Below are 52,913 nucleotides of genomic sequence, written 5' to 3' on the forward strand. Positions count from 1 at the left end.
CCTTAATATTGGCAGAATTACTAAGCCAAAGCTCAGTATCACCAATGACAGAGCAAGAATATCGTGGTATCTATCAAATTATCATTTCAGGTAAAAATCGCCACCTAACATTATTAATGCAACCTTTACTCTGTAAGTAACACCGCCACATACCTTAATATTGGCAGAATTACTAAGCCAAAGCTCAGTATCACCAATGACAGAGCAAGAATATCGTGGTATCTATCAAATTATCATTTCAGGTAAAAATCGCCACCTAACATTATTAATGCAACCTTTGCTCTGTAAGTAACACCGCTACATACCTTAATATTGGCAGAATTACTAAGCCAAAGCTCAGTATCACCAATGACAGAGCAAGAATATCGTGGTATCTATCAAATTATCATTTCAGGTAAAAATCGCCACCTAACATTATTAATGCAACCTTTGCTCTGTAAGTAAAAGCTATTGAAGGTTCTTATTTTCAGGGGCTTTGCTAGCTGCAGTAATTAATTCAATATCGGTAATTGAAAAAGGTGTTCCCCATTGCTGAATGGTTATCAAGCCCATAACGGCTTTGCCCGTTACTTTGATAACTGCGCCATCTTTTTGGAATTCTTTTTCTAAATTCAACGGTAACCAATGCTTACCTTCTTTAGAAACTAAGCCAAAAAAGCCCCCTTCTAAATTCATATACTTAATTGTCGCAGTAAATGATATTTGCTCGGATTCCGCTTTAGCAGACGAATTTTTTTTAGGCATGATCGACACCTCTGAAGCGGTAATTTCCTCGACCTTAGCTGCATCTCTTTTAGTCACATCTTCAGCCGCTTGCTGGCAGGAAAATAAAAAGCTACAAGTAAAGGCTACACTGACTATTTTTTTAAACATATGACACGCTCATTAGATGATTAATATGAAGAAGAGTAAACAAAAAAGCAAACCCTAAGGTTTGCCTTAAAGTAAGCGACTAATAGCTTAATCGCCTACTGCTTAACCTCTTTTTTAAGCGTTTTAATTTCTTCGCCAATTTTTTGCTTATTACCACAAATTGCTGGTTGTTTGTCATCACGATAATAGCGAATGTCAATGCAGTCAACTTGATAACGACGCTCTAACTCAGTGCGTTTTATAGGTTTGCCTTTAGCGCCGGCTATTTGGCGTTGTAGCGAATGGCACATTTGAATTTGTTCACTCGCGATAGTTATATCTTCGCAAGCATTTTCAGTGGTCGAACAACCCGTTATTGTCATAAGAGTAAGTGTTGAAAAAAGATAAATATATTTCATTGTAATGAGTTCGCTTCATTTATTTTTATTAGCATTAACACCATTATAGCCAGCTATTATTATTAACGATAGCTTTTCTTGACCAGACTAACTGAGTCTAATTTGTCAGTAAATTTAATGAATCGTATAAAAAAGCCATTACAAAAGTAATGGCTTTGATAAAAATACTATCGATTAGTTAACCGTTAAATCACCTGTGTTTTCAGTAATTAGCGGTTGTTTCTTTTTACGCTTAAAGAGCTTTTTCATATCTTCGATAATAAGATATAAGCTTGGGATCAGTACCAGTGTAACTATGGTCGCAAATAAAACCCCAAAAGCTAAAGATATCGCCATTGGAATTACGATTTGTGCTTGGGCACTCACCTCAAAGAAGATAATAGGCACTAAGCCAATAAAAGTTGTTATTGACGTTAACATGATAGCTCGAAAACGTTTAGTGCCAGCATGTATTACCGCATCTTTTAGTCTAACACCTGATTTCCTGGCATTATTAACATAGTCGACCATGACTAATGAGTCATTAACCACCACTCCAGACGCCGCTAATATCCCCATAACCGATAGTGCACTTAAGTCCATACCTAAAAGGAAGTGACCAAATACCGAGCCAATAATACCAAAAGGAATAACGATCATAATCATCACCGCTTGGGAATAAGACTTCAACGGTATAGCCAGTAAAGAGAAAACAATCAACAGTGAGATAATAAAGTCACGTTTTTGATTATCCGCACTTTCCATTTCTTCTTGAATACTGCCAGATACCTCACTTTGAACTTTTGGAAACTTTCTTAATAGTTCAGGAATAAAGTTGTCTCTAATATCATTGGCAACTTTGAATGGTTCAACTTGCTCAGCGTCAACACTCGCCCAGACGTTAATGGTTCGATTACCATTTTCACGGCGAATACTAGTCACCCCTTCTTGTAAGGTAATATTAGCCAGTTCTGACAAAGGTAATTCGGCACCATTTGGCGCTTTAATCATCACATCATCAACATGGCCAACAGAACTTCGTTGTTCAAGTGGGTAACGGATCATCACTTTCACTTCCTCGCTGTCACGTAAAATGCGTTGCGCTTCTAGACCATAGAAACTGTAACTCACTTGTGAAGCAATTTCAGCTAAGGTTAACCCTAAACTATAGGCAAGCGGTTTCAATTCAAACTGAACTTCTTTGGCACTCGTTTGGCGACTATCATTAACATCGCCAATACCTTTTAAGGAATTAAGTTTAGTTTTTAACTCTTTCGATGCGGCGAGCAGTTGTGCATCATCTTTGCTTTCTAATCTAAAGGCAATATCGCCGTCATCTCGGCCAGAGCCAAATAAGTTATCACCAATGGTAAACGATTTTACCCCAGGATAATTGGGAATAGCGGCACGCCATAAATCAGCCAGTTCGAAAGTATTCATCGGTCGTAATTCAGGTATCACTAATTTAACCATCAATTGACCGCTGGTTCTGCTTCGTAAATCAACCTGCATATCAGAGATCATTGACTGGCCATATTGAGCTTCGATCTTTTTATCTATGGTATTAATTACACCTTGAATATTTAATAAGGTTTGTAAAGTCGCTTTTTCTGAAGCATCGACATTCATTTCAACATTAACACGAGGAAAATCATGTGGGATCTTAGGTTGACCAACAAAGCGAACAAAACCACCACTAAACAAGCCCGCACTAATTAACATTAAACTAATAAAAAACATCAATACGCCATAACGATAGTCTAGGAATTTCTCTAACGCTGGACGGTAAACGTTCTGAATAAAAAGCTTTAAACCGTCATCAATAATTCCTCGAAGCTTATCTACAGCTTTAGTAATCCTATCTAAAGGATATTGAATGAACCAAAAGAAGCCATACTCATTCAATTTCTTAAGTTTCGTTATATTAACCTTAGGTTTCATTTTGACCAGATGCGCTGGCAGAATAAGTTTTGACTCAATTAAAGAAAAAATCAAACACAAGATAACTACCGTACCGATGGCTTTGCCAAACGCAGCAGAAGGACCTTCACCAAATAGAAAAGGCAGAAAAACTGCAATCGTTGTTAATACCCCAAAGGTCGCTGGCATAGCAACACGCTGAATACCACGAATAACATTTTCAGTACTATGGCCATGTTGTTCAATTTCGTCATGAGCACTCTCCCCCATAACGATGGCATCATCAACTACAATACCTAACACCAAAATAAAGGCGAACAAGCTAATAACATTAATGGTGACATTAATAAATTCTAATGGCATTAGAAATAAAGTACCAAGGAAGCATACAGGTAAGCCCATCATTACCCAAAAAGCCAAACGAACACGCAAGAATAGCGCTAACATTAGAAAGACTAATATTGCACCACTTTTCATGTTGTCGATCATCATGGTTAAGCGACCTTCAAGGTAGTAGGTCATATCAACCCAAGTTTCTAACTTAACGCCTGCTGGCAGAGCTTTTGACTTTTCACCAACATATTTATTAATGACATCGGCAACATCCGTAATACTTTGATTATTAGCTGCACCAATAAAAATGCTGACCGAGTTTTCACCATTGAATTTTGAATACTGTAAACCTTCGGTAAAACCATCAATAATAGTCGCCATTTGACCTAATAAGACTTTAGTACCATCAGCTAAGGTAATAATGGGGATTTGTTCAAATTCATAACCGCGATAAGCTTGGTTCTCAACGCGTAAATTAATGTAGCCATTTTCTGCACGTATTTGCCCTGCAGACATATTGCCAGAATAACCACGTACCGCTTGCGCAACATCTCTAAAGCTTAAGCCGTACTCACGTAACTTATCTTTGCTGACCTCAATTGATATTTCGTAGTCTAAACCACTGTATAATTCTGCAATATTAACCAATGGCAATTGTTGAATTTCATTATGAACTTTTCGTCCTAACTCTTTAAGCTCACCATTAGTTAAGTCGCCGTATAAGCTGATATACATAACTTCTTGACGAAACTTTTCGCGTTCAACTTTAATGCGTTCCATACCGTCAGGAAAACTTGAAATAGAATCAATAGCTGATTTAACTTCTTCTAAAACAACTTGTGGATCATAATCAAGATCAACTTCAAACCAACCGTTTGAGAAACTACGGTTTGAATAGGTGATCACACGTTTTAGGCCTTGAACTGTTTCCAAAGCTTCTTCAACTTTAATGGTAATACCTTCTTCAACTTCTTGAGGCGCTGCTCCTGGATAAGGTGCTACATAAGAAATCCAATTAATATTAATTTGTGGAAACATCTGTTTGTTGATGGTGCTAATGGTAAAAAAACCACCCACTAAAATAAATATCATCAACAAGTTTGCCGCGACACTATTACGGGCGAACCAAGCAATTAAGCCTTTATTGGTATCATCCATCATCTAATCCTTAGTGCTTGCGATTTGTGTTTCAATAGCATCTTGATTAGTTACTTCACTTTTACTACCTTGCAAAGCTAATTTCATGCCATCAACGGGGTAATCTAACGCTGAAACAATGAGCTGATCACCTTCATTCAGACCGTCTGTTACGATAACATTTGAACCTTCTTGACGAGCGATAATGATGTCAGCATAGTGCAATTTTGAATCGGCATCTAAAATGGCAACGCGATTATTACTAACAAGGTATCGAGGTAACAAAGCAGCACGATTAAGGCTAATACCAAAAATTTCTGCCGTAACATAAGCGCCAAAACGAATAGGATTGTGTTTATGTGTATTTTTTTGAGACTTTAAACCATAGGGGTCTATAACTTCAGCCACTAAATAGGTCATACGACTTTTGCTGTCAACAACACCTTCACTGCGGGCAATTTTTGCTGACCATGTAATATTTTTACCTGCAAATGTTCCAAGCAAGTTAACTTGGGCATTTTCACCTTGAGAAGCTAAAAACTGTAGTTGATCGTCTGCAACCGGTAAGCGAACTTCAGCAACTCCTGTTCCTAATAATTTACCCACTTTAGTGCCGGTGCCAACAAAAGATCCTAAGCCAATCAGACGGCTTTCAATCATTGCATCATAAGGCGCTCTAATTTCGGTACGCTCTAAGTTACGTTTGGCGCGAAGTACAGAGGCTTGTGCCGATTTAACATTAGCAAGTTCTTGTGCTAGTTGCGGTTTACGCAAACTCAATTCAGTAGGAGAAGTGTCTGTAATACGTTTCCACTCTTGTTCTGCTACTTGCCCTTGAGCACGCTCTTTTTCTAGCGAAGCACGTGCCGAGGCCATTGTTGCTTCAGCATCAATTAATGCAGCTTGATAATCATTAGGGTCGACGCGGGCAAGCAATTGATTTTTTGCAACAAAACCACCACGTACAAAAACATCTGCCAGTTCAACTACTTCACCACTAATTTGAGCGACGAGTTCGGTTTCATACTTAGGCTGTACGACACCATATGATTTAACCGTTAAATTCATTGGTGCAACATGAACCTCTTCAACAGCAACGATGGGGGTATTATCAACTTCCGCTTTTTCTTCTGGTGGCGATTTCATGCTTGAAAAGCCAAAAAACAATAAAATGCCAATGATAAGTATGGCAATGGGTATAATAATTTGTTTTTTACGTGTCACGGTTATGTCCTCATAAATGTGATCTGAACTAATAATTCTTTTAATTGTCTATAGGATAGCTAATTAATACTCTAGACAATCAATTAAGTTGTAAATGCTTGTTACAAGATACGCGCCGAAATAAGAGGCTGGGTAAAAAAATATAACAAATAGGTAATTTTCACACTAATAACAATGAGTTAAAATGAAATTTTCATTTACAAATAAAAAAACACTACTGTCTTGAAAAAATAGCATTATAATTTATTAGTACTTTTAGCCAATATTTATACTTTTATAAACAAAACTACTCTATATGACCAAATAATTAATTACGTACTAACTCTGTAAAAAATATCATTTCGTCAACAAGTATTCTGCACGGGTAAACTACGGACATTATATCTAAAGTCTAAAATAGCAATGAGACACACTTTGTTATCAAATATAATCATTATCCGCTTGTTTTATTTACCACTGAACGCAACAATAAAATGATTACTTTATTTAAGGAATATAAATGCTTACTAAAATCAGTTCGTTTTTTCAAAACTTAGCCGATGACTTAACCGAAAACACCGCTAAAAAAAATTCTGAAGAGGTAACAATCGAATTAGCCTGTGCGGTACTATTGTGTGAAGTGATGCGCGCTGATGGGCACTTCGATCAACAAGAGCAAGCTAAGCTGGCGGTATTATTAGTAGAACAGTTTCATTTAGATGAAGAAGAGGTTAAACAAATTATTGATCAGGCCCTTATTCAAAGTGAACAAGCGACTGACTTTTTCCGATACACGTCGAAAATAAACAAACATTTCTCCATTGAACAACGAATATCAATTGTTAAACAGTTATGGAAAATGGCTTATGCCGACGGTGAACTAGCAAGTATTGAAGAACATGTTATTCGCAAAATTGGCGATTTACTTCAGCTACGCCACGCTGAATATATTCAAACCAAACCAAGAAAATAACATCATTCATTTTTGATATGCGTTATTATAGTCCTTAAGATTTTCATATTAATTTACTTGGTAAATTCAAATGGCCGACATTGGCAAATATAATACCCTTTCTGTAGTTGCAGTCACCGAAAAAGGTGCTTATTTAAGTGCTGGAGAATTAGGTGAAGTATTACTACCGAACCGCTTTATTCCTGAAAACTGTAAAGTAGACGACAAACTCACCGTCTTTATTTATGTTGATTCAGCTGAACGCATTATTGCGACCACTGAAAAACCGTTTGGTCAGGTAGACGAATTTGTTTCATTGAAAGTAATACAGCTCAATAAAATGGGTGCTTTCCTTGATTGGGGATTACCGAAAGATTTATTGGTACCTTTCAATCAGCAACACACGCCGATGGAAGAAGGAAAATATTACTTAGTACGTATTTTTCTTGATACCACCACAGACCGTATTGCAGCATCAAGCAAACTCGATAAATATCTTGATATTTGGCCTGCTAGCTATCAAAAATGGGACAAAGTTAAGTTGATGATTGGTGGAAAAACCGATCTGGGTTTCAAAGCGATAATTAACGATAAGCACTGGGGCTTACTTTTTGACAATGAAATTTTTCAACCCTTACGCGTCGGTAAAGTCGTTGACGGTTTTATTAAAAACATCCGTGAAGATGGTCGTATCGACTTATCACTTTCTCGTTCAGGTGAAGGGAAAGTCAATGACTTTGCCGATAAATTATTGGCGCACATTGCAGAAAATGATGGTTTTAGCCCATTACATGACAAAAGCTCACCAGAGCTGATACAACGTATTTTAGGGGTTAGTAAAAAAACCTTTAAAGCAACTGTCGGTAATTTACTAAAGAAAGATAAAATAACCATAGAAAAGTCTGGTCTTAGGTTAAAATAAGTCGCTAAACATACTTTGTAGATGAAGCCTTACCCTCATCTACAAAGCTATTATTCTACCGCTTAAAAACTTCCTCGAATACCAACCGTAAAGCCTCGTGCAGGTAATGGTGAAACATTTTTCAAAAATGAGGTATGCACGCGCGCTTGCTCATTGGTAATGTTATTCACTTTAACAAAAGCCACCATATCGTCACCCACTGCATCAATGAAAAAATTAACATTTGCATCAAGCATAGTATAACCAGCGGTTTCACTTTCTAATGCCGCCGTGTCTGATTGTTTAAAGTAATGTGTCGCGCTAAGCTCGGCAGAATATTTATCAGTAATATAGTTGAATTGACCACCGACACGCATCGGCGGAATTCGGGGTAAATTATCATTGTTATTATCGGTAAGTTTTGCACGAATATAATCAGTGAACAGTGTCGCTTTCAGTGAAGGCGTTACCTGATAAAAAAACTCGGCTTCTACGCCATACATCACCACATTATTTTGTTGGAATACATAGACTGGTAAGCCGGTACTTTCCTCGATATTATTTTCTTCGATAGCTTCATCGTGGCTCTCATGCCCATCTTCTGCAAATAGCCCAGTATTCGCTTGATAATAATAATCGTCTATATGATTATAAAAAGCACTGGCCACAAAACCAAAGTCACCTTCAAATTTTCTCCAAGTAAGATCTAGATTATAGGCCGTCTCTAATGCAACATTTTGGTCAGACATGTCTACATGTAGCTCATGATTTTCTTCATGTACTGAAAATAACGCACCTACTTCATAAGTATTTGTGCCTATGTGTGCCCCGTTAGAAAACAGTTCACTCGCTGAAGGAGCACGCTGGGAGAAAGCAGCAGAAACACCGATATTATAACCTGGTGAATATCCCCATACCGCGCCTAAAGAAGCACTAATAGGCGTAAATTTCTGCTTAATAAAATGAAACGATTCTTCGCTATAACTATCGAGACCATCAGTATGGTCATCATGTAAATCTCCGGCACTACTGGCATTCAACTTTACTTGTTCAATACGTGCACCTACTTGCCATAAAACATTATTTATATGTTTTTCTTCGAGCCAAGCTAGAGCAATTGATTCTGTACTTGAAGGGGGAGTGAATGCCTCTTCTCCAACAGCATCAAAATCACTCTCTTTGTAATGTAATGTCCAAGCCCCTTTCCAACCATCAACAGCTTGATGGTATAGGTCAAAGCGTGTTTCTAACATTTCATTATTAAATTGGGTGCCAACAATGCCACCTTCGATTTCTTGATGTTGGTAATCGGTGTATGCCGCTTTACTTACTAACCGATTAATAAAGCTATCTTCAAAACTAATTTCACTGAGCAACTGATAACGGTCTTGTACTAAATCACCAAAGACAGCAGCTTCACCACCACTAGCAGTGACCATTTCTTGATGTTCTTCTTCGCTGTGCTCTGCATGTCCAGGAATACCATAAGTTCTCTCCATTCGGCCATAAGATAAGCCAACATAGCCTGCATCGAATAAATAACTTGAGCCGACAGTAAAGCCTGATGATTTAGAGGCACTGTTCTCTAGCACACCTTTTGTTTCTTCTTCTGAGTGTTCTTCATCATGGATATCTTCATCATGATTCTCTTCTGCTGTTGCATATCCCGGAATCTTATAATCATTTGACTGACGCCAAAAAGCGTCAAGATGTAAGGCAAAATTCTTATAGCCACTGTTAATATTTAAGGTCGCTTCATTTTCGTCGGCAACATCATTATGTTTAAGTAAATAATCTACTTGGTTATCAGTGGTTTTTGGTACTCTATTATCAACAACATTGACAACACCGCCTATGGCACCACTACCATAAAAAAGCGTTGATGGCCCACGTAACACTTCTACCTGTTGTGCGGTACCGGCTTCTGCAGCAACCGCATGATCTGGACCAACACGAGAAGCATCACCAACGTCTAAACCATTTTGTGTGATCAATACTCTTGGTCCGTCCATACCCCGGATTATCGGGCTGCTTGCTACTGGCCCAAAGTAACTTGAATGTACGCCAACTTCGTTTTTGAGTGTTTCACCTAATGTCGACGCTTGCTTTAAGCGCAAGTCGTCACCTGAAATAACATTGACCGGTAATGCTGACTCAATACTTGATGAATGTAAGGGTGTCGCGTAAACATCGATCACTTCCATGACCGTAGCACGCATTGAAATTGTTACCTCGCTCAAGTCTTGCTCGGTGATGGTGAAGTACTCGTTGACATGACTAAAGTTTTTGGCGCTAACGTGCAGTTCTACTTTACCAGCACCAATATCACTAAAAGTAAATTCGCCCTTTTCATCAGTAACGGCTTTATATTTGGTATTAACCAAAGAAACGTTAGCTTTCGCAATGCTGTTACCATCGGCATCAAGTACTACGCCTGAAAATTTTTGTGCATGACTGGCAGCACCGACTATTAATAACGAGAAGGCACACAAAGGTGCAATTTTATTGATATAAATTGATTTCATTTTTTTTCCAATAGATAAATCTAAAGAAGATTAGCGATTAAGCCAACTTCCTAATATTTTGATTTTTGATTTTTGAACTAACGTTAATTTTATCTATTGAACAGGAGGGGCACGTAACTGCGGTATCAAATAATGTGGTGTGTAACGATTAACTATAATTAATGTTTGCGTGAGTTCTTGGTAGCTGGTGACGTTAACCAGTTTTAATGTGATAGTATTCTTTAGCGTGTCAATGTTGTGCTGACACAGCTTACACTGCTGTAATTCAACATTGTCAGGTATCAATTCACCGTGCGAACTATGACTAAACGTTACACACAGAAATGCAGACATGATCAATAAGCTTATTATTGATTGCCGACTCTGTGAAAAAAACTGGGTGAATAAAAAGTAATTACTACGCATAAGTTGTTACATTATAACAACTGAAGCTGTTTTTCAATCCCCCTTAATAAAAATCGCTATTATTATTTGCTAGGTTATTGCTACTTTAATGTTACGCAAAGGATTTAGCGCTTAGTCGCGCCCATAAAAAAAGTCACCCGCAATTTGTTGCCAAATAGCTGATGACTTTCTTAAAAGTAAATGGTTCAGGGTTTAACTACTGGGTACCACCAATCGTCATTTCATCAATTTTCAAGGTTGGTTGACCGACACCAACCGGAATACTTTGTCCATCTTTGCCACAAACGCCAACGCCAGCATCAAGTTTCAAATCATTACCAACCATGCTGACATTTTTCATCGCTTCAGGACCACTACCAATTAACGTAGCGCCTTTTATTGGCGTAGTAATTTCACCATTTTCAATGAGGTAAGCTTCAGAGCTGGTGAAAACAAACTTTCCAGAGGTAATATCAACTTGACCACCAGCAAAATGTGGCGCGTAGATCCCCTTTTTCACTGACTTAATAATCTCTTTTGGATCATGTTCACCTGCAAGCATGTAAGTATTCGTCATTCTAGGCATTGGCAAATGCGCATAAGACTCACGACGACCATTACCCGTAGGAGCGACTCCCATTAATTTAGCATTATGCTTGTCTTGCATATAACCTTTCAAAATACCTTTTTCAATCAATACATTGTATTGTCCTGGCGTGCCTTCATCATCGATTGAAATTGAACCACGACGATTAGCAATTGTGCCATCATCAACAATAGTACATAAATCAGAAGTCACTTTTTGACCAATTTTACCTGAAAATGCGGACGAACCTTTACGGTTAAAATCACCTTCTAAACCATGACCAACCGCTTCATGTAATAACACACCTGGCCAACCTGAGCCTAGTACAACAGGTAACATGCCAGCAGGTGACTCTATTGCCACTACATTAACTAAGGCTTGGCGAACCGCTTCTTCGGCATAAGCTAAATAACGTGCTTTGCCATTTTCAAGTTCAAAGAAATAGCTATAATCAGTTCGAGCACCACCGCCAGCACTGCCACGTTCACGTTTACCATTATCTTCAACTAATACTGAACAATTTAAGCGAACCAATGGTCGTATATCGGTAGCAAAAGTGCCATCGCTAGCCGCCACTAATATTTTTTCATAAACACCAGACAAACTGACAATAACCTGCTGAACACGTTTGTCCACTGAACGTGCATGGGCTTCAATTTCATGCATTAAGGTAATTTTTTGTTCTTGCGCTAAACTGCCTAAAGGATCGGTTGGTTGATAAACGGCTTTCACTGTTTGATTTTTAAAGGCGAGTACTCGTCCATTTTGGTCAGCATTGGCAATGCCTTTAGCGGCATCTGCTGCTTTTTTCAAAGCGATAGGAGAGATATCATCAGAGTAAGCAAAACCAGTTTTTTCGCCTGAAATTGCGCGCACGCCAACACCACGTTCAATATTATATGAACCTTCTTTGACAATGCCATCTTCTAGCATCCATGACTCATGACAGCTCGACTGAAAGTACAAGTCGGCTAAATCAATGTTACGTTGATATATATTGTTTAACGTTTGATCTAAAAGATCTCGGTCAATTTGGCTATCGGCTAAAAGTTCACGTTCAACACTATTCATATTTTTCACTTATCGTATTAATTTATTTAATTTGGGCGTTTTAATGTGCTTTCAAATTGATTATGTTCAGTAACAGGCATTGCTGCTCTTACTTTATCTAGTTCGTGACGGGAAAATTCAACACTAATACTACCAATACCTTGCTCTATACAGCTAAGTATTTCTCCCCAAGGACTGATAATCATACTGTGTCCCCATGTTTCTCTACCATTAAGATGCGTGCCTTGTTGACCTGCAGCTACAATATACACTTGATTTTCAATAGCACGTGCTTGCAATAAAGTCTGCCAATGTGCTTTACCGGTCACCACAGTAAAAGCACTCGGTACGGTAATAATATCAGCACCTAACAAGCGGAGTTGGCGATAAAGTTCAGGAAACCTCAGGTCATAACAAATTGTTAAGCCAATGTTTACTGTCGCTGCTTGCCAACAACAAATTTTATCACCCGCTTGAGTATAGCGAGATTCTCGATAACTTTTTTCGTTATCTTCAACATTAACATCGAATAAATGAATTTTATCGTACTGTATTAACTCATGACCTTGCGGTGAAAAAACACAACTACTGTTAGTAAACTTATCTTCAATTTTAGCTGAAGTTACCAGAGGAATACTGCCAGCGACCAAAAACACTTGATATTTTTTAGCTAACCTTGCCAGCTTGTCCTTTAATGACCGTTTAGAAACAGCTAACTGCTCCGCGTCTTTTCCTCCAAAAAATAAACAACACTCAGGTAAAACAACAATATGTTCATCACTCGCTGCAGCTGGCGTTAGACGGGCTAATTCAGCATCAATGCTAACCAGGTTTTCTTCAACATTCGGGACAGAGCATAGTTGTATTGCCGTAAGTCTAACCATCTAGGTTCATTTCCTTGTGATCTTTTATACCTTCTATTTCATTTCCCGGAGTGACCGGGGTAATATTGTTTTGATCAGGAATAGTATCAATAACTTCAGGTGGCGTTGAACGGCCAACTTTTATGTTCTGGGTTTTTTTATCAACAACTTTTACTACCGGCAACTCAATAGGGCCAGTAACTTCAATTTTATATTCTGAAACAACTTGTGAGGTAATAACACCATCAAGGGCCAAAGCACCAATAAAGGTTAACGGGTTTAATGTCGCTATCCAGGCAATAGCCGGTAAGCTTGAGGTTAAATTTGGCTTATAAGACATTTTATAATCAAGCACTTGATCGTTTAAGTTGGTATTGCCTTTTATAGATAAGTCGCCTGCCGCGCCTTTCATAAAAGTATTATCGGTATAAACAACACCATTTTTGACCTCAAAATCTCCTTTAATGGCATCGTAAAACATACCATCACTAAAAATATCTCGAAAGTCGAACTTCAATTTACGAACTAGCGACTGCAAGCTGAGTAATGAGAATGCTCGCGCTTGATCTGGTACTTCAGCTAAATATCCGTCTGAAAGTTTAACTTGGCTGGTACCGTTAAAACTTTCTATCGCGAAGTCTAAAGGGCTACCTGTCCAGTTAAAGTTATAGTTCAAGTCCAACTCACTGTCTTTTATTGTTGAAGGGTAACCTAATCTCTCGACTTCTTGGTCAACATTTTTCGCCTTTAATTTACCTATAATGGTGGTTTGCGAAACGTCTGCAGTATGCTGCCAGCTGGCATCAAAACTTAATTGTGTTTTACCGCGTGTCGCCGTAAATTTTTTGATGGTTAACGTATCGACAGCAGATCGCTCAATAGAAAAGTCAACTTCACCAAAATCAAATTTTCCATAGCTACAACTCGCACATTTTGCACGAATAGGTGGAATATTAGCGAAAATAATATTGTTACTGAGTGGCTCTGCTGATGGTTTTTTAACAACGCTTTCAACGGCAAGCTCGTCATTAGGCGTTAGGTGAATAAAATCCGCATCAAGCTCTATGCCTTGTTGATGCCAATCAGGATAAAATTTAGCTTTAATACGTGTTTCTTTGGCTTGTAATTCAAGTAACCACCATTGCTTTTCATCGTTGAGGTTAAAAGAGACCTCGCTTAGTGCTTGTCCAAGAATATCAAGTTTTTCAACCTTGCCACGGATACGTTTAGGCGCACTTAACAGTGCAACATTATCCGCGGTTGTATCTACGGACGCTTGCTCGATACTATCAAGAATATCAAAGATTAATGGTTGCCATTCGGTTACTGAGGCGGTGGCTAAGTTTGTAGTGATATGAAAGCCTTCAGTCGGTAATAACATATGCTCAGTACCTAGTACTAAATGTGCTTTAGTAAATTGCACTTTGCTATGATTTAACTCGCCATAAAAATTCAGTTCATCACCGATTTGTGCGTAAAGTACTGATAAATTTTCCTCTCCAGAAACTTTTACCGCAACATTAAGTACATCATTGGCTATTTTTTTATAAGGCGCAGGTAATGAAAGTGCTATTTTTTCTAAGGTAGAGTCCAGCAATAACTCATAACTAAAACCACCTTGGTGGTGCATCTTTAGCGTTAAATCACCTTGCCACGCTAACAGACCCTGACCATATTTCTCAAGTAATTCTGGTAGCTCTTTTTTCCAAGCGGTCTCTGGCCACTGGGCTTGTAGGTTAATCAATGTTTGATAATATTTACTGTCGGTATCCTGAGCTTTTACCTTAAGTGCTAAGGGCATTTTTCGCCAATTTAACGTGAGTCCTTGCGTCTTTATTACGTCATTTGCGTAGCTTAACTCACCATTCACCTCGGTAAAGTTCATGGTAGGTGATTGCAACGCTATTTTATTATTTTTGAATTCAACCTTACCACTCGCCACAGCACTGTCGAGATCATTTAAAGGTAAATTTAGTGCAAAGCTACCCGAAATATTTTCTGAGACCTGTAGCTGATTTAGTGTCTCGCCAACCGTGTCTGCCATCGGACTATTATTCATCAAGTCGCTTACCGCTTCGGGTTGGGTATCTTTAAAGTTGGCGGCAACCGTTAATATTTGTTGGCCGGCTAAATCATCAATAGCAACCTTAACACCGGTGACATCTAAGCCAGTAAGTTCACCACCTCGACCAGTAATTAGCATGCTGTTATTGGTAAAATTTAAGTTCGCGTCAAAATCATTAATCACCGGCCAACTTGGATCAAACTGAAATTTACTTTTAGTCAATTCAGCATTGACAACAAAAACACCACTATTGTCTTCAAACGGGAATTTATCTAGTGGGCCATTAAAAAGCACTTGAGCTTGTTCAAACTCCCCATCAATAATGGCTAAGTTTAAGTAATCGACCAGATCCTGTCCCATCAGTAGATGTGGATAAAAATAGTTTGCGAGCTTAGCATCACCCTGATGGACATTAGCGAGTAATGCCATCGTGATCGTTTCATTTTCCAGCGCTTTAATTTCTACATCGGCGGTAGCATGAAGTTGTTTTGATATCATTTCGATTTGCTGAACTTTCACCAATAACTCAACATGGTTAAAGTCGACATCAACTTGAGCAGCAATCGATTGGTATGGAATGGGATAAAGAAAGTGTTGGTTAAAATCTAGCTCGCCATTTTCAGCTAACAACTTAATCTGCAAGTTTTGTTGGGCGAAGGAAAGTTCACCACTGACATTTTCAACGCCGGGGATCCCTTGACTAAACGAAGAGGTCACCTCAGAAAATTGCGCCACGGCTTTAATATCATCATCACTATTAAGTAGGTAAACATCCGTTATCTGTCCAACCGGTGCAAGGCCATTTAATAAGGTTTCACTTTCAGGGTGGCCAGAAAAAAGCGGATAAAGATCAGCTAAACCAAATAGCTCTAATGAAGAAATATACGTTAGCAAGCCATTGGCGGTTCTTTTCGTACTGATGCTCAAAGGCTGCCAAGCTTTATTATTAGTGTAGAACTTCAGTGGCGTGGTCGTCGTGGTTATGTTCTCAGCATCATCAAAATTTTCAACCAGTATATTCCCTTCACCGATACGAATGCTGTGTAATTCATCTTTAAAAAGCCAGCTCACTTCATTATCGCCTAACGCGATTTGTAATCTATTGGCTTTACCTTTATTTAGCGTGTACCAAGCACTAAAATTAACCGATGAGTAAGTCTTTTCATTTTCGATAGCAAAAATAGTATCTAGCCAAGGAGTTACATTAAGCTTATTCGCTTCAAAGTATAGTTGACCACTTAAATCACGAAGATCTTGTCCAGATGCATCAAGATTAAATTTAATATTGTTAGACGTTAATCCGTCAATAAGCATACTTCCGGTAGCTCGGTGATGATTACCGTTATTTACCCAAGCAAGCTGATCGATCAGAAAGGTTCGCGTTTTCGACTCGTCTTGCAGGGTAATATTGCTGTTTATTAATGAAAAGCGATTAATTTGCTGGAATAAAACATCGCTGATGGTATCAATAATCGAGCTATCTTTTGCGGTTTTATCTTTTGTTGTTAGCAGTGTTTTATCCAAAAAAACTTGCGCACCAGCCAAAGTTATATCTTGAGAAATCAACTTTTGATGGCGTAAACTTCCCCAAAAATCAAAGGTCAGTTCCATACGAGCCACAAATATATTGGCCGTTTCAGTATCAAGCACATTAACTTTTTCAAAAACTATTGTCGGCCCGTCAACCTCCCATTCCATGCTCAAAGAGCCTATGGTTACATTGCTATCATAAGTTTCATTGAGATAATATTGTAAGTCTTGATGAAAGTTATGTGCGTAGGGCAAGGATAAACGAAACGCACTGATCAGCACCGCAAAAAGCACTAACAAAATTGCCAATACTTTATACAGTCGATTTAACCAACGATTCGAAACAGCTGAAATACTCATAAAACGAATTTACTACACACTCAATTATCTTAATTTTTAACTTACGGTGATTAATCTATTTACCGTAAAATTAGGTTTAGTCTGGAACTATAAACCTGTAGTTCAGGATCTCAATGACACTACTGGCCTTTTATCAATAGTTTTTAATCACATCATAATCACATCAAACTGTTCTTGATTATACATGGTTTCTGTCTGAACTTTAATTTGCTTACCAATGAAAACCTCTAACTCAGCAAGGTGATGATATTCATCATTAATTAGTGATTCACTTACGGCAGAAGAAGCATAAACAATAAATTTATCTGAATCATAGGCGCGATTTACTCGTACTATTTCACGCAAAATTTCAAAACACACGGTTTCAACTGTTTTTAAATGTCCGCGACCTGAGCACACTGAACATTCGCCACACAATATGTGCTCTAAACTCTCACGAGTACGTTTACGGGTCATTTCTACTAAGCCCAGTTTAGAAAAATTACTGATACTGTATTTAACGTTATCTTTCGCCATCGCGACATCTAAACTATGTAAAACACGTTTTTGATGTTCAGTGCTATTCATGTCGATAAAGTCGACAATAATAATGCCACCTAGATTTCTCAGTCTCAACTGTCGAGCAATGACTTGCGTGGCTTCTGAATTAGTATTAAAAATAGTTTCTTCTAGATTACGATGGCCGACAAATCCACCGGTATTAATATCAATCGTGGTCATTGCTTCGGTTTGGTCAATAATTAAGTAACCACCCGACTTTAATTCAATTCTTCTATGCAAGGCTCTTTGTATTTCATTTTCGACATCAAACAAGTCGAAAATAGGTCGTTCACCCGGGTAATTTTCTAAAAAAGGGGTTAAATTAGGGACAAATTCTTCAGTAAACTCGCGCAACTGTTCGAAAGTCAATTTTGAATCGATACGAATTCGTTCAAGATCAATACCAACAAAATCACGAAGGACACGAAATGCTAATGAAAGATCTTGATAAATAGGGGCCTTCATCTGCTTTCTTTTTTTACGGTCTTGCACTTTTTTCCAGACACGGCGTAAAAATTCAGCATCATGTTTTAACTCTTTTTCGTTAGCACCTTCAGCAGCCGTTCGAACAATAAAGCCGTGTTCTTCACTACAATAGGGGGTAATAATATCTTTGAGACGATTACGTTCTTTTGAGGATTCAATGCGTTGTGATATGCCCGCATGATTGGCATTTGGCATTAACACTAGATATCGAGCTGCTACGGTAATATCAGTGGTTAAGCGTGCTCCTTTGGTGCCCAGTGGGTCTTTAATAACCTGTACCACAATTTGCTGGCCTTCATGCACTAACGCTCTAATATCAGGTACGTGGTCAGCGGGCAAATCGTCATTGCTAATAATGAGTTTAGTATTGATGTCTGAAGCATGTAAGAACGCAGCTTTTTCTAGATTAATATCAATAAAAGCTGCTTGCATACCCGGTAAGACTCGAATAACTTTACCTAGATAAATATTGCCAACCAAACCGCGACGAGATTCACGTTCAACATGAACTTCTTGCAATACGCCATTTTCTATTAGCGCAACTCGAGTTTCACTTGGGGTTACATTAATCAGTAATTCACCGCTCATAAAATATCTCCGTTGCTGAGTGGACTTGCTTGGTCTTGAACAGGGGTCGGTAAACCTAGCTCAGCTAATAATTTTGCTGTTTCATATAAAGGTAAACCGACCACCGCAGAATAACTACCTTTAATTTGTGTCACAAATTGTCCGCCGATACCTTGAATACCATACGAGCCTGCTTTGTCTTGAGGTTCACCGGTATGCCAATAGCGCTGAATTTCTTCAATAGACAATGTTTTAAAGGTGACATCTGTAGAAATTACGGCCGATAAAATTTGCTTGTTTTTTACGATCGCTATTGCGGTAAGTACTTGGTGAGTGTTGTTTGATAACATTAGCAGCTGTTGACAGCATGCTGCAATATTTTCAGGCTTACCCAAAATATGATTGTCGAAAATAACGCTAGTATCAGAGCCTAGCACGACACAGTCTGTTGCTTGATTTTTTGAGACTACAGTCGCTTTTTCAATCGCCAAACGTAACACATAATCGCTCGGTGATTCATTGTCGATAATACTTTCATCGATATCGGCAGAAATGGTTTGAAATTGATAACCCAGCTGGCTTAGTAATTCTTTTCTTCGTGGTGACTGTGACGCTAAAATTAAAACGGGCTTCATAGAAAAATTACTCAGTTAACGGGTGAATAGCAGGGGTTAAGTAATACGAAAGTGACGACGTACTTTTCTTAATAATAAAAACGCCCAAGGCCACAGTACGATAGTTGTGATCACCGGATATAAATAACTAGGGAGGAACACGGCATCAATTAAAAATCGTTGCATCCAAAAAACAATTAAATGATATAGCGCCGATAAAACACCAACAATAAGTGATTGTTGCCAAACTGAGAAATTTCTAATTTTTTGAAAATTGCCCGCAATAATATAAACAGCAATGGCCATCGCCATCGTGTGTACACCGAGAATAGAACCCAATAAAACATCAAGCAATAAGCCAACAAAACCAGCGGTAATAACATTAACGCGCGCGGGTAAGGCTAAGCACCAGTATACTAATACCACTAGCACCCAGTCTGGACGAAAGACATCGATACTCGGTGGTAATGGCATAATACTGGCGATTAAAGCGATAACCGTAGTAAAAATAATAATCAAAAGGTTACGTATCGACATTATTTAGCCCTGTGTTATTTTCACTTTTTTTACTATCACGTAAGTTTGGTGTTACTACTTTTTGTGACGGCGCAAAAATTTCTGCTGCTTTTTCTGGCCACAGCAATAATAAATAGCGTAAGCGATCAATTTTAGCGACTGGTTCACTTTGTACTAAAGCAAAAGCATTTGCATCATTTTGTGAAACTTTGGTAACCCGTGCAACAGGATACCCTTCAGGATACTTGTCGCCAAGCCCTGACGTTACTAATAAATCACCCGTGCGAACATCAGTACTGTGCTGCACAAAATTATGGGTTAATCTATCGATTTGCCCTGTTCCTGAGGCGACTAAACGCACACCATTACGGCTAACTCTAACAGGCACTGCATGAGTGACATCAGTAATTAAAATAACTCGACTGCTATTAATGCCCACATGTAAGACTTGTCCAACAATACCCTCATCGTCAATGACCGGTTGCCCTTCAAAAACACCGTCATCACTGCCGCGGTTAATTACAACTTGCTGACTATACGGATCAGAGTCTACTGATATTATTTCAGCGACCATTTTCTTTACTTCACCACGTATCGGCGAAGCCAATAATAAACGTAACCGCTCATTTTCTTTCTTGATGATTTCAAGTGCTAACAATTGTTGATGAAAGCGTAATTCTGCTACTTTATATGCTTGGTTATCACTGAGTAGTTGTCGCCGCGTAACAATATTTTCTGCAGCCCACGTCATGACTTGCTTAGGAGTAGTCGCTAAATACTGTAAGGGGCTGACCATAGACTGTAAATAACCACGAATATTTTCGAAGCTATTCATTTTGTGATCGAAAAAAATTAAAGACGCAGAACAAAACAGCACCAACATGAGTCGGTGCTGAGGAGAAGGGCCATGTTTAAATATTGGATTCATAAATTAAACTTGTATAGATGCTAATTCATTTGCAGCCATTTAATGTCAATACAAGGAGAATGTACGGAGTTGATGCTAATCAATCAGTACATTCAACGCCGTAGTTAGGAAAAATGACAATGAATATTTAGTATTTTATTCGTATGAGCATTTACTCATAAGAAAAGAGGTCGCCACCATGCATATCTATCATCTCAAGCGCTTTACCGCCACCAAGAGCCACACACGTTAGTGGATCATCAGCAACAACAACAGGAATGCCGGTTTCTTCCATTAATAAACGATCTAGGTCTCGTAATAATGCACCACCGCCAGTAAGCACCATACCACGTTCTGAAATGTCAGACGCAAGTTCTGGTGGCGCTTGTTCTAAAGCAACCATAATAGCACTAACAATGCCGGTTAACGGTTCTTGTAATGCTTCTAATATTTCATTGCTGTTTAGGGTAAAACTGCGAGGAACACCTTCAGCTAAATTACGGCCACGTACTTCAATCTCGAGTACTTCTTCACCTGGGTAGGCTGAACCAATTTCATGCTTAATACGTTCAGCGGTTGCTTCACCAATTAAACTACCAAAGTTACGACGTACGTAATTGATAATAGCATCGTCAAACTTATCACCACCGATACGCACAGAAGAAGAATAAACCACACCATTCAATGAAATAATACCGACTTCAGTGGTACCACCACCAATATCGACCACCATTGAACCTGTAGCTTCTGAAACTGGCATACCCGCACCAATCGCCGCAGCCATTGGTTCGTCAATAAGATAAACTTCACGTGCGCCAGCACCAAGTGCAGACTCACGAATAGCACGACGCTCCACTTGAGTAGAGCCACAAGGAACACAAACAAGTACTCGAGGGCTTGGACGTAAAAAGTTATTACTGTGAACTTGCTTAATAAAGTATTGCAGCATTTTTTCAGTAACAAAAAAGTTGGCAATAACACCATCTTTCATCGGACGAATAGCTTCAATATTACCTGGCGTTCTGCCCAGCATTTGTTTTGCAGCGGAACCTACTGCAGCCACACTCTTTGAACCACCAGAGCGGTCTTGGCGAATAGCAACTACCGAAGGCTCATTCAAAACAATGCCTTGGTCTTTTACATAAATAAGCGTGTTCGCCGTTCCTAAATCTATTGATAAATCATTAGAAAACATGCCGCGTAATTTTTTAAACATAAGATCTAAATATCCTAAAGTGTTATAAAAGGAGAGTTAATCTCCTTTGTTCTCAACAAAACATTGAGTTAATCAATGAACGTTTTGTCAAGTTTGTTGATAATATATTATATGGGCTAATCATACCTGAGTGTTTCAAATTTGTGTTGCTTGAATGATAAAAAAGATCACTTTTTTATCATATTTTTAATAAGTAAGCCAAAATCACCCGGATTGTTATTGAAAAAGTGCTAATTCCCAATTTCTCGCCAAGATATAATACGGTCATTGCCCCGATAAATACCGAATATAACTGTTGCTGTTGGGTTTTGATGATAAGGGCCGTCAAAATTATTATCTTCATTTAACCAATCAAATTTCAACCAATCTTGCGTGGTATATTCAACGCCAATACTTCCTTGATTATTGCCGCTAGTTAGCAAAACATTTTGGAACTTACCTTCATTCAAACTGCCACTTGTACCACGGATATTTATACCATTAATGGTGACATTATTTGTTGGATTAGAAAAAGACCAATTTGATGTGTTATTGGTAACTAATGAACAGTTATCGTCGGTATTTACTACAAACGTTCTTGATGCGTTAAGGTACTCTACTTGAAAGTACTGAGCTATTGCCGAGGTTTCAGCACCAAAACTATTACCGAGTACCAGCCGGCCAAAACGTTGAAAACCTCCTGATGGCTTAACCGTTAAAGGGAGAGTCGTAGCAAGATTAATAGCCACGTTATCAGAGTCAGTAATACTATTAATTAAAATATTGTAGTCCACGGTAAATTCAGCGACTTGTGAATAACTCCCTTTGGAATAAGTAAAGGTGTCAGCAGGAGAAAAGTTATAGTCGAGGATGCCATTTGAAAGTTTGCTTAAGTCACCAGCAAATGTTGTCGGTTCAACAACCATTTTAGTGACAAGATCATTGCCATCTTTATCAACTTCATTTTTGCTACTATCCGCTAAAGGGAATGTCCGGCTGACATTATTAACGATTAGTTTTTGAAAGGTACTTTCAGTGTAATTTTGTGTTTTAACCCCTAAAGCATTTTTAGCGGTAATAGTCAGTATAGGAGCATTTAAATAACTAAAAGGCTGGCCAATATAAGTAAAGGTATTTATATCTAAACTGCAGGCATTTTCAAATGAATTATCCGTAACAAAAACATCAAAATAACTTGGTGTAAAACGGCCAACATCTAAAAAGCTTAGGGTAGTAATTTCATTACCTAAGTAATCATTATCTTTTACATTAACACTTATTATTCCAACTTCGTCGTAACTTGCAACGAGTTCTTTCTCCGCTGTATTTATAGCTTGCCAACGAGTATCTGTGGCATTTGAAGCATCGATGGTGCTAGTGCCTAAACTTAACTGACCTAAAACCGAAGTACTTGATGATGGTGCTATTTGCCTTAAGGCTAACACTACAACACTATCAGATTGAGGTTGGTAGTTTGGTGTATCAGTATTGTTATTGCACTGACCCGTAAAACTTAAGGAAAAACCTTCGGCTGCCACCTGCTTTGGTTCACCTGCAGCACTACTATTGTTTAAAAATGTACCATTTGTTTTTTTAGCCACCATAACGAGTTTTGATGGAAAGAAGTCTTTAATTAAGGTTGCACTAGTGACTCCCGATGAAACTTTTTCACTGACAGTAAAACTTAAAGCTCCAGCATCATTGTATTCGATAGGTATAGAAGCTCCACCATTAGCATTAAAACTGATGTTACGAGTTTGACTTTCTCCTGTATTTGCCATGTTGGTGCCGTTAAGTAACGGTAATTTTGTGCCAGTTGTGGGGTTTGAATAGCTAAAACTGAAATCTAAATTTTGGTTGCCAGTAAAAGCAGGAGCGCAACTCACCCCTGAATCACTTAACTTAACCGCTTTAATGTCAAAGTTTACACTTTCACAAGATGAAACATCCACACCTGAATTAATATCAAGTAAAAAACCCGCATTGGCAAAATTTATATCACAACTGGTTGAGGCACCATTTCTACAAGTGTAATTTTGATCTGAGCTTAAAGTAATAGTTTCTTCAACCAAATGACTAAAGCTAGTATCGGTTTTACCTGTCACTGTTATGGTTGTTTTGAGCACACCATTGGCAAATATTTTAACATCTGTTGGCGTTGCAATTGTGTCAGTACAAGCCTCATCAATACATGCTTTTATAGTTAAGGGTTCACCAATACAGGTTAAGCCTTGAGCATCATGATTTATCTCAAAATGGTGGATAGTTTCACAGGCTTGTCGTTTTGTATAAAGCTCATTGACTTCTATAGCGGTGAGTGCGCCATTATATAGATGAACTTCATCAATATAACCCTCAAAAAATCGTGAGGAGGAGCCTTGATCTTGCCCTATTTGTAAAGGATCATTATTTAGCGTTAAATTGTCTGTAAATGTTCTAGAGCCTTTTTCAACACCGTTAACGTAAATAACTTGCCTACCACTTTTGTAAGTAATCGCTATATGATACCAATTACCCGCTTCAATACCGGCTCCAGTAGTTGAAAACGAGTGTGTTTGCCACCACCAAAAAATGTCTCCTGAAGGCTGAAGATGAAACTCATAGTTCTCATCTTTAGAGATAATTGTTTTTAAACCAGAGCTTGGTAATACCTTAGGATTAATCCACACACTGATACTGAGTTCAGATTGTAAATCGAGCCTATTATCATCATTAATTTGAATGTAATCATCGATACCATCAAAAGAACCATAACGACAAGTACCAGGGTTACCGCTAAGTGCCGGTAAAGAGCCAGCAGTTGTTACCCCGTTAAGCGCACTCGCATTAAAATTATCTGTTTGGTCAACAACTTCTCCTGTGCTGCCATCCCAAATAACTTCATCCATTGAAAACTGTGCAATAAGTTCTGAACACTCGGCTGTACTTCGCAGTGAGCCATCATAGTTATTTTTGGCAAGTTCATTCGTATAAAGAGTCGTTATTTCTGCACTAGAAAGGGTTTGATCATAAACCTTAAATTCATCAAGTGGTGTACGAAACCCTTGAGGGGTGTTGGTGTTTATATCATCAAACGACGTACCAATATATTGTAGATTTCCTGATGGTCTTAACGCAACCATGTCTACTAGCGCTCCGTCAATATATAATGAAGTAGTGTTATTGTTATAGACCAAAACCATATGATGCCAACCATTTGTTAAGTCAGCGAACCAAAAGTTTCCTTCTACTGAGATATTGCCATCGTAAACGCCCCACCGATAATCATTAAAACTATCGAGGTAAAGTAAATCGCCACCATTAGGCATTGCTCCTAAAACTAAATAACGGTTACCGCCATTTATTGAAGGTTTTTTGAACCAAGTAGCAACACTTGAATTACCAATAATTGGGATTGAGGTTTCTATATAATGCTCAGCAGCCGAAATATCAGCAGCGCGAACAATTTGGGCGTCATTCGAGGTGTTAAGATTAGCGAAACTTTGTGCAGAAAAATTTCCTGATTGGTCAATAACTTCGAATGCTGAACCATCATAACTACATTCATCAAAACGATATTCGGCAATAGGTACCGGACTACAATTCACCGCGTCACGGCTGGTGCCATCGGCATTATTGCTAGCGAGTTCATTACTATATAAGTTGCTTATTGATGTACTAGAAAGTACTTGATCATAAATTTTCAACTCATCCATTAGCCCTTCGAAACTTTGACTTGCAGAAAATCTGCCTCCGTAACTGTCTTGCTCTTGCCCGATTACGATACTGTTAGAATAAGGAACAGATAATTGACCACGACCAACACCCGTATCACAATCTTGATTATTACCATCAACATACAAACAAACTTGGTCACTGACACGTGTTATCAATATGTGATGCCACTCGCCATCAGTTAACACGATGTTTCCTTTAAGATTTGTGCTTTCACCTTGTATTTTTACAGAGACCTCTTTATCTTTTTTTAGATAAATTTCTAATTCATCATCTCTAGTACTACTTCCTAACGCATGAAAAATTTCTTGTTGATTTTTCTTTTTATCCGTATTTATCCAAACGGATAATGTAAAATCATTAAGTCCATTAACGACACCACTTGGGACACTTACCCAGTCACGTGTACTATTACTAGAAAGGTCGAGTGACTTATTTATTTGCGCCTCATTAGCTGATTCATTAATGCCATGAATACTTGCATTAAAATTACCCGTTTGATCAATAATTTCAAAGCCAGCACCTGTATAGCTACATTCATCAAAACGGTAGTCAACAATAGGAGTGACTGGGGCAAGAGGAGTATTGTCACACATCCCATTAAAATCAGCAGTTTCTATATAGTTAGTATTATAAGTTGTATCACTACTGCCTGAACCTACTGAAGTAAATGCTCCCTTTCCCTTGGCACCCTTAATAGCCAAAGAGCCTTTAACATAAATGATAGCGTTAATATCTGTACTTCCGCCAGTGATTGATAGGCTCCCACCAACAACAATTATTAAATCTTCTGGGTTACCATTTTGATTAATTTTAACATTTTTCCAGGAAACTGAATTCCTAAAAAATAATCTAGCCGTTGTCTCGCTACCACTAATAGCAGCTACTGAAACTTGATCTTTGTTATCTAATGAAGAACCCGAATAGTAATTATCACCCCGGGATAATATTGTGCCATTAGCAATATTAGCCGATGAATTATTAGCCGGAAAATTAGTTAATTGTTCATTAACACTGGTAGCTTGATTATATGCTGCAGGAAAGACGTCAAGACACTTTGCTGCAAGGACAGTATTTTGAAAAAGAATATATAAAAGAATGGTAGAAATACTACGAAACAGCATCAAGATTTTTCCTAGCAATAAAGTGAGATGTGAAGATTATACAGAATCTACTCTTAACTATTAATGATAACAAGTAACGACTTATATTTATTTATCTAGTACGTCGACTAAAAACTTATTTATATCAACTATGGCTAATGTTGGACAATAAAAAGCCCCGCATTGGCGAGGCTGTTTGGATTTATTTATTACCCAGCTAAATTAGTTAATTGCGCGCTTTCTCATCGATAAAGCGATTAAAGTAATTGCAAAAATCATAATAGTTGATGGCTCTGCTACTTGGGCTGGAGTATTGCGTACGTAGAATGTTTCAAAGTGCCAACCGAACATATTATGACCTAGTAACTGAGTTTCAATGGAACCTTCATTAAAGGAGTCAACCTCTATATAACTTATATCCGTAAGTTCATACTTAATTAGCCCTGCGTGGCCAACACGAGATAAAAGTCAAAAAACAAACGCCACTGTAAAAGGACCTAACACTTAAATTACACTTGATATAAATGTTGATTCATAAAGATGTTATAAACTTCTTGCCTCTATCTGAACAGTTCGAGAAGTAACAACGCCTCCAATTGAACATTGACCAACGCTGGTAATCACATAATATGTTGTACCATCAAAGACACCATCATCATTACAAGTCACTGTTGCTTGGCAAGAAGTCAAACCTTCAACATTCGAAAAATCAGGTGCTGTGATGTTACTCTTACAAGCCGTTTTTACATTAGTGTCGTGCGGAAAAACTTCCAGTAACTGCCATTGTGCTCCTGTCTGTGCTGCCGCATAGGCACGGGTACCTATCACTTCATAAGCAACAGATTCGGCACTTGAAGAGAGTATTTTAACGAGCCCAGCACCCAGTAATGCCATAACAACAATAACAAAGATAGCGACAACAATCGCACTGCCTTTTTGCTTACTTTTAACTTGGCTCAAAGCATATTTGTCATGATGATATTGCTTATGGAACATTGGGCACCTGTATCTCATTATCAAAAACAATTTCTTCAAATAGCCTCATAAAATGTAACCGAACAGACACAATCGCATTACGTTGTAAATTAGCACCATTTGTACTAAATCCTGAGCTATTCATTAAAAATTCAGCCATTACAGCCCGGTTAGTTAAACCAAGCGGTTCACCAGCGTTACTATGATCAGTAACATCGTATCTTATTAAATTTTTATTATCACCACTACCTTCAATACAATACATCACTGAATCATCGATAAAATAAATCCGATTTGTTGCCGATTCTTCAGCAAAAAGCACTGAATCTTCTAAGGTTAACGTATGTGGTACATTAGTAGGATCACTTGAATAAGTCACAATATCGATAGGGTAAAACTTTTTATTCGATTTAAGATAAACATCATCCGCCGCAACCGGATAAACAATGGCATTCAAGCTTATAATATCTGCACTACTCACGGAAGTTGAAGCGGGCACAATAGTAATTTTATCACTTGCAGAATCTGGAGAAACAGGTATATCAACATATATAGCGCTAGCTTTAATCGGCATAAACTCTAAACAATCATTGGTGATTCGTGAGCTATTAGGCAGTGAGGCCCTAAGCTCTCTGTTCAGTCTTTCAATGGCAAAGCGAGCCGACGATAATATTTGATCTCGTGCCGTAGCATCAGCATATATTTGGCTACCAAACTGTAAAAAACTGCTTACCCCGACGGATAAAATGCCCAATAGCACCATAGCAACAACCAGCTCAATTAATGTAAACCCTTTTGAGCAGTAACCTTTTAAGTTAGCACTTTTTATAGGCCCCCCTTTTGATAAAGAAGCATATGTGGATTTATTTTTAATACTGCGTGACTGTCTAAAACGAATCAGCATCAGAAGTTCGCCTTATACACCGAAAAAACATAATCATCGTTTTGTGGGCTACGGACAGTGATTGTAATTAACTTTGCTGTTTTTTCATTATCTGTAGCTGATTGGTATTCACCGCTATAGTCACTATCATTTATCACTGAGACATTCATATTAAAACCGGTATAAATATCAGCAAGACTAATACCTGATGAGTTGACAATTTCATCGTCAAAATTAATTGAGTTGTAATCATCTACATCATTAAAGTTATTACGTTGCTCGTCAGCGTCGGGACCTAAGTCATCTGTCGCGGTGCAGCTAGGTGCCGATATTTCGCCACACCTAACAAAACCACCCGACATATCAGAGTTCTCATCAAACGCTTTACCTAAAATTTCATTAATCATCGACTGGCCTAGTTCCGCGGCTCTGATCTGGTGAACTTGTGCGGCGCTTTGACTTGCCATAGGATAGATTAAGCTTGTTAACACTACATAAGTAATAGATAAAACCACAATACCAACAATAAGCTCAATTAGCGTAAAGCCTTGCTGCTTAGAAATGTTTTTCGCACGAATACGATTAGTTAGCAGCATAAATATAACCTTGCTCGTTAATAGCAACAATGAGAGTTTGTTCTTGACCAACAATACTAACTTGGCAAGGAGAAGAGCAATTAATCGGCCGACCTAAATGATCAAATGAAAATGGCGTAGTACCACCTGCATATTGAAAATTAACAGTATCATCAATAATTTTAACAATAGTTGTGCTGTTGATATTATTATCAACAAAACTGCTGCAACTATCATCTGGAATACCTAGTTTATCGTTGGTAATTAATACCCGATGGCATTGACTAGCTGATGTATCTTGCATGGTGCGTAATTGAATACCACGTAGCTTAGTTACTACTTCATCTTGATAGGTGATTTCTTCAAAACCACCAGAAGCTTGCATTTTTGGAATAATAGTCACGGCAAGAATGCTAATCAGTATAATAACCACTACTAACTCGATTATTGTGAAACCTTGTTCTCTCCGTAATATTTTTTGATTGGTGATAAGTTTATTTATCATCAAAAATCACCTCTTAAAAATTATTATGCTATAAATTAAATACAGTCGAAGATACGTATCACAGGAGCTATATTTTGGCCAACAGCACCTTTATAGGTGACAAGACAAGGAGATGTCAAATTAGCTGGAGCACCCATACTTGCAGGATAAATAGTTAATATAGCTCCCGAATTATTAGAATTTATAACAAAGCCATCATCTAAATTTATCAGCCGACGCCAATACTCTTCAACGAGAGTAGACGTTGGAACAACAGGATAGCCATAACTTATAAAAAGAGGGTCTCCATCTGTTAAAGTAATTGAAGCAGATTCCTCGCCCTGGTTTCCGGCCACGATAGATTTACTATAAACAAGCGCTGAAGCACCTTCTAATGAGCCTTTAACCGCTTGTAATGTTGCGGTATTCGCTTCAGCCGTTAAGTTTATATACTTAGGAACCACAGTTACAGCAAGAATGCCTAAAATAACAATAACGATCACTAATTCAATTAAGGTAAAACCTTGTTGATTTTTTTTTGATTGTTTAAGGGTATTAATAGACTTCATCGGTCTTTCACTTCGGTTAAAATTCAATTAATTTACTATTTTATAGCATATAACACTTACCAAAAAAAATATATCTTACACCTAACAAACAATCTGGTGATAAGACATTGTAAATACTAGTGAACACCATTAATCTTTATATATAATTTTTTTACTGGTTTGAAACCCTTGACCCTTTTCCCGTACTTTCGTTTTTTCCTTATTGTATACTTCTGTTTTGCCATGCATATTGTACTTGAAACGCCTGGTGGTACAGGCTTGTATTTATCATTCAATATTTTTGGTTGGTTAATTACCACAATCCTTATTTCGTTAGGACTTTGGCAAGTTACTTTAAATAAGAAAATAGTAACAAGTAAGCTACAACTTTATAGTTTACTTGGCTTTATTTGTTTATGTATACCGATGTTTTACGGTAGTGAATTTAGTGACCATGCCATTCCACGCTTACTCGGTTTAACGGGCGGTTTACTGTTATTATTTTGCTTATATCAGTTTGAAGCGTTAACCGAAAATCCACAGCAAATTTTATGGTGGATATTAATTGCTGTTGCTATACAAGCGAGCTTTGGTTTAGTGCAGTACTTTATTTTACAAGCGGATGATTGGGGCGGATTTAAACCGGGTATTAGTCGCCCACACGGTAGTTTTTTACAGCCTAATGTAATGGCTAGTTTTATGGCAACGGGTATAGCTATAGCATTATATTTATCCGTTGCCTGCAAAGCGTTTTCAATCAATAAATATCAGCAAGCGTTATGTTATTTTTGTTTATGCTCAGCAACTTTCTTAATTGTGGTATTACAGTCAAGAACAGGACATTTAGCAACCATTTTAGTACTCAGCTTTATTAGCTCATATCTATATTTTAAAAATAAAAGACAGTTGTTTATAAATTTATTTTTTGTAGTACTTGCTGCTATTACAGCTTTGATTAGTTTTAATAATAGTGAGGTATTTAATCGCGGAGAAGATAACTATCAGAAAGCAGGCGCACGTCCAAATACATACCTAGTCACAGCTAAAATGATCCAAGAAAAGCCTCTCACAGGATCGGGTTATGGTCTTTATGAACGTGCATTTTTAGATACCTACAATCGCTATGCTATTGAGCACCCAGAAATAGGTGTTGCACAACAACGCATGGCACACCCGCATAACGAGGTTTTATATTGGGTCAGCGAGGGAGGTATTATTGCCTTACTAGGTATTATTTTTTTCTTTATCGCTTATATGAATAGCTGGCTAAAAATATCAAATAGGTTGGGTAAACGTTTAGCGATATTAGGACTTATTACTCCTTTATTGCTACACAGCCAATTAGAGTTCCCTTTTTACAGCTCGATAAGCCACTGGTTTATTTTTATCATCATACTTTGGTTTACTGATATACAAAGCGGAGCTAATAAAGCGCAAGTTTTATTTGATAAAATCTTTTTACTTCGATTTTTAGCGATATTATTCCCGACAATATTAATTCCTTTCTTGGTAACCACCTTACACACCAGTAACATTATCGTGGAGCATGAAAAGCATGGTTACCAGCATATTGAACGCTTGTTAGATATTGTGAATCCTATCGCTTTGAAAAGCCGACTGGACGCTAATGTGTATAGTCATATATTAATATCAGGTTTGAAAGTAAGAAATACGCAGAAATTACTGCAATATATTGATTGGGGATTAATGAAAGTCCGCTTTAAGCCCCGTCCGAGTATTTATTCAAACATACTGCTTTGTTTAGCAATTTTAAATAGGCACAAGCAATATCAAGAAGTACTCAATGAAGCGAAAAGGACATACCCATTGGTTGATAATTGGGGGGACCAATTAGAGTCGAATAGTAGTGAAGAATAAAAAAACCGAGCTTTGCTCGGTTTTTCTCAAAAAGTTATTTTATATTAATTACAATCAGTTACAACACTTCCAATTATAGGACGGTCTTCTGAGGTGCTTGTGTTATTATTATAGGTTGCTTGACAAGTTGTTCCTGTAGAGGCATCTTTATGTTGGAAGGTACCTGCAGAAGCAGAAATATCAGCAACATCATAAGTTAATAACAAACCGATAGAATCATTATCAGGCCATGCATTAACGAAAGTAATATTTTGATTTGCAATACTAATATCACCGTCACTTACACCCTTCACTAAAGCTTTAGAATGAGCTAGATCGGCTGCAGAGTTGAGTGAACCTTTTACTGCTTCAACTACAGATGAACGTGCGTCACCCGTTAAATCAATAAACTTAGGTGCGGCAGTAGCGGCTAAAATACCTAGAATAACAATAACGATAACTAATTCAATAAGTGTGAAACCTGCTTGTTTTTGTAATGCTTTCATAATTGACCTTCTCTTTTAATTATAATTTTTAATGTGTAACAATTAGTTAGTTACGGCAATATTAATTTCTACACGACTAGTTGCAGGGTAATAAGTGAAATTGTTACCTATATTTGCTACACCAGGGTCGACAAAATCACCACTTGTTGCATCTTTATTCAACGTTTCTTTTAAATAAAATATACAGTGAGAGTCTGCTATATCGCCCGTTTCAGCAACAATATAGTTTGTTGTGCTATTTGCGTTACCAAATATTTCTAACGTTGGGGGCTGTTGGAAAATATTATCCCAGATTTCTTTGCAATTAGCAGCATCAAAGCCACCACCTAAAGTTGCACCATCAGTTAATCCTGTTACATAACCAGGACGTATACCTGTTGCTTCAGTAGTTAATATCAAATTCACACCATCATAAACTGTGGTGTTATTTGTGCCGTTATTGGTACGGCCTTCAGCTTCCCACTGTGCTCGAGCTAGAGAAATACCGGTAGCGAAACCACCTGCCATACCTTCAATATTGGCTTGTTTAGCTTGATCAGTTAAATCAATAAATTTAGGAATAGCGGTTACTGCTAAAAAACCTAAAATAACCACCACAATTACTAATTCAATTAGTGTAAAACCCGCTTGTTTTTTCATCACAACCTCTTTTATCGTTTTACCAGCGCATTGGCTAGTGCTATAAATTGATTCTAACAACGATTTACTAATAAAGTCACTTACTTAGTGCACTTTTATAGCATAAACAACGTATATAAAACAAATTCAATAATTTTTACTAATGTATATTTATTTCACTGACCTTGCCACTGCTTGGGTGATATTCGAAATATTCACCCGTTGGTAAGCTATATTGGCAGAAATATTTTTTTTGCTGCCCCACTTGACCAGTATCTATATTAACGATTACTGCAGAAATAGGCTGTTTAATATAAACCATAGGTGTTGCTAACACTTGTTGCCATATTTTCTGACACTCATTTTCATTACTTACGGTATTTACTGTTGATATATCAACCCAACCCGCTTTATTTACTGCAACACGGTTATTTACCCGATCGCCATTTACTGATGTCGCTTCTTTGATCACCACCCAGCTCGGTTTGTTATCCATAAACCATTGCGCATGAATACCAATAACTCGCGCGGAAAAGGTATTGGCAACGGAATCAAAACCTACGCGGGATAAATGTTGATCTTGTTTAAAAAAATAATAGAGAAATGTCGCCATAAGTAAGCCAATCATCGTAAGTATGATTAGGTTTTCAGCTAACGATTTACTCTTTTTAGCACTTACCTGTTGTAACGTCATATTATAACTAATTTAATCCATATAAATCATTGTGTTATCACCACCTAAAACTAACAGGCTGAATTTATTTACCTTGCAAAAGACCGCTTCATAATGAACAACGTTATCACTTAAAGACGAACACTATTTCCCTTTAAAGGCCGACATCATATCCCACATTGGAGTAAATATACCTAGCGCAAGCACCAATACCATAGCGGCAACAATAGCGATCATTATCGGCTCAATACGAGCCGTTAACGTACTCAATTCGTAATCAACCTCGCGTTCATAGTAATCACCTACTTCTTCTAAAAGCTCGTCTACACGGCCAGTTTCTTCACCTACAGCCACCATTTGTAAAACAAGAGGAGTGAATAATTTACTGGCATTAGCTGAACGTAATAAACTATCACCACTTTCAATGCCACCGCGCATAGCTAAAATTTTATCTCGCATATAAGTGTTATCTACGGCGTCAGCAACTAAAGTCAATCCCGTTGTTAAAGGAACACCTGCTTTGAGTACAATTGCAAATGTATGTGAAAATCGTGACAGAATAGACCGTTCAATCACCCCTCCAACAACCGGTATTTTTGTTTTTAATCGGTCCCATAAATACATACCACGCTCAGTTTTTAAATAATTTTTAAGGCCAAAGAAACCAAATACACTTCCGACAAGCAGATGAGGCCAATAGTTTAAAAAGAAATTCGAGCTGGCAATCAACATTTTTGTTGTAACGGGTAAGTCAGCGCCTAATTTTGCAAACATATTGGCAAATGTAGGAACAACAAAAATATTCAAAATAATCATGGCAATAAAAATGGCGCCAAGGACAAAACTTGGATAACGTAAGGCGGTTTTTATTCGTTTACGGGTGTCTTGCTCTCGTTCAAGATAGTTTGCCAACTTTAAGAAGGAACCATCGAGCTGTCCGGTATTCTCACCAACATGTACTAATGAAACAAATAAAGGTGAAAAAAGTTTTGGGTATTGACTTAAAGCGGTTGAAAGGGTGTAGCCCCCTTCTAATTGACTGCCAATATCGGTTAAAGCAGCTTTTAATTTATCAGATGTACTTGATTCTGCCATACCGTTGATGGCGCGTAATATCGGAACACCCGAACGAACAAGAGCATACATTTGTCGACAAAAGACAATGAGTTCATCCAGTGATATAACAGAGAACCCCAATAATTCACCAATATCAATATTCGCTATATCAGTCGAACCGCTATCTTTTGATTTATTAATAGCCACTGGAATAATGCCTTGACGTGACAATTGCTCAGCAACCGTATTAGCGTTTGTTGCTTCTATTGTCCCTTTAACTTGTGAGCCGCTAGCATTTCTGCCTACGTAACTAAATATAGCCATAAGTAAGTCTACTCTTAACCCTGAACGTCAATACTATCGACTAAACGAAGCACTTCTTCTGCGCTAATAACACCCTGTTTAGCATAATTAAATGCCGCTTGTGCTATCGGTGTGAAAGTAGGATTAGCTTTTGCTAATTCAGTGAATGCTTCAGCATCATCACGCTTTAAAGCAGCCATCATCGCATCATTCATTTCTAATAATTCGAAGACACCAATACGGCCTTTATAACCTGTGTACTGACATGACTGGCAGCCGCGACCTTTTTTATAACTGGCTGTTGTCGCTTCATCACCAGCGAGGTGAGTAAGCCACATCATTTCTTGGCTGTCTGGCGAATGATCTTCACTACAGTATTCACAAATCTTACGTACTAAACGTTGTGCAATAACTGCACGTAATGAACTACCAACAAGAAAACCCGCCGCGCCCATATCAATTAATCGTAAGGCACTGGTAATGGCGTCATTAGTATGCAGTGTTGATAATACTAAGTGACCCGTTAATGCGCCACGTAAACCGATTTCAACCGTTTCTTGATCTCGCATTTCGCCGACCATAATAATATCGGGATCTTGACGAAGCGCAGTACGTAGCACTGTTGAAAAATTTAAATTGATTTTAGGTGCTACTTGTACCTGATTTATCCGAGGTAAACGATACTCTACCGGGTCTTCCACGGTAATAATTTTTTTACTCGCTTGGTTAAGTTCGGTTAACGCGCCATATAAAGTTGTTGTTTTGCCACTGCCTGTTGGCCCCGTAACTAGCACCATGCCATGTGGCCGGGTAATTTGGTGACGAACACGGGCTACTAAGTCGGCCGGCATTCCGATTTTATCTAGAGACAACAAACCTGCAGACTGATCAAGCAATCGCATAACGACCGACTCACCATGCTGCACTGGCATGGTTGACATACGAACATCAATATTATGACCTTTAATTTGCAGGTTAAAACGGCCATCTTGAGGTAATCGTTTTTCTGAGATATCCAAACCTGCCATTAGTTTTAATCGCAAAACCATAGCTGAGGCAATTTTATTTTCTTTTAAAATATTTTCTTGTAATACACCATCGATTCGCTGACGGATACGCAATAGATTTTCATCAGGTTCAATATGAATATCAGAAGCACGCATTTGTACGGCATCTTCAAAGACCGATTGTAACAATTTTCCCACAGTAGCATCGCCGCTATCATCTGAAAATGTTGATGATAAATCGAAATCAGTAGTTTGTTGATACTCTTCTTCTAACTGACTAGCAAATGATTCAATGTCTGCTGTACGGCGATATAAGCCATCAAATGCTTGATAAAGCTGTGACTCCATGACCACAGCAAGATTTATTTTTTTCGGGGCAAGCATTCTTTCAAGCTGATCAAGACCACTTAAATCAGCAGGATCACTCATCCCTAATAAGATACTGTCGCCCTGGTCTTCAATAATTAGCGCGCGTAAACGACGTGCATGAACTTCGGGTAACAATGAGGCGACTTCATTAGGAATACGGCGTTGACTAATATCTAAAAAAGGCACATTAAGCTGTTGCGCTAAAAACTCTTGTAATTGACGCTCGCCAATATGGCCAAGTTCAATCAAGGTATCTCCTAGTTTTCGCCCTGTAGATTTTTGGCTATTCAGTGCCTGCATTAATTGTTCATTAGTAATGATATGTTCGTGTACTAATAAATCGCCGAGGCGCATTTTTAATTTAGGTGCTGACATAATTATTCTCCTAACTCGATAATACGCTGACGGGCAAAATTTTCAGCGCTTCCAGATAACCCGGTTTTATTTAATGCGGTTTGATACGCAGTACTCGCTTGCTTAAATTCACTATTGCTGTCTAAGGCAACACCTAAACCCAACCACCAACGCCCTGAAGAAGGTTCGAGGTTAACCAAAATTTGGTAGGCTTGTGCGGAAAATGAAAATTTCTTAAGTTGCTGTGCTGTTGTTGCGCGTAAGCTCTGATATTCGACGTTAAGCATTTCATTGACATTTGGCATATTATTTAAAGTATCGAATGCTTGTTGTATGCTGTTTTGTTGTAAATAAATTCGAGCTTGCATCACCCGAAATTCGCTATCATTAGGAGATAAGTTAATACCTTGAGAAAGTAGGTTTAACGCCGCTGAATAAGATTGACGTCCAAACCATAAAGCCGCTAAATGTTTTCTCGCTGTTTTATGTGTTGGCAACACTAATAATACATCTTCGAACATAGTCTCTGCTTTAGAAACATCATTGTTAGCAAGCGCTTGCTCAGCGCGTTTTAACTTTTGCTCAGCGAGTTGATTAGGCGTTAGCTCTTTACGAGATATTGTTAACGTTGACTTTTTCGCCACTGGTGGTAATGAGTCAAGTGACGCTTGCTGACTCTTTGAGTCATTAACTAACGGGATATTTAGTTTAGCCGGCTCATCAACCTTACTAGCCACTGCTTCGATTGTAATGTCCTGAGAAAAATTTTGACTTAATTCAGCTGGGTTTAAATCAACTTGAGCCAGTTCATCTTCTTTAAAATCGTTATTTACAGTAGCATTTTTGCTTTTGACAATACCAGTATCATTATTATCGGAAATGTTTATCGGTTCACTACTGCTTAGTAATTTCGCTGAGTATTCAACCTCAGCAGCTTGATTTTCAATTAGATTGATTTTTGGTGTAGTAGACATTTTTAATGTTTGGTTTTCAACATAGATTTGCCAAACAAAGATACCGCCAGCGTTTAATAAAATAATGATCAGTAAACTGATAAAGATAGTTTTTTTATTCGACGACGGTGAAGAAACAGGTAGCGTAAAATCATTAGAACCTTGCTGTTCAGCTTGACGCTTATCTAAATCTTTTAACATCTGGTTAATTACGCTCAAGCGATCACTCCATAATTTTTCAAAACATAGACAATTAGTACCGCTGAAATGACCAGAGCAGCGAGACTTAAAGAACCTTTAACATTGCTTGTTTGAGTTGTTGCTTCGGTATCTTCTATCGCCGCTGATAAATGCTTATTCGTTATCTGGTATTGACCTTGCCCATAACTTAACATCAACATTTTATGGCATAGTACATTGACCAATCGTGGGATCCCTAAACTAACTTTTGCCACCTTCTTTGATATGGCGGCACTAAATAAAGTAGCACCTTTATAACCAGCAACTTGCATACGATGCTGAATATAACCTTGTACTTCTAGCGTTGTCATTGCACGTAATTTATAAGAAAAAGTAATACGTTGTTTTAATTGCCTAAATCTTGTGGTTGCTAAGCGTTCGTCTAATTCTGGCTGTGCAAACAACACAACTTGCAAAAGTTTACGCGTTTCTGTTTCTAAATTAGTAAACAAACGTAAAGCTTCAAGGCTCTCTTCCGGTAAGGCTTGTGCCTCATCGAGTATCAGCACTACCGAATGACCTGCTGAGTGGAGTTCTAATAATCGCTGCTGAATACGTTGGGTGAGCAGTTGCACTGACATGCGCTGAGCTTGTTTAATACCTAATTCAACCGCAACCGCTCGTCGTAATTCATCAGGTTTTAAATAAGGGTTAGGAATATAAGCGGTTACAAAGTGTTCGGGTATTTCGTTAAGTAATTTACGGCAAAGTAGGGTTTTACCGGTACCTACTTCACCAATAACTTTAATAAAGCCTTCACCTGTTTTCAGTGCAGTTAGTAACACAGCTAACGCTTCATTATGCGGCTCTAATCCTACATAAAATGCAGTATTTGGTGTTAACGTAAACGGAAGTTCCGTTAAACCAAAGTGGTAAAGGTACATAAATTTTGGCTATTATTCATTATTACTTGAATCATTAGACTTGCCTTTTTCACTTTGAGAGAAATCATTTTCCTCAGGAAACCATTGTTTCAATAGTGAGCGAGCATCTTGTAATTGATTTTTCCAAGTATCTTGTCCAATAACAATCGGCTTTAACATAATAACCAGTTCTTTTTTCTGAGTGGTTTCGCTTTTGCTTTTGAATAACTCACCCATAAATGGGATATCTCCCAAGAAAGGTGTTTTTGATTCTAGCATCACTTTTCTTGTTTCTATTAAACCACCAATTACAACTATCTCACCTGATTTAGCGCGAATAATAGTATCAGACTCACGCACGCTACTTTGTGCAAGTGGTAAGATTATTTCTTCACTACCAAGCTTTATAACTTTAGTTTGCTCATCTGTTGAGGTAACTGATGGGTGAACATGGAGAATGACTTCACCGTTTCCATCAATTTGTGGCGTAACATCTAAAGCAATACCTGAGAAAAACGGTGTTAAGTTAATTTCAGGTGTGGTGGTGGTTGACGTACCGGTAGTCGTCGTACTTGAAACCTCGGTAACATAATATTCATCGCCACCCACTTTAATTACCGCTTTTTGGTTGTTGGTCGCAGTAATTCTTGGGCTTGACAGTACCTGCACATTACCTTGTGAAGAAAGTAAATCTATAACCCCTGAAAAGTCTTTATTATCAACGACTAGGTTACTTGTACCACCAATAGCATTTGAAATAAAATTGCCAGCGATAGCGCCAGTCGTTGAAAAAGACAAGTTAGTACTACCGATACTACCTAGAACTTGATCCCATTTAATGCCTTGCTGATAATCATCATTGAGCGTAACTTCCATTATTTTAGCTTCAATGATCACTTGGCGGCGTAAATGAGTTTGTGTTTTGTTAATAAAATTCTTAATGACTTTTATTTCTTCAGGTAAAGCGCGAACAGTCACTAGACCTGCTTGCGGAGAAACAAATACTGAACGCCCTTCTTCAGAACCGACCAGTACCGTTAACGTTTCTTTTAATTCGGTCCAGAAGTCAGAGCTGGTCTCAGTATAAATATTGATACCACTACTTCCCTGCTGACTATTTTGGTTGTTACCACCGGAGCCACCTGAATTATTTGAATTACCGTTTGAGCTATTATTAGAGTTATTGCCACTACCTTGGTCATTTTCTGACACGCCACCAGAGTTAATACTCGTACTCGACATGCCTGAACGCTTAACGAACAAATAATTAAGTGGAATAGTTTCCGTTCGAATGCCCGCTGGATAAACTTGTACTACTTTCCCGCTACGTCTAATTTCATAACCATAAACTTCTTCAACAACATCAAGTACTTCATTAAGCGTGCTATTTTTCAAGTTCAGGGTAATCGTACCGCTTACATCGGGATGAACGGCAACACTGTAAGGTGATTCATCAACTAACGCTGCAAAAAACTCTTGCGCACTAACATCGCTGGCGGCAATTTCTAAACGTTTTTCTGCCAACAGCCCATCTCGTGCTTGACTGAAATTGCGCTGCATTAATTCTTGCTGAATAGCGTTGGGCACTTGTTGCAATGCCTTAGGTGCAGGTTTACTTGACTCTTCAATAGCTTGGTCTAGCGCATTAATCATTTCTGTTGGTTGATCTGGCGCCGCTTGGCAACCTATCAAAGTTAAAAGTAAGGTGAAACAATAAAATTTTCTTTGAATGTTTTTCATTTGATCATATCTTTTCATTTTGATTTAACCACGACACTAGAAAAAACACTAAGCTTTAAGCGTTTTTCTGCTGAACGTAAGACCACGCTGGTGTTATTCACCGCTACTAATTGATATTGGCGAATAAAATCACCTACTTTTAACACTTGACCATTAATAACAGCAGTGTGAACTTCTACACCATGAATAATACTCTCTAATATTAATTCTGCTTTTGGTGTTGCTTGTGCTTTACTTATTGATGAGAAGTCAGCACCTGATAGCGGTTTAGTTGGGTCAACATCTTGAGCGTTAACCATAATAGAAGTCAGCAATATAAGAAAAAAAATACTGCTAAAAGTTAAGATTTTAAACACCTATAAACTCCCGTTTAGTACTTAAGCTGTACATTTCTATTTCTAACTCACTCACTGGATATTCTTTTAGTTGATAATTAAACTCTTGCCAAAAAAACTTCCACGATAATCCTTCAAGTTGTGTTAAATAGTCGCGTAATTGAAAGTAGCTGCCACTGAGTTTAATTTTTATCGCATGACGATAAAGCACCAAGGCTTGCTGGTTAGGATCAATTTCAGCAGCTTTAGTGCCAGCAATGTTAGCCTCAGCCGTTGAAGTAGCGATATTCAAAGGTTGTGCTGCAATAACTTGGAATGATTGTAAAGAAACGCCTTTTTGCGTTTTTAACAACTGCATTAACGCGTAACGCATTTGCACAGGGTCTATTAAATCTGAGGTAAGTTTTAATAAATTAATATCAACTTTATTTAATCTTTCTTTATATTGTGAAATTTGTTTATTTAATGATGCGTTCGGATCTTTTGACAAACCTTCTTCAAATATCACTATCGACGATTTAGCTGTTCGATTATCCATGTTAACTTGTCTGATTTGCTTTTCAAGCTGAACAATTTTTAGCGAGTTATCATCAATAAAGAAGTTATAAATAATAAATATAATGGCAATTAACCCCGTTAATAACACCATATATTGTTCACGAGGAGTAATAGTTAAATATTTTTCACTATACGCTTGCCACTGTTTATTCATCAGCGCCCCCTACCTTTGATTTTGAACTAACTAAAAATTCAGTCAGCTTTTGCTCATTTTCGTTAAGAGAAAAATTAATAAACGATTTACCTGATAAAAACTTCGATGCTTCAAACTTAGCTAACCAAGCGGGTACAGCTTCTGGCGTTCGCGCCACACCAGAAAAGGTTAAATCTTGATAAGTAATATTAACATGCTGCAAACTAATATCTTTATGATGCATCATAGACAATTCGGTCATTGATGAGGCAAAACCTGCCACCGAAGTATGAGTGCGGTCGGTTAGTTCACTTAGTAAAGCATTTTTATTTTTCAAAAAAACTTTCAACATCGCTAGTTCTTCAATCACTGCTGAGTCAGCCCGATTAGCTTTGAACTTATTTTCCAGTTGAGCAAGTAAATTGTCTTGATTAACTTTTATCTTTGCAAGCGCAACATGTTGAGCCGTCAATTCTGTTACTTTATAATGATTGACAAAAGTCCAGGACAACATAAAGACGAGTACTACAGACCAAAGCATTACAACACGAGGTAAGGTCACCAGCGCTTGTTTAGGCAGTAAGTCTAGTTGTAGTAAATTAATTGAATTTTTTGCCATTATATTATTGGCTCCATATTATTCAATTTTGTTGCACCTAAGCTAACAGCAAATTCTCGTGAATGCGTAAAACCTTCAGGCATGGTGAGCAAATTTACAGCAACATTGGTATTTTCAGCCAACTTGCGGGCAAGTAACGCCTCATTAGCCATAGGCACAATCACTTCAATACTACGTATAGGCGCTTGTTTTAATTGACGTTCAAAATAATCAGTTGAACGTTGAATTTCAAGATTTAAATTATCAACAATACCCAATGATAACTCTTCTTCTGTTTTTGTCGAAATTTGCGCAAAACCGCGTAAACGACGTGAGAAAAAAACTTTTCCTTGCTTGACAATCAACAAAATTATTTCTTCGTTAGGTTGCTGACAAACCATTAAACAGGCATCATCTTGTACTGAGAGTAAACTGGCAAAAGCAAATTCTTCGGTGGTAATCGATTTCAATGTTAGCCCGTTTTGATTAAGTGGGCCAATCAAGGCTAATAATTCTTTTTTGGAAGCACAGACAACGTTTATTTTTTCATTGCCACCAGAAAGTATTGGACCGTCAAAATAATCAACGACCATATCTTCTGGGGAATGATTAACGAGATCTTTAATCTGCCATTTTAAGGCGGCATTTAACTCGTTTTCGGGAATATTGGGTTTGTCGACTTGCACGATTTGGGTTTGCGATGAAGCTAGCACTAGATGACACTGCCCTTGCAACTGATACTTTTCTTGTTGAATTTTAATCTGTTGGGGATGTTCCGCCAATGGCGAGCTAATTTGTTGAAACTGAGACTCGCCCTGTTCTGGACAAGAAAAAAAAGCAAACGAATGCTGATGTAAACTCACACCTAACACGCTTGTAGACTCAGCTTTTGAGAAAAAATTATTTATTTTTTTAATAAGTGACATTTATCAATATTATTATTTATAGTCAGATCTCTAAAAATCATTATCCCCTATTCCGTTAAAGGCGCAAGTTTTTTATCGAGTAGATACATTTAAGTAAAGAATAACATTACCTTTTATGAAAAAACAATCTCCTTTACAGAAAATTACCCACCCACTATTTGACAGGCACCAGCTCTCTGTTTCAATTAAGCGAGACGACACTATTCATCCGATAATATCGGGTAACAAATGGCGGAAATTAAAATTTAACTTACGCCATGCCAAAGCCCATGACTATATCGGGGTTGTAAGTTTTGGTGGCAGTTTTTCTAATCATATCCACGCCCTCGCCTTTGCTTGCCATCAGCAGGGCTTAAAAAGTATCGGTATTATTCGTGGTGAAAAGGAATATGCGAGTAACTTCACACTTTCGATGGCGCAGCAATGGGGGATGGAATTGCGCTTTGTTAACAGAAAAACCTATCGACTACGTGAAAACACCGAGTACTTAGCTCAATTGCAACTCGCATACCCTGACTATTTAATAGTGCCTGAAGGCGGCAGTAATACCTTAGCATTAGGTGGCGTTGGCGAAGTAATAACTGAATTAAATCAACAATGTGAATTTGATACCTTACTAACACCTGTAGGTAGTGGTGGTACATTAGCAGGACTGATAAAAGCAGATAATAATCAGCATAATCTTTTAGGTATTGCCGTATTAAAGCAAGACGGTTACTTAACAGAACAGGTAAATACCCTGCTCGGTGATAGTCTACATTTCAATAATTGGCAAATAATGCCAGAATTTCACCGTGGCGGTTATGCTAAATTTAGTAAAGAAGATGCTGAAAAAATATTAAGCTTTAGCCAACAAACAGGTTTCATTTTTGAACCGGTATATTCAGGAAAAATGATTTTAGCGTTATTAGACTTAATAGATCAGCAGTATTTCCCTAAAGGACATCGCCTTGTCTTATTACATACTGGGGGGTTACAAGGTATTGGCGGTTTAATCGAACGCGGTTTACTTAATGCTAACGACTGGAGCATGCCTACTTTTGGATAATCTTTTAGAGAGGTAATTATTTAACAGTGAGAGTTTTTCCGGTAAAAGTATTTATACTATCGATAACATTAGAAAAAAAAATACCGCTATTCTTAAAAAGAAATAGCGGTATTTTATCAGCATAATTTAGCGAACTAAATTATGCTTCAGCGATAACAACAACTTTAATGTTAGTATCAACATCGTTGTGTAAGTGAATTGCGATTTCGAATTCACCCGTTTCACGGATTGTACCTAAAGGCATGCGTACTTGAGCTTTCGCTACTTCAACGCCTGCTTCAGTAATTGCATCAGCAATATCTTTAGTACCGATAGAACCGAATAATTTACCTTCTTCACCCGCAGATGATGCGATAGTGATTTCAGCCAATTCAACGATTTTAGCAGCTTTAGCTTCAGCAGCTTTTAAAGTTGCCGCTAATGTAGTTTCAATTTCAGCACGACGTGCTTCAAAATGTTCAACGTTAGCTTCAGATGCAAAAACTGCTTTACCTTGCGGTAATAAGAAGTTACGTGCATAACCAGATTTAACTGATACCTTGTCACCAAGGCCGCCTAATTTGGCGATTTTATCAAGAAGTATTACTTCCATTTTCAAAACCCCTTTTTAGGTTACTTATGTAAATCAGTATATGGTAATAAAGCTAAGTAACGAGCACGCTTGATCGCACGACCAAGTTGACGTTGATATTTAGCGGCAGTACCAGTAATACGGCTAGGAACGATTTTACCACTTTCAGTGATATAGTTTTTCAGTGTAGCAATATCTTTATAATCGATAGAGGTAGCACCTTCCGCTGTGAAGCGGCAGAACTTACGACGTCTAAAAAAACGAGACATGGATTTCTCCTAAATATGGTGTCTTTATTTGGCAGATTAACAAACCAAAAAAAACCACCTTAATTAATCATTTCAATATGTTGAGCATGTAAGACAAGAAGTGGATTACCATTTCTTGATTCATGACGGTTTATAAAACCAGTCACTTTAAGCTTACTGCCCGCAATTAAATCACGAGTTAAGTTTTGTGACAGCTCACCTGTTGCGACAACCTGTATCCGGACAAATGCTTGTCGGTTCATGCCAGCTTCATTTTGTATGGACTTGTGGTCCATTGAAAACTGACAATGCTGAATACCTGCTGGGCTTGTTGATTTTTTCGGTGGTTTTACCACTTCACCTACCAACACAAGGCAATTCTCATAAAGAGAGTTTGTCACGAGTTACTTATTCGCTCGCAGCTTCTTCTGTAGTTTCAGTAGCAACTGGTGCTTCTGTAACAGCTGGAGCATCTTTCTTAACTTCGCGGCGATCGTCGCGACGTTCTTCTTTAGCAGCAGCCATTGCTGACGCTTCTGTTACTGCGTCTTTAGTACGCATGATCATGTTACGAATAACAACATCATTGTAACGGAAAGCTGTTTCAAGCTCATCAATAACTGCTTGTGGCGCTTCAATGTTTAATAAAACATAGTGTGCTTTGTGCAATTTATTGATTGGGTATGCTAATTGGCGACGGCCCCAGTCTTCAAGACGGTGGACTTTGCCTTCAGCAGCATTGATCAAGTCAGTATAACGCTGGATCATGCCAGGTACTTGTTCACTCTGATCAGGGTGAACCATAAATACGATTTCGTAATGACGCATTACGAGCTCCTTACGGTTGTAGCCTCATTAGCTGGCTCAGCCAAACACCAGAAAGAGGCAAGGAACAAAAAGTTCGGGCTGAATTAAGGTCGCGAAGTGTAGTAAATATAAGCAGCGAAGGCAAGACAAATATAAGTATGCGGGGCAATAAACAAAAAAATCACCAAGAAAGTCACTTCTTCGATGATTTTTATTGAGTTTTTCAGCTACAGAGCGACTTAACCGCCGTTAAGTCATGTAAGTATTATCGGCGTTGGCGTACGATTTCAAACAAACAAATGCCGGTAGCAACAGAAACATTTAAACTTGAAACACTACCAGCCATAGGTAGTTTAACTAATTGATCACAGTTTTCACGGGTTAATCGGCGCATACCTTTACCTTCAGCACCCATGACTAATGCCATTGGGCCACTTAATTTCTCATCGTACAAGCAATGATCAGTTTCTCCTGCTGTACCAATAATCCAAACACCATTGTCTTGCAATTGTTTCATGGTACGTACTAAATTAGTGACTTGTACCAATGGCACAGTTTCAGCTGCACCAACAGCAACCTTACGCACTGTTGCGGTTAAACGGGCCGCATTATCTTTTGGAACAATAATAGCCTGTACACCGGCCGCATCTGCATTTCTAAGACACGCGCCAAGATTATGAGGGTCGGTAACACCATCAAGAATTAATAGAAAGGGCGTTTCATCTTTTTCTTTGGCTTGGGCAAGAATATCAACGAGATCATTTTCGGTATAGGTTTTACCCTGAGTAATACGTGCTAAGACGCCTTGATGTTGTTCGCCATCACTTTTTTCATCAAGCACTTTACGACTAACAAGCTGCGTGGAAATCTCATACTTTTTTGACAAATTAATGATCGTCATTAATCGTTCATCTTCACGACCTTTCAGTAAAAAAAGCTCAATAAAGCGTTCTGGAGCACGTTTAATTAATTCATTAACGGCATGAATGCCAAATACTAATTCGTCTTGTTTTGCCATGTTATTCTCTTTTCAACTTCTTCTTTAATTTATCTATATCGCGTTACACTGCTTATCGCCTAACTTTTATTGTTATAACGATACCGACTAATATTATTCAGTCGTTTTACGAGCATTTTTACCTGGACGTTTTTTCCGTGCGGTACGCTTTTTAGCTTTTGATTTTTCGGTTTTCTTGTCTTTTGGCTTCTTTGGCGCCCCTTTGTCGCTAGTTCCTTTGGGCTTATTAAAACCCTGATCGGCGTTTTTTCTCAGCCCGGTACTTTTAGTTTTCGATTTACCTTCAGGTTTACCACTACTTTTCGGGGCTTGTTCACCCGACAAAACGAGATCTATTTTTTTCTCATCCAAATTTACCGCCGCGACATTAACTTCTAAGACATCGCCAATACGATATTTAGTGCCCGAACGTTCGCCACTCAAACACATGCGAACATCATCAAAGTGATAATAGTCATGCCCTAAAGAGGTTATATGAATTAAGCCTTCGATATGTAAATCGGTTAAGCGTACAAATAAACCAAAATTAGTAACCGTTGAAATAACACCGGTGAAGGTATCGCCAACGTGATCTTGCATAAATTCACATTTCAACCAATCAGCAACATCACGCGTCGCATCATCAGCCCGACGTTCGGTCATTGAACAATGCTCTCCTAGTTCAATAACTTCTTCAGGTGAATATTGGTAAAATCCGGCGTTCGCTTCATTACTTTCGTTAGCGCTTTGTGCTTGTTTTGCCAAAATAGCTTTAATCACTCGATGAATAACCAAATCTGGATAACGACGAATTGGCGAAGTAAAATGACTATAAGACTCGAGCGCTAAACCAAAGTGTCCTAAATTTTCACTTTGATAAACGGCTTGGCGCATAGAGCGCAGCAACATAGTTTGGATCAACTCTTGGTCTGGACGACCTTGAACATGGTTTAAAATATTAGCGTAATCAGCAGGTTCAGGTTGCTCTCGCGTTGGCAAGGCTATGCCGAGTTCAGTTAAATAACTGACAAAGTTTTTATACTTATCTTCACTCGGTTTGTCATGAACACGAAATAAGCCCGGCATTTGGTGTTTTTCTACAAATTTTGCCGTTGCCACATTCGCTAACACCATACATTCTTCAATGATTTTATGCGCATCGTTACGAATAAGCGGCACAATCGATGCTATTTTACGATCACTATTAAACAAAAATAGAGACTCGGAGGTTTCAAAGGCAATGGCACCACGATTAGTTCGCGAGGTCTTTAATGCTAAATACATTTGATATAAATTTTCTAAATCGCCAACTAATGGCTGATATTGTTCGCGCAACGCTGCTTTCTCGGTTGCGTCTTCACCCGATAGAATTGCTGCTACTTTGCTATAAGTAAAACGAGCATGTGAGCGCATAACCGCTGAGTAGAACTTACTACCCGACAACTCACCTGACGCACTGATAGTCATTTCACAAACCATACATAAACGGTCAACATCAGGGTTTAATGAACACAAGCCGTTAGATAACTTTTCCGGTAACATCGGAATAACTTGGCTAGGAAAATACACTGAATTACCACGAGAAATCGCTTCATCGTCAAGCGCTGTACCATTACGTACGTAGTAACTTACGTCGGCTATAGCCACCCATAAACGCCAGCCACCCGATTCTTCAGGCTGACAGTAAACAGCATCATCAAAATCTCTAGCGTCTTCGCCATCTATAGTGACTAACGGTAAGTCACGTAAGTCAACGCGTGAAATTTTTGCTTCGTCTTCCACTTCGTCTGCTATTGTGGCAACTTCTTCAATGACAGCAGCCGACCATTCGTGTGGTAAATCATGTTCACGTAGAGCAATGTCAATTTCCATGCCTGGTGCTAAATGGTCACCTAAGACTTCAATCACTTCACCTACGGCATTATTGCGTTTTGATGGGCGATGCAAAACATTGACCACCACCATTTGTCCGTGGCGTGCACCAAGCTTACTTTCGGGTTCAATCAGAATATCTTGTTTAATACGGGCATCGTCTGGCACGATATAAGCGATACCATGTTCAACATAGAAGCGGCCAACAATACCGGCTTTACGCGGCTCGATGACTTCAATTATTTTAATTTCTTGTCGGCCTTTACGATCGGTACGATCGACTAAAATAGCGCTAACAATATCACCATGGAATACCCGCTGCATTTCATAGGATGAAATATAAAAATCTTTGCCAGGCTTCTCACCTTTAGCAATGTCAGGTATAAAAAAGCCAAAACCATCACGATGACCGGTAACTTTACCTGTGATCAAACTATTTTTGGCTGGAATGACATATTGCTTAAGTTTATTGAAAACAAGCTGACCTGCATTTTCCATAGCACGCAAACGTCGTTTTACGCCAACATGATGAGTTTCATCATGATAATTCAAAGCTTTGCATATCGCTTTAAAATTAAGTGGCACAGCAGAGTTTTCTATTACTGATAATAGTAATTCTCGACTCGCCACTGGATTGTCGTATTTTTGTGCTTCGCGTTTTTGATGAGGATCTTTCAGGGGATAAACTCGATTAATGTGTTAATGCAGCAATTATATACCTATACCCGTTACCATTCAAAGCGTTGGTTTTCAGTGGTAATTAAAAACGATGTCGATAGACATTAATTTTATCGGATGATGATGCTATTTTAAAATTTAATAACGCGACAAAAATCGTTTAGGTCCTCGTTAACCAAGGAGTTTATTAGCCAAAGCTATTAAAATAGTAATGCGATAAAAAATATTATCATATAAGAAACAGCTTAAAATTTACCTTCTTTGGCTGAATTAACGACATGCTCTGGCATTTTATCTGCCAACGCTGATAATATTTTTGTAATTTGCTGATGAATTTTTTTATCATCGGTAACCGAGTGATGAAGTTGTGCATATAACTCTGGGTAGTCTAATGGACTACCATAACCTTGTGCATAGATATCGGCCAGACGCATCTGTGCTTTTAAATTATTGACTGCCGCCGCTTCTCTAAGGTAAAAGATTGCCTTTTCTACATCAACTTGCATAAATTTACCGGTATGGTAGTAACGCCCCAGTTGTTCAAGTGCTTCAGGTAAGGCTTGGTCTGCAGCATTTTTCATAAAGTGAAGCCCAAGCGGTACATCTTTTTTTACACAGACACCATACGCCAGCATATCCCCCCAAAGAAATTGGTACGAAGGATATTCTGATTTTGTAGCTCGTGCTTCAATATCTTGTACGAGCTGGCATTCATCGAGCACAACTTGGCCTAAATGTTTATTTTCTTTGATTAATCCCAAAAGCTGGTTATCAGTATAAATTTGCACAGCTTCAAGTTTTTGACCATAGCTGGCATGACTGATAAAGCATAACAAAGTTAAAATTAATAATAAAAATCGCATAAATGACTATCCAAAAATTCAAAAATAAATATAAGCATTAGCTTATTATCGGCTGAACATCAAAAAGGTTAAGTGATAAAAACTGACATTTTTTTGTTGCCAACAACTCTATTTATCAATCATTAAAGGTTAAGCAATATTAATACCACTACATTAATTTACTTTACCGTTCAATATTTAGCTTTTAGCAAGTATCACCATTTCAAAAGGGGATTTGACTAAGCTCTTGCACAATAGCCCTGAAAAGAACACAATTAAAACTGTTTTATACAACAAGAAATATTTATGTCAGAATTAGAAATTGAGCAAATGATCGCCAACTCAAAAGCTAATGAAAACATTGCACTAAAGCTATTTGAAATAGAAAAAGAAATACTTGAGAGTAAATCTTGTGAAGAACTCATTCAATGTTTATTGAACTCAATAAAACAAAAGTTTGATATCACCGCTATTACTCTGCTTTTAGTTGAACCAACACCGATTAGCTATTTATTCAATGAACTATTGCAATCGAATTGGCAACACCGGCATAGCACAAAAATATCTTTAGACCAGTTAAAAGTTTTTCATCATGACAGTAAACCTTTCCTGACTAATGATTTAGATAGTTTGTCCGCTGTTATACCTAATAATTTACTTATAGAGGCACAATCTATTGCGCTTATCCCCTTAATACTAGAGGGTCAACTTTTTGGTAGCTTATTATTTTCTGATAGAGATAAAAGTCGCTTTAGTAATAAACTCGGTACCTTTCATTTAGAGCAACTCGCTACTAAAGTAAGCTTGTGCTTATCCAATGTACTCATTCGAGAACAACTTGAATACATGGCTCATTACGATCGCTTAACCGGTGTAGCTAATCGTCGTTTAATGGAAGTTTTTATTGCCGAAGAATTGGTACGACAACAAAGATATGGTGTTCCTTTCTCACTATTATTTATTGATTGTGATGACTTTAAACAAGTTAATGATCAGTATGGCCACGATTGTGGTGATAAAGTACTGGCTTATATAGCTGCAAAGTTACAAGGTTTAATACGAGAAAACGATCGCTGCTTTCGTTACGCAGGCGACGAATTTGTTGTGGTATTGGCGAGCCAAAAACACCAAGAAGCTGAACTAGCAGCACAGCGCTTGAGCCGGTTCTTTGTCAAGAACCCTATGCCTTACCAAAATACAGTTTTACCCGTTACAATAACTTGTGGCGTAGCGGCAAGTGACGGTAAACGTTCGATGAGCGAACTGCTGAAAGAGGCTGATAGCCATTTATATCAACTGAAGAACAATAGACAATAGGTGTTAGTTTAGCGAGTAGATTACTATGATTATTGAAATTGAAATTTCAGCGTTATTAAAAGGGCATTATGTTGTTGATATAGCGAAACAACGAGGCGCTTATAACTTAACGACAGCGAGTCATATAAAAAATACTCAGGTTATTGGTAATTTACGCAGTAAAGGCGTCGAAAGTTTATTAATTGATACCTGTAAAACACTCACCTTTGATGCTAACAATAATATTATTGGTCGAGTCAAAGACACCTTGTCAGCGAATAAAAAATCGCCCATTATTTTAGAGATAACTAAAGCTAAAAAACTCTTTAATCAATCTAAAGAAATTCAACGGCAAGTATTTTCAGATGCTCAACGAGGCCGCAATCTCAACCTAACGCCCATTATTGAAATAACCAATCAAACCATAGATACCGTATTTAAAAATGCGGATGCTTTAGCCTGTGTTATCAACATCAGACAAAAAGATGAGTACTTGCTAGAGCATTCAGTCTCGGTTTCAGTATTAATGACCATTTTTGCGCGTTTTTAAAAATAGACAAAAAAATTGTTCAGTTACTTTCAGTTGGTGCTTTTTTACATGATGTCGGCAAAATTAATGTCCCTGACAGTATTTTAAATAAACCGGGCAAGTTAACCGAGGCTGAATTTACCGTGATGAAAAGCCACGTAAACCATTCGATAAAAATAATAGAGTCAACACCTGGTATTTCTGAATTGAGTCTTGAGGTTGCTGTGCTCCACCATGAGAAGCTCAACGGTACTGGCTACCCTTTCAACATCCCTAAAGAAAAAATCACTAAGTATGGTAGGATGATTGCCATTTGTGACATTTTTGATGCTCTAACGGCTAATCGTTGTTACAAAGATGGCTATAGCCATATAAAAGCGTTCAGTATCTTACGAAGCTTGGCGCAAAAAGAACATTTAGATCAGCGTTTAGTCGATTTATTTATAAAATGCATGGGCGTTTATCCTGTTGGTTCATTAGTCGAATTAAGCTCAAATAAACTGGCTATTGTCGAAAGCAGAAATGACGGTGACCCAACCAATCCTAAAGTACGTTCATTCTATAATTCTTTAGATGGCAGTTACGTAATGGCTGAAGATATTGATTTATCAGACAATGAAGACTTTATTGTTCGGGGGATTAGGAGCCTGTAACAGATTTTGTGTAACTGCCCGTTTTAAATAAAGTCCTTTAAGCGGTCTTCGAATTCAATCATAAATCGATTCAAGGCCGTTTTCCAGTTTCTTATCGGCATCGTCCATTTCTTGGAT

Annotated in this window: 46 protein-coding genes; 7 read left to right on the forward strand and 39 right to left on the reverse strand. The window is 38.0% G+C overall.

Features of this window, described 5'->3' with window-relative positions:
* Positions 1-447: 447 nt before the first annotated feature.
* The 4 genes from ESZ26_RS15975 to ESZ26_RS15990 form a co-directional block, all read right to left on the reverse strand.
* Entirely contained in the window at positions 448-873 is a 426-nt protein-coding gene (locus ESZ26_RS15975) for a hypothetical protein (RefSeq protein WP_146800455.1), read from the reverse strand.
* A 95-nt stretch (positions 874-968) separates the two neighbouring features.
* A complete protein-coding gene (locus ESZ26_RS15980) occupies positions 969-1,271 on the reverse strand; it encodes a hypothetical protein (RefSeq protein WP_146800456.1) in 303 nt (100 codons plus the stop codon).
* A 174-nt stretch (positions 1,272-1,445) separates the two neighbouring features.
* Positions 1,446-4,661 (reverse strand): efflux RND transporter permease subunit, encoded by a 3,216-nt coding sequence (locus tag ESZ26_RS15985; RefSeq protein WP_146800457.1) that lies wholly within the window; start codon positions 4,659-4,661, stop codon positions 1,446-1,448.
* 3 nt (positions 4,662-4,664) lie between these two features.
* Positions 4,665-5,864: an efflux RND transporter periplasmic adaptor subunit gene (locus tag ESZ26_RS15990; RefSeq protein WP_146800458.1), complete on the reverse strand. Its 1,200-nt coding sequence runs from the start codon at positions 5,862-5,864 to the stop codon at positions 4,665-4,667.
* Between the two features lie 499 nt (positions 5,865-6,363).
* Between ESZ26_RS15990 and ESZ26_RS15995 the strand changes: the two genes are divergently transcribed.
* Both ESZ26_RS15995 and ESZ26_RS16000 read left to right on the forward strand, forming a co-directional pair.
* On the forward strand, positions 6,364-6,816 hold the full coding sequence (locus tag ESZ26_RS15995; protein ID WP_146800459.1) for a tellurite resistance TerB family protein: 453 nt from the start codon (positions 6,364-6,366) through the stop codon (positions 6,814-6,816).
* A gap of 70 nt (positions 6,817-6,886) precedes the next feature.
* Entirely contained in the window at positions 6,887-7,717 is an 831-nt protein-coding gene (locus ESZ26_RS16000; protein ID WP_146800460.1) for a CvfB family protein, read from the forward strand.
* 62 nt (positions 7,718-7,779) lie between these two features.
* Here ESZ26_RS16000 and ESZ26_RS16005 read toward each other — a convergent pair whose 3' ends face one another.
* The 16 genes from ESZ26_RS16005 to ESZ26_RS19565 all read right to left on the reverse strand — a co-directional run bounded on the left by ESZ26_RS16005 (position 7,780) and on the right by ESZ26_RS19565 (position 30,187).
* Complete coding sequence (locus ESZ26_RS16005; protein ID WP_146800461.1) at positions 7,780-10,221, reverse strand: TonB-dependent receptor; 2,442 nt, start codon at positions 10,219-10,221, stop codon at positions 7,780-7,782.
* Positions 10,222-10,314: 93 nt separating this feature from the next.
* The gene (locus tag ESZ26_RS16010) at positions 10,315-10,554 is read right to left on the reverse strand and encodes a hypothetical protein (protein WP_146800462.1); all 240 of its coding nucleotides are present in this window, start codon (positions 10,552-10,554) and stop codon (positions 10,315-10,317) included.
* A gap of 268 nt (positions 10,555-10,822) precedes the next feature.
* Positions 10,823-12,262 (reverse strand): metalloprotease TldD, encoded by a 1,440-nt coding sequence (gene tldD / locus ESZ26_RS16015; protein WP_146800463.1) that lies wholly within the window; start codon positions 12,260-12,262, stop codon positions 10,823-10,825.
* A gap of 26 nt (positions 12,263-12,288) precedes the next feature.
* Positions 12,289-13,125 (reverse strand): carbon-nitrogen hydrolase family protein, encoded by an 837-nt coding sequence (locus tag ESZ26_RS16020; RefSeq protein WP_146800464.1) that lies wholly within the window; start codon positions 13,123-13,125, stop codon positions 12,289-12,291.
* Positions 13,118-17,059: a YhdP family protein gene (locus tag ESZ26_RS16025; protein ID WP_146800465.1), complete on the reverse strand. Its 3,942-nt coding sequence runs from the start codon at positions 17,057-17,059 to the stop codon at positions 13,118-13,120. Before ESZ26_RS16025 ends, ESZ26_RS16020 begins: the two co-directional genes overlap by 8 nt.
* Before the next feature lie 147 nt (positions 17,060-17,206).
* A complete protein-coding gene (gene rng / locus ESZ26_RS16030; RefSeq protein WP_146800466.1) occupies positions 17,207-18,673 on the reverse strand; it encodes a ribonuclease G in 1,467 nt (488 codons plus the stop codon).
* The gene (locus ESZ26_RS16035; protein WP_146800467.1) at positions 18,670-19,287 is read right to left on the reverse strand and encodes a Maf family protein; all 618 of its coding nucleotides are present in this window, start codon (positions 19,285-19,287) and stop codon (positions 18,670-18,672) included. The genes rng and ESZ26_RS16035 overlap by 4 nt, the downstream gene beginning before the upstream one ends.
* Positions 19,288-19,323: 36 nt before the next feature.
* Positions 19,324-19,803: a rod shape-determining protein MreD gene (gene mreD, locus ESZ26_RS16040; RefSeq protein WP_146800468.1), complete on the reverse strand. Its 480-nt coding sequence runs from the start codon at positions 19,801-19,803 to the stop codon at positions 19,324-19,326.
* Positions 19,790-20,710 carry a rod shape-determining protein MreC gene (mreC, locus tag ESZ26_RS16045; protein ID WP_146800469.1) on the reverse strand — a complete coding sequence of 307 codons (921 nt, stop codon included), beginning with the start codon at positions 20,708-20,710 and terminating at the stop codon, positions 19,790-19,792. The genes mreD and mreC overlap by 14 nt, the downstream gene beginning before the upstream one ends.
* 151 nt (positions 20,711-20,861) lie before the next feature.
* On the reverse strand, positions 20,862-21,905 hold the full coding sequence (locus ESZ26_RS16050; protein WP_070375565.1) for a rod shape-determining protein: 1,044 nt from the start codon (positions 21,903-21,905) through the stop codon (positions 20,862-20,864).
* A 230-nt stretch (positions 21,906-22,135) separates the two neighbouring features.
* Positions 22,136-26,722, reverse strand: a complete 4,587-nt coding sequence (locus ESZ26_RS16055; RefSeq protein WP_223271684.1) for a DUF6701 domain-containing protein — start codon at positions 26,720-26,722, stop codon at positions 22,136-22,138.
* Positions 26,723-27,244: 522 nt separating this feature from the next.
* Positions 27,245-27,697: a hypothetical protein gene (locus tag ESZ26_RS16060; protein WP_146800471.1), complete on the reverse strand. Its 453-nt coding sequence runs from the start codon at positions 27,695-27,697 to the stop codon at positions 27,245-27,247.
* Positions 27,687-28,580, reverse strand: coding sequence for a PilW family protein (locus tag ESZ26_RS16065; protein WP_146800472.1), 894 nt, complete (start codon positions 28,578-28,580; stop codon positions 27,687-27,689). Before ESZ26_RS16065 ends, ESZ26_RS16060 begins: the two co-directional genes overlap by 11 nt.
* Entirely contained in the window at positions 28,580-29,155 is a 576-nt protein-coding gene (locus ESZ26_RS16070; RefSeq protein WP_146800473.1) for a type II secretion system protein, read from the reverse strand. The genes ESZ26_RS16065 and ESZ26_RS16070 overlap by 1 nt, the downstream gene beginning before the upstream one ends.
* Positions 29,142-29,639 carry a type II secretion system protein gene (locus ESZ26_RS16075; protein WP_146800474.1) on the reverse strand — a complete coding sequence of 166 codons (498 nt, stop codon included), beginning with the start codon at positions 29,637-29,639 and terminating at the stop codon, positions 29,142-29,144. The genes ESZ26_RS16070 and ESZ26_RS16075 overlap by 14 nt, the downstream gene beginning before the upstream one ends.
* A gap of 35 nt (positions 29,640-29,674) precedes the next feature.
* Complete coding sequence (locus tag ESZ26_RS19565; RefSeq protein ID WP_146800475.1) at positions 29,675-30,187, reverse strand: type II secretion system protein; 513 nt, start codon at positions 30,185-30,187, stop codon at positions 29,675-29,677.
* Between the two features lie 222 nt (positions 30,188-30,409).
* Here ESZ26_RS19565 and ESZ26_RS16085 point away from each other — a divergent pair, with 222 nt between their 5' ends.
* Positions 30,410-32,044, forward strand: coding sequence for a PglL family O-oligosaccharyltransferase (locus tag ESZ26_RS16085; RefSeq protein WP_146800476.1), 1,635 nt, complete (start codon positions 30,410-30,412; stop codon positions 32,042-32,044).
* A gap of 44 nt (positions 32,045-32,088) precedes the next feature.
* Here the strand turns inward: ESZ26_RS16085 and ESZ26_RS19570 are convergent, their stop codons facing one another.
* The 12 genes from ESZ26_RS19570 to ESZ26_RS16145 all read right to left on the reverse strand — a co-directional run bounded on the left by ESZ26_RS19570 (position 32,089) and on the right by ESZ26_RS16145 (position 43,255).
* Positions 32,089-32,529, reverse strand: coding sequence for a type II secretion system protein (locus ESZ26_RS19570; protein WP_146800477.1), 441 nt, complete (start codon positions 32,527-32,529; stop codon positions 32,089-32,091).
* A gap of 42 nt (positions 32,530-32,571) precedes the next feature.
* Entirely contained in the window at positions 32,572-33,168 is a 597-nt protein-coding gene (locus ESZ26_RS16095; protein WP_146800478.1) for a type II secretion system protein, read from the reverse strand.
* A 139-nt stretch (positions 33,169-33,307) separates the two neighbouring features.
* Positions 33,308-33,841: a hypothetical protein gene (locus ESZ26_RS16100; RefSeq protein WP_146800479.1), complete on the reverse strand. Its 534-nt coding sequence runs from the start codon at positions 33,839-33,841 to the stop codon at positions 33,308-33,310.
* 123 nt (positions 33,842-33,964) lie between these two features.
* A complete protein-coding gene (locus ESZ26_RS16105) occupies positions 33,965-35,200 on the reverse strand; it encodes a type II secretion system F family protein (protein ID WP_146800480.1) in 1,236 nt (411 codons plus the stop codon).
* Positions 35,201-35,214: 14 nt separating this feature from the next.
* Positions 35,215-36,930, reverse strand: coding sequence for a GspE/PulE family protein (locus ESZ26_RS16110; protein ID WP_146800481.1), 1,716 nt, complete (start codon positions 36,928-36,930; stop codon positions 35,215-35,217).
* A gap of 2 nt (positions 36,931-36,932) precedes the next feature.
* A complete protein-coding gene (locus tag ESZ26_RS16115) occupies positions 36,933-38,081 on the reverse strand; it encodes a tetratricopeptide repeat protein (protein ID WP_146800482.1) in 1,149 nt (382 codons plus the stop codon).
* The gene (locus ESZ26_RS16120) at positions 38,078-38,986 is read right to left on the reverse strand and encodes an ExeA family protein (RefSeq protein WP_146800483.1); all 909 of its coding nucleotides are present in this window, start codon (positions 38,984-38,986) and stop codon (positions 38,078-38,080) included. The genes ESZ26_RS16115 and ESZ26_RS16120 overlap by 4 nt, the downstream gene beginning before the upstream one ends.
* Before the next feature lie 12 nt (positions 38,987-38,998).
* Positions 38,999-40,705, reverse strand: coding sequence for a pilus (MSHA type) biogenesis protein MshL (mshL, locus tag ESZ26_RS16125; protein WP_223271683.1), 1,707 nt, complete (start codon positions 40,703-40,705; stop codon positions 38,999-39,001).
* Between the two features lie 14 nt (positions 40,706-40,719).
* Positions 40,720-41,061 (reverse strand): hypothetical protein, encoded by a 342-nt coding sequence (locus ESZ26_RS16130; protein WP_146800485.1) that lies wholly within the window; start codon positions 41,059-41,061, stop codon positions 40,720-40,722.
* Positions 41,054-41,752 carry a hypothetical protein gene (locus ESZ26_RS16135; protein WP_146800486.1) on the reverse strand — a complete coding sequence of 233 codons (699 nt, stop codon included), beginning with the start codon at positions 41,750-41,752 and terminating at the stop codon, positions 41,054-41,056. Before ESZ26_RS16135 ends, ESZ26_RS16130 begins: the two co-directional genes overlap by 8 nt.
* Positions 41,745-42,350, reverse strand: coding sequence for a PilN domain-containing protein (locus ESZ26_RS16140; RefSeq protein WP_146800487.1), 606 nt, complete (start codon positions 42,348-42,350; stop codon positions 41,745-41,747). The genes ESZ26_RS16135 and ESZ26_RS16140 overlap by 8 nt, the downstream gene beginning before the upstream one ends.
* On the reverse strand, positions 42,350-43,255 hold the full coding sequence (locus tag ESZ26_RS16145) for a hypothetical protein (RefSeq protein WP_146800488.1): 906 nt from the start codon (positions 43,253-43,255) through the stop codon (positions 42,350-42,352). The genes ESZ26_RS16140 and ESZ26_RS16145 overlap by 1 nt, the downstream gene beginning before the upstream one ends.
* A 115-nt stretch (positions 43,256-43,370) precedes the next feature.
* Between ESZ26_RS16145 and ESZ26_RS16150 the strand changes: the two genes are divergently transcribed.
* Positions 43,371-44,303, forward strand: a complete 933-nt coding sequence (locus tag ESZ26_RS16150) for a 1-aminocyclopropane-1-carboxylate deaminase/D-cysteine desulfhydrase (RefSeq protein ID WP_146800489.1) — start codon at positions 43,371-43,373, stop codon at positions 44,301-44,303.
* 139 nt (positions 44,304-44,442) lie between these two features.
* On the opposite strand, the gene rplI is transcribed toward ESZ26_RS16150, so the two are convergent.
* The 7 genes from rplI to ESZ26_RS16185 all read right to left on the reverse strand — a co-directional run bounded on the left by rplI (position 44,443) and on the right by ESZ26_RS16185 (position 50,339).
* A complete protein-coding gene (gene rplI, locus ESZ26_RS16155; protein WP_146800490.1) occupies positions 44,443-44,895 on the reverse strand; it encodes a 50S ribosomal protein L9 in 453 nt (150 codons plus the stop codon).
* Positions 44,896-44,915: 20 nt separating this feature from the next.
* A complete protein-coding gene (gene rpsR / locus ESZ26_RS16160; RefSeq protein WP_070375547.1) occupies positions 44,916-45,143 on the reverse strand; it encodes a 30S ribosomal protein S18 in 228 nt (75 codons plus the stop codon).
* Positions 45,144-45,202: 59 nt separating this feature from the next.
* On the reverse strand, positions 45,203-45,523 hold the full coding sequence (gene priB, locus ESZ26_RS16165; protein WP_070375546.1) for a primosomal replication protein N: 321 nt from the start codon (positions 45,521-45,523) through the stop codon (positions 45,203-45,205).
* A gap of 7 nt (positions 45,524-45,530) precedes the next feature.
* Positions 45,531-45,950 (reverse strand): 30S ribosomal protein S6, encoded by a 420-nt coding sequence (gene rpsF, locus ESZ26_RS16170; RefSeq protein ID WP_070375545.1) that lies wholly within the window; start codon positions 45,948-45,950, stop codon positions 45,531-45,533.
* Positions 45,951-46,194: 244 nt separating this feature from the next.
* Positions 46,195-46,947 (reverse strand): 23S rRNA (guanosine(2251)-2'-O)-methyltransferase RlmB, encoded by a 753-nt coding sequence (gene rlmB, locus ESZ26_RS16175; RefSeq protein WP_146800491.1) that lies wholly within the window; start codon positions 46,945-46,947, stop codon positions 46,195-46,197.
* Between the two features lie 93 nt (positions 46,948-47,040).
* Positions 47,041-49,476 (reverse strand): ribonuclease R, encoded by a 2,436-nt coding sequence (gene rnr, locus ESZ26_RS16180; protein WP_146800492.1) that lies wholly within the window; start codon positions 49,474-49,476, stop codon positions 47,041-47,043.
* A gap of 245 nt (positions 49,477-49,721) precedes the next feature.
* On the reverse strand, positions 49,722-50,339 hold the full coding sequence (locus tag ESZ26_RS16185; protein ID WP_146800493.1) for a tetratricopeptide repeat protein: 618 nt from the start codon (positions 50,337-50,339) through the stop codon (positions 49,722-49,724).
* A gap of 285 nt (positions 50,340-50,624) precedes the next feature.
* Here ESZ26_RS16185 and ESZ26_RS16190 point away from each other — a divergent pair, with 285 nt between their 5' ends.
* Genes ESZ26_RS16190 through ESZ26_RS19600 form a run of 3 tightly spaced genes read left to right on the forward strand, consistent with a single transcriptional unit; the run spans position 50,625 to position 52,796 of the window.
* Positions 50,625-51,635: a sensor domain-containing diguanylate cyclase gene (locus ESZ26_RS16190; RefSeq protein WP_146800494.1), complete on the forward strand. Its 1,011-nt coding sequence runs from the start codon at positions 50,625-50,627 to the stop codon at positions 51,633-51,635.
* 25 nt (positions 51,636-51,660) lie between these two features.
* Positions 51,661-52,164, forward strand: a complete 504-nt coding sequence (locus ESZ26_RS19595) for a DUF3391 domain-containing protein (RefSeq protein ID WP_317615690.1) — start codon at positions 51,661-51,663, stop codon at positions 52,162-52,164.
* 14 nt (positions 52,165-52,178) lie between these two features.
* Positions 52,179-52,796, forward strand: a complete 618-nt coding sequence (locus ESZ26_RS19600; RefSeq protein ID WP_342353835.1) for an HD-GYP domain-containing protein — start codon at positions 52,179-52,181, stop codon at positions 52,794-52,796.
* Positions 52,797-52,913 lie beyond the last annotated feature (117 nt).

Origin of the sequence: Colwellia hornerae (assembly GCF_007954355.1) — a bacterium.
GTDB classification, from domain to species: domain Bacteria; phylum Pseudomonadota; class Gammaproteobacteria; order Enterobacterales; family Alteromonadaceae; genus Colwellia_A; species Colwellia_A hornerae.

Coding starts and splice junctions, on each gene's coding strand:
- ESZ26_RS15975 (WP_146800455.1), bottom strand. CDS start 873: ATGTTTAAAAAAATAGTCAGTGTAGCCTTTACTTGTAGCTTTTTATTT.
- ESZ26_RS15980 (WP_146800456.1), bottom strand. CDS start 1,271: ATGAAATATATTTATCTTTTTTCAACACTTACTCTTATGACAATAACG.
- ESZ26_RS15985 (WP_146800457.1), bottom strand. CDS start 4,661: ATGGATGATACCAATAAAGGCTTAATTGCTTGGTTCGCCCGTAATAGT.
- ESZ26_RS15995 (WP_146800459.1), top strand. CDS start 6,364: ATGCTTACTAAAATCAGTTCGTTTTTTCAAAACTTAGCCGATGACTTA.
- ESZ26_RS16000 (WP_146800460.1), top strand. CDS start 6,887: ATGGCCGACATTGGCAAATATAATACCCTTTCTGTAGTTGCAGTCACC.
- ESZ26_RS16005 (WP_146800461.1), bottom strand. CDS start 10,221: ATGAAATCAATTTATATCAATAAAATTGCACCTTTGTGTGCCTTCTCG.
- ESZ26_RS16010 (WP_146800462.1), bottom strand. CDS start 10,554: ATGTCTGCATTTCTGTGTGTAACGTTTAGTCATAGTTCGCACGGTGAA.
- tldD (WP_146800463.1), bottom strand. CDS start 12,262: ATGAATAGTGTTGAACGTGAACTTTTAGCCGATAGCCAAATTGACCGA.
- ESZ26_RS16020 (WP_146800464.1), bottom strand. CDS start 13,125: ATGGTTAGACTTACGGCAATACAACTATGCTCTGTCCCGAATGTTGAA.
- ESZ26_RS16025 (WP_146800465.1), bottom strand. CDS start 17,059: ATGAGTATTTCAGCTGTTTCGAATCGTTGGTTAAATCGACTGTATAAA.
- rng (WP_146800466.1), bottom strand. CDS start 18,673: ATGAGCGGTGAATTACTGATTAATGTAACCCCAAGTGAAACTCGAGTT.
- ESZ26_RS16035 (WP_146800467.1), bottom strand. CDS start 19,287: ATGAAGCCCGTTTTAATTTTAGCGTCACAGTCACCACGAAGAAAAGAA.
- mreD (WP_146800468.1), bottom strand. CDS start 19,803: ATGTCGATACGTAACCTTTTGATTATTATTTTTACTACGGTTATCGCT.
- mreC (WP_146800469.1), bottom strand. CDS start 20,710: ATGAATCCAATATTTAAACATGGCCCTTCTCCTCAGCACCGACTCATG.
- ESZ26_RS16050 (WP_070375565.1), bottom strand. CDS start 21,905: ATGTTTAAAAAATTACGCGGCATGTTTTCTAATGATTTATCAATAGAT.
- ESZ26_RS16055 (WP_223271684.1), bottom strand. CDS start 26,722: ATGCTGTTTCGTAGTATTTCTACCATTCTTTTATATATTCTTTTTCAA.
- ESZ26_RS16060 (WP_146800471.1), bottom strand. CDS start 27,697: ATGTTCCATAAGCAATATCATCATGACAAATATGCTTTGAGCCAAGTT.
- ESZ26_RS16065 (WP_146800472.1), bottom strand. CDS start 28,580: ATGCTGATTCGTTTTAGACAGTCACGCAGTATTAAAAATAAATCCACA.
- ESZ26_RS16070 (WP_146800473.1), bottom strand. CDS start 29,155: ATGCTGCTAACTAATCGTATTCGTGCGAAAAACATTTCTAAGCAGCAA.
- ESZ26_RS16075 (WP_146800474.1), bottom strand. CDS start 29,639: ATGATAAATAAACTTATCACCAATCAAAAAATATTACGGAGAGAACAA.
- ESZ26_RS19565 (WP_146800475.1), bottom strand. CDS start 30,187: ATGAAGTCTATTAATACCCTTAAACAATCAAAAAAAAATCAACAAGGT.
- ESZ26_RS16085 (WP_146800476.1), top strand. CDS start 30,410: ATGCATATTGTACTTGAAACGCCTGGTGGTACAGGCTTGTATTTATCA.
- ESZ26_RS19570 (WP_146800477.1), bottom strand. CDS start 32,529: ATGAAAGCATTACAAAAACAAGCAGGTTTCACACTTATTGAATTAGTT.
- ESZ26_RS16095 (WP_146800478.1), bottom strand. CDS start 33,168: ATGAAAAAACAAGCGGGTTTTACACTAATTGAATTAGTAATTGTGGTG.
- ESZ26_RS16100 (WP_146800479.1), bottom strand. CDS start 33,841: ATGACGTTACAACAGGTAAGTGCTAAAAAGAGTAAATCGTTAGCTGAA.
- ESZ26_RS16105 (WP_146800480.1), bottom strand. CDS start 35,200: ATGGCTATATTTAGTTACGTAGGCAGAAATGCTAGCGGCTCACAAGTT.
- ESZ26_RS16110 (WP_146800481.1), bottom strand. CDS start 36,930: ATGTCAGCACCTAAATTAAAAATGCGCCTCGGCGATTTATTAGTACAC.
- ESZ26_RS16120 (WP_146800483.1), bottom strand. CDS start 38,986: ATGTACCTTTACCACTTTGGTTTAACGGAACTTCCGTTTACGTTAACA.
- mshL (WP_223271683.1), bottom strand. CDS start 40,705: ATGAAAAACATTCAAAGAAAATTTTATTGTTTCACCTTACTTTTAACT.
- ESZ26_RS16135 (WP_146800486.1), bottom strand. CDS start 41,752: ATGAATAAACAGTGGCAAGCGTATAGTGAAAAATATTTAACTATTACT.
- ESZ26_RS16140 (WP_146800487.1), bottom strand. CDS start 42,350: ATGGCAAAAAATTCAATTAATTTACTACAACTAGACTTACTGCCTAAA.
- ESZ26_RS16145 (WP_146800488.1), bottom strand. CDS start 43,255: ATGTCACTTATTAAAAAAATAAATAATTTTTTCTCAAAAGCTGAGTCT.
- ESZ26_RS16150 (WP_146800489.1), top strand. CDS start 43,371: ATGAAAAAACAATCTCCTTTACAGAAAATTACCCACCCACTATTTGAC.
- rplI (WP_146800490.1), bottom strand. CDS start 44,895: ATGGAAGTAATACTTCTTGATAAAATCGCCAAATTAGGCGGCCTTGGT.
- rpsR (WP_070375547.1), bottom strand. CDS start 45,143: ATGTCTCGTTTTTTTAGACGTCGTAAGTTCTGCCGCTTCACAGCGGAA.
- rpsF (WP_070375545.1), bottom strand. CDS start 45,950: ATGCGTCATTACGAAATCGTATTTATGGTTCACCCTGATCAGAGTGAA.
- rlmB (WP_146800491.1), bottom strand. CDS start 46,947: ATGGCAAAACAAGACGAATTAGTATTTGGCATTCATGCCGTTAATGAA.
- ESZ26_RS16185 (WP_146800493.1), bottom strand. CDS start 50,339: ATGCGATTTTTATTATTAATTTTAACTTTGTTATGCTTTATCAGTCAT.
- ESZ26_RS16190 (WP_146800494.1), top strand. CDS start 50,625: ATGTCAGAATTAGAAATTGAGCAAATGATCGCCAACTCAAAAGCTAAT.
- ESZ26_RS19595 (WP_317615690.1), top strand. CDS start 51,661: ATGATTATTGAAATTGAAATTTCAGCGTTATTAAAAGGGCATTATGTT.